Origin of the sequence: Rhodovulum euryhalinum (assembly GCF_004342445.1) — a bacterium.
Lineage (GTDB): Bacteria > Pseudomonadota > Alphaproteobacteria > Rhodobacterales > Rhodobacteraceae > Rhodovulum > Rhodovulum euryhalinum.
The window spans coordinates 331,097-373,059 of sequence record NZ_SLWW01000002.1; the positions used below are offsets into that span (position 1 = coordinate 331,097).

The window sequence follows — 41,963 nt, forward strand, 5'->3', positions numbered from 1 at the left end:
ACCAGTTGCCTTCGCGGACATGTTTCACCGCGCGGCCGTGCGGGCAGTCGCCATGGGCGAAGGTCGTCATCTCGCGCTTGTTGTTCCACAGCGAGAAGGTTACCTGCTGCACCCACGGCACCTCGGCCATGCCGATGTGGAAGGCGCAGTTGGGATGTTCGGCCACAAGCGACTGGATCTGCGGCACCTCGGCCCAGAACTTCAGCGCGATGGGCAGCTTGACGGTGGCCCGGGTCAGGACGGCCATCTTGCCAGACTCATCGGGTTTTTCGGTCACCCGCAGCGGTTCGACCCCGGACCACAGACCCTTGGCCGAGATCGGCGTCAGGTAGATCGTGTAGGTCTCGCAGGAATGGTCCCGCAGGGTGCGGTGGGTGATGCTGTCCTTCAGCCCCTTCTTGGCCGTTGCCATGTCCGGCCAGACACAGAGGATGGCGTTCACGTCGACATTGGGCTTGGGGTTGAAACCCGCGTCCGAACCCGTGCCGAGCAGCTTGAAAAATTCCAGCCCCGGCACATTCTTCAGCGCGAAGCGGCCGCGCGCCATCTGGCTGAACGCTTCGAGGCGGGACGCCCAGTTGTTGTAACGGAAGAAGCTGATGGTGACGACTTGCATTGGCGATTCTCCTTCGCAGCTGTCGTTCGTCGTTAGGCAGATCAAGGTGCGACCGAAAGGGACATGACGCACCCGGCGCGCATCCGGTAGAAGCATTGTAAACTAAACTAGACAGGTTTAACCTAGCGACATGATGACACGAGTTGATCCTGCCCTTGCGGAGGAAGCAGTCCGGGCCGCGGGCCCACATGCGGTCGTGATCGGGGCGGGTCTCGGCGGTCTTGCCGCCGCGATGCGCCTTGGCGCCAAGGGCTACCGGGTCACCGTGATCGACAAGCTTGACGTGCCGGGCGGCCGCGGCTCGGCGATCTGGCAGGACGGGCACCGGTTCGACCTAGGCCCGACCATCGTGACGGTGCCGCAAATCTTCCGCTCGCTCTGGCAGGATTGCGGCCGCGATTTCGACGCGGACGTGAAACTGGTCCCGATGGATCCGTTCTACGAGATCGTGTTCCCCGACGGCGAACGATTCCGGGCGCAGCAGGATACCGATGGCATGCGGGCCGAGGTGGCCCGCCTGTCGCCTTCTGACCTCGCGGGCTATGACCAGTTCCTGAAGGACAGCGAGAAGCGCTACTGGTTCGGATTCGAGGAACTGGGCCGCAAGCCGATGCACAAGTGGATGGACCTGGTGAAGGTGCTGCACATCTTCGGGATGCTGCGCGCCGACAAGTCGGTCTATGCCCATGCCGCGAGCCGGGTAAAGGACGAGCGCCTGCGCATGGCGCTGTCGTTCCACCCGCTGTTCATCGGGGGCGACCCGTTCAACGTCACCTCGATGTATATCCTCGTCAGCTACCTCGAAAAGGAATTCGGGGTGCATTACGCGATGGGTGGCGTGGCCGCGATCGCCAAGGCGATGGCCGGCGTAATCGAGGGGCAGGGCGGAATGATGCGCATGGGCACCGAGGTCGACGAGATCCTCGTCGAACGGCGCCCCCATTCACACAAGGCCACGGGCGTCCGGCTTGCCTCGGGTGAGGTGCTCAAGGCCGACATCGTGGTGTCGAACGCCGATGCGGGCTTTACCTACAACACCCTTCTGAGGAACCACCGCCGCTGGCGCTGGACCGACGAATCGCTGGCGAAGAAACGCTGGTCGATGGGCCTCTTCGTCTGGTATTTCGGAACGAAGGGGACGCGGGGGATGTGGAAGGACGTGGGCCATCACACGGTGCTGAACGGCCCGCGCTACAAGGGTCTCGTCAAGGACATCTTCTTCCACCAGGAAAAGCTGTGCGACGACATGAGCCTCTATATCCACCGCCCCTCGGTCACCGACTCCTCGGCCGCGCCCGAGGGCGACGACACGTTCTACGCGCTGTCGCCGGTGCCGAACCTGCACACCGACACCCCCGTCGACTGGCAGGCCAATGGCGAGCGCTATCGCCAGGCGGTGCAGGACTTCATGGAAGACAAGCTCATGCCGGGGCTCGGCAAGCATGTCTCGACCAGCCTGTTCTTCACGCCCGAGCAGTTCTGCGACCGCTATCTCTCGCCTTATGGCGCCGGGTTCTCGCTGGAACCGCGCATCTTCCAGAGCGCGAATTTCCGCCCCCACAACATCAGCGAAGAGGTCGAAGGGCTTTACATGGTCGGTGCCGGCACCCATCCGGGCGCGGGGCTGCCCAGCGTGATCACCTCGGCCGAGGTCATGGCCAAGCTCGTGCCGGACGCCGCCCCCGTGACGGCGGGCTGAGATGATCAACCCCGCGGATCTTGCGCATTGCGAAGCCTCGATCCGGACCGGGTCGTATTCCTTCCATGCCGCGTCCAAGCTCTTGCCGGACCGGGTCCGCGACCCCGCGCTGGCGCTCTATGCCTTTTGCCGGATGACCGACGATTCGGTGGATCTGACAAAGGACAAGAGCGCGGCGGTGCTTACCCTGGGCGAGCGGCTTGACCTGATCTATCGAGGCGCTCCCCGGAACGCCCCCGCCGACCGGGCCTTCGCGGCGGTGGTCGAGGAGTTCGAAATGCCGCGCACCCTGCCCGAGGCCCTGCTGGAAGGCATGGCCTGGGACGCGATGGGCCGGCGCTACAAGACCCTGTCCGATGTCTATGCCTATTCCGCGCGGGTGGCGGCGGCGGTCGGCGTGATGATGGCGGTGCTGATGCGGGCGCGCTGCCCGCACGCGCTGGCGCGGGCCTGCGATCTGGGCGTGGCGATGCAGCTGTCGAACATCAGCCGCGACGTGGGCGAGGACGCGCACGAGGGCCGGTTCTACCTGCCGACCGACTGGATGGACGAGGCGGGGATCGACCTCGACGCCTTTCTCGCCGATCCGCAGCCCACGCCCGAGATGCGGCGCATGGTCCGGCGGCTGCTGGCCGATGCGAACCGGCTCTATTTCCGGGCCGAACCGGGGCTGGTCGAACTGCCGTTTTCCTGCCGCCCCGGCATCTTCGCAGCGCGCCATATCTACGCCGCGATCGGGCGCGAGATCGCGCGCGCCGATTTCGACAGCATCACGCGCCGGGCCGTCACCACCAAAGGCCAGAAGATCGGCTGGCTGATCTGGTCCTCGATCCAGACGCTGATCGTCACGGCCATGCCGCGCTCGGCCGTTCTGTATGGCAAGCCCTTGCCGGAATGTGCCTATCTGGTCGAGGCCGCGGCCGAACGATTGCCGTCCGCCAACCCGTGGGGCGAGGGCCGCGCGGGCGAGGTTATCGCCGTTCTCGCGCAATTGAAGGCGCAAGAGCAGGCAAGGCGCCTTGCCGCATTGGCCGAGGGACAACGCCGCGCTATCTAGGAAGCATGCTGATGGATTGGCCGCTCTTCGCGATCTTCGTCGTCACCGCCTTTGCAGCGGGGTCCACCGGGGCGTTCTTCTCGCCTGGCACATGGTATGAACGGCTGTCCAAGCCGGTCTGGACGCCGCCCAACTGGCTGTTCCCGATGGCCTGGTTCGTGTTGTACCTCTCGATGGCCTACGCCGCGATGCGCATCGCGATCTCGGGCCACCCCGAGATGAGCCATGCGCTGGCGATCTGGGGATTGCAGATCGTGTTCAACACGCTCTGGTCGCCGGTGTTCTTCGGGTTGCACCGGTTGTTCCCGGCGCTGATCGTGCTGTTCGGCATGTGGGCCTCGGTGCTGGCGATGGTCATTGCCTTCTGGCGCGTGGATCCTGTTGCAGGGGCATTGGTCGCCCCCTATCTCGTCTGGACCAGCTACGCCTTTGCGCTGAACTTCTCGATCTGGCGCCGCAATCCCGGCGCGGCGCAGATGGCCGGGGCGTAGTCCGCCGCGGTCCTTCTTCTTGGTCCAAATACTCTGGGGGTCTGGGGGCAAAGCCCCCAGCCGGTCGCCTTGCGCAAGCAAGGCGAAATCCGGTCATCCCCGGCTCTCAGTCCCCGAACCGCCACCCCGCCCGCCGCGGCACCCGCACCGCCAGCATCGGCTTCAGCAGCGGACTGGCAAAGCGGTCGAGGTCCAGTGCCTCGTGAACGCCCACCATTTCCTCGCCGAAGACCTGGGTCCGGACCGCCGAACGGCAATAGAACGGCGCGTCCAGCATGTCGGCCACCTGCAGGGGCGTGTAGCCCGGATCGGCCCGGGTCTCGCGCCGGACCAGCCATTTCGACCGGGCGAAGCGCGTGCGCGGCGGCGCGTCGATCACCTCGGCCGAGCCATCCGCCCCGAAATGCAGCCCCACCGCCAGTTCCGAGCCGTCCCGCACAGTGGCGTCGTAGAAGCAATAGGCGCCGTTGTCGGCGGTCGGGAATCGCCCCCAGGTCCAGTAGCTGAAATCGTCCTCCAGCGCGTGGATGCCGAAATTCGCGTCGAAATAGCCATGCCCCGTCCATTGCCAGCCGGGCTGGTTCAGGTCGACCTCGATCTCGGACGAGGGCGCGAAGGGCCGCCAGACATGGCTGCCGTCCTGTTTCAGCGGCAACTCGACCGAGGTGATCGCCGACGGGGTGACCGTCACGCGCCCCTTCAGCCGGTGCATCCGGGGCCAGGCCACCTCGTCGATGTCGATCAGCAACTGGCGGCCCGTCCAGGTGAGTTTCGATGGCCCGACCTCGAACGTGTTGCGCGACTGGCGCAGGGCGGCCTGGCCGCGGTCGGTCATCGTCCAGCGGCCGCCCCGCCCATAGGTCGCGACGTTGATGCAGCAATGATCCTCGGGGTTCCGGCGCCCCGACCAGCGATACCAGGGCGAGAACACCGATCCGATGAACGAGATGATGGAAATCTGCTGTTCGCCGTCGCGGCTGATGCCGTCGACATACCACCAGGCATAGCCGTCCGGCGGCACCTCTAGGTCGAAGCAAGGTCCGTCAAGATCGCCGCGGCCGCGTGCCGTCCGGAGAGGGTTGCCATGGGGATGCCCGCCCCCGGATGCGCCCCGCCCCCCGCCAGGTAGAGCCCCGCCACCTTCGTCCGTGCCGTGGGCTTCTTCAACGAGGCTGTCAGGCCGTGCGGGCTCCGCCCGTAGAGGGAACCTTCCGAGGCCGGGAACAGCTTCGCGAACTGCCGCGGCGTCGTCAGCCATTCGGTCCCCGGTGTCGGGTCGAAGGTCAGCCCGAACCGGGCCAGCGTCTCGAAGGTGCGCGTCCGGCACGTCTCTTTCTCCTCGTCTGTCGGATCGGCCCCGTCCGCTTGGGGCGGGCCGTTCATGATGATCTCGAACCGTTCCAGCCCCTGCGGCGAGGTGCCGGTGCCCCGGTCCTGCGCGCAGATATAGAGCGTGCCGTCGTCCGGCATACGGCCAGCTTCGATCGGATCGAATTCGGTATGCGGATCGGTGCAGAAAAAGACGTTGTGATGGACAAGCTCCGGCCCCGTCGGGACGGCGGCATAGGACCAGACATAGGCCGACAGGCTGCGCGGATGGGTGGCCGCGCGCGGCAGGGTGTCGCGCAGACCCTCGCCGAGCAGCCCCGCCCCCAGCGCGGCCGGATCGCCGTTGAAGACGACGATATCGGCGGGCAGGCGGGTGCCATCCTCCAGGTGCACGGCGACGACTCGGCCGGCACGCGTCTCGATCCGTGCGGCCCCGGCGCCGAAGGTAAAGGCGGCGCCCTGCGTGCGGGCCAGCCGTTCCAGCCCGTGGGCCAGCCGTTTCATGCCGCCCTCGACCCGCCAGACGCCCTGTGCCTCGGCGTGCCAGATCAGCCCCAGGATCGCGGGCGACCGGAACGGCGAGCCGCCGACATAGGTGGCATAGCGCCCGAAGAGCTGGGCCAGCCGCGGGTCGGAGAACTGCGCGCCGAGCGTTTGCGCCAGCGTCCGGTGCGGCGCCATGTCGAGGATCAGCCTGGGATGGGTCAGCACATGGGCGGTCAGCGCGCCTTGCGAGGGCGTGCCCGCCAGCATCATCGGCCCCTCGAACGCCTGATAGAGCCGCTTTGCCCGGGCGCAGAAGGCGCGGAATTCGCGTTCCGCCTGCACCCCGCCGAAGGTGCCCACCGCCGCCGCGCTGGCTGCCTCGTCGGCGAAGAGATCCAGCGTTCCGCCGTCCGGCCACCAGTGGCGCGCCAGAACCTCTTCGCGATGCAGCGTCACATAGTCGGACAGCCGCGCGCCGGTGCTGTCGAAAAGCTCCTCGAAGACGGGGCGCAGGGTCATCACCGTGGGCCCGGCATCGACCGGCCCGGCGTCGGTCGCCATCGTGCGCATCTTGCCGCCCGGCCCGGGCGCGCGGTCCACGACATGCACCTTCAGCCCCGCATGGGCCAGCCGGATCGCCGCCGAAAGCCCCCCCATCCCGGCGCCGATGACGACGATTTCCTCAGCCCTTGCGGCCATCTTGATCCACCTCAAGGAATGTTGACTCGGGACCATAGAGTGTCCATCCTGATTTACAATCGTGAATGTCTCGCCTGCCTGACACATCCGGGTATGTGCAGCGGACAGACCAGAACGGGGAGCCACCATGGACCTTTCGGGCCGCATCGAATCCGCCATCAGCCGTGCGATTGCAGAGGGACAGGCCGGCGCGGCGCCGCCGAAACTGGCCGCGGCGCTGGATTACGCGGTGACACCGGGCGGTGCGCGCATTCGCCCCACCATCTGCCTGAACGTCGCGATGGCCTGCGGCGACGACAAACCCGATCTGGCCGACGCCGCCGCGACGGCGGTCGAGCTGATCCACTGCGCCAGCCTCGTCCATGACGACATGCCGTGCTTCGACAATGCCGACATACGGCGCGGCAAGCCCGCGTTGCACAAGGCCTATGGCGAACCGCTGGCGCTGTTGGCCGGCGACAGCCTGATCGTCGCGGGCTTCGAGGTGCTGGCCCGCGCGGCCCATCACGACTGCCAGCGCGCGATCGAACTGATCCGCATCCTGGGCCAGCGCACCGGCATGCCCTACGGCATCTGCGCCGGCCAGGGCTGGGAGAGCGAGGACAAGATCGACCTGTCCGCCTATCACCGCGCCAAGACCGGCGCGCTTTTCATCGCCGCGACCTCGATGGGCGCCGTTGCGGCGGGCCACGAGGCCGAGCCGTGGGAGGAACTGGGCGACCGCATCGGCGAGGCGTTCCAGGTGGCCGACGACCTCAAGGACGCGCTGCTGGATGCCGAGACGATGGGCAAGCCTGCCGGACAGGATGCGGCCAATGGCCGGCCGAGCGCGGTGGCCGAACTGGGCGTCGATGGCGCGGTGCAACGCTTCAAGGATATCCTGTCGGGCGCCATCGCCTCGATCCCGTCCTGCCCGGGCGAGGCGCGGCTGGCGCAGATGGTCCGCATGATGGCCGAACGGCTGATCCCCGAACCTGCGAGCCAGGTCGCCGAATGACCGACGCCATTCCTGATACCGCCCCCGCGCGTGCCCCGCGCGGGTTCAGTTGGCGCCGCTGGCGCAATCGCAAGATCGCCTCGCCCGCCTTCCAGAGCTGGGCCAGCCGCTTTCCGCTGACCCGGGGCCATGCCAGGCGCGAAGGCGAGCGGCTGTTCGACCTCGTGGCGGGCTTTGTCCACAGCCAGGTTCTGTGGGCCGTTGTCGAGCTCGACCTCCTGACGGCCACCCGGGACGCGCCGCAGAGCCTGACGACGCTCGCCAATCGCGCCCGCATCCCCGAGGATCGGATGGAGGCACTGATGCAGGCGGCCACGGCGCTCGGCCTGTTCGAGCGGATGGGAGGTGGCTACCAGCTTTCGGGCCTGGGGGCGGCGCTGATGGGCGTGCCAGGGCTCATCGGCATGATCCGCCACCACGATGTGTTCTACCGCGACATGGAGGACCCGATCGCGGTTCTCCGGGGCGAAAAACAGACCGAGCTTGCCCGGTTCTGGCCCTATGTCTTTGGTGCGGGTGCGGCCGAGAACCCCGATGTGGCGCAGCGCTACTCGCAACTCATGGCCGACAGCCAGGCGCTGGTGGCCGAAGAAACGCTGCGGACAGTTTCGCTCGACGGGATCACGCATCTGCTGGACGTGGGCGGGGGCACGGGCGCGTTTCTTGCCGCCGTCGGCCGGGCCAATCCGTCGCTCAGGATGACGCTATTCGACCTGCCCGCCGTCGTGCCCGCAGCCGAGGCGCGGTTCCGCGAGGCGGGCCTGTCCGGCCGGGTGCATGTCGTCGGCGGAAGCTTCCGCGACGACCCGCTGCCCGAGGGGGGTGACGCGATCTCGCTGATCCGGGTCTGCTACGACCACTCGGACGAAACGGTTCGGGCGCTGATGGCGAAGATTTTCGCCGCCTTGCCGCCGGGTGGAAAACTGCTCGTGTCCGAGCCGATGTCGGGCGGAGACCGCCCCCATCGGCCGGGCGACGCCTATTTCGCATTTTATTGCATGGCCATGCAGACCGGCAAGGCGCGGTCCCAGGCGCGCATCGCCGAAATGATGAAAGAGGCGGGATTCCAAGGCATTGAGACCCCGCGATCCCGCCGCCCCTTCGTCACGTCGGTGGTGACGGGCTGTAAACCCGGGGCGACATAATTGCCCCGGCAGGCTGTCTAAAAAAGTTGACACTTGGGGCTGTCTAATTAAACTGACAAGACAAGAGCCGATCACCAATGAGTGAGTCCCGAGTCTCTCGGGAATGCGGACGTGAAGGGAAGTGTCCATGGAAACCACCGCCGTCATCCTTCGGGGTCCCAGGGAGCTTGGGCTTGGCAGGCTGGCGCTGACGGAACCGGGCAGCCGCGACCTTGTGGTCGAGATTTCCCATTCCGGCATCTCCACGGGCACCGAAAAGCTTTTCTACACTGGCGAAATGCCGCCCTTTCCCGGGATGGGCTATCCGCTGGTGCCGGGCTACGAGGCTGCGGGCGAGGTGATCGAGGCCGGGTCCGACACGAACTTCAAGGTGGGTGAGCGGGTCTTCGTGCCCGGCGCCAACTGCTATGACGGGGCGTTCGGCCTGTTCGGCGGCTCGGCCCGCCGGCTGGTGACCGACGCGTCCCGCGTGACCCGGATCGACCCGGGACTCGGCGCCGAGGGTGCGTTGCTGGCGCTGGCCGCGACCGCGCGTCACGCGCTGGCGGGTGTCGACAAGAAGATGCCGGAACTGATCGTCGGCCACGGCGTGCTGGGCCGCCTGCTGGCCCGGCTGACCATCGCCGCGGGCGCCCCCGCCCCCACCGTGTGGGAGATCAACCCCGCGCGCGCCGATGGCGCCGAGGGCTACGAGGTGCTGCATCCCGACAATGATCCGCGCCGCGACTACCGCACGATCTACGACGCCTCGGGTGTCGGCAGCCTGCTCGACAGCCTCATCACCCGGATCGCCAAGGGCGGCGAGGTGGTGCTGGCCGGGTTCTATACCCAACCTCTGTCCTTCGCCTTCCCGCCCGCCTTCATGAAGGAGGCCCGCCTGCGCATCGCTGCGGAATGGGAGCGCGACGACCTGATTGCAACGCGCCAGCTTGTGGAAGCCGGGGCGTTGTCGCTGGGGGGCCTGATTACCCACAGCGTGCCCGCGGAAAAGGCCGCAGAAGCCTATGAAACCGCATTCAACGATCCTGCCTGTCTGAAAATGATCCTGAACTGGGGAGCCGTTCATGACGCTTGACGTCCCGAATATCAAAGACATGGACCAGCGCCTTCGCGACGAAGCGAACGAGCCGCTGGATGAGATTCCTGTCACCGAGCCGACCAAGAAGACGCAGATCATCGCGATCTACGGCAAGGGCGGCATCGGCAAGTCCTTCACGCTGGCCAACCTGTCCAACATGATGGCCGAGCAGGGCAAGCGCGTCCTGCTGATCGGCTGCGATCCGAAATCGGACACGACCAGCCTTCTGTTCGGCGGCAAGGCCTGCCCGACGATCATCGAGACCTCGACGAAGAAGAAGCTCGCCGGCGAAGAGGTCCAGATCGGAGATGTCTGCTTCAAGCGCAACGGCGTCTTCGCAATGGAGCTTGGTGGACCCGAGGTCGGCCGCGGTTGCGGCGGGCGCGGTATTATCCACGGCTTCGAGCTGCTGGAAAAGCTGGGCTTCCACGACTGGGATTTCGACTACGTGCTGCTCGACTTCCTGGGCGACGTGGTCTGCGGCGGCTTCGGTCTGCCGATCGCGCGGGACATGGCGCAAAAGGTGATCCTGGTCGGTTCGAACGACCTGCAATCGCTGTATGTCGCCAACAACGTCTGCTCGGCGGTGGAATATTTCCGCAAGCTCGGTGGCAATGTCGGCGTTGCCGGGCTGGTCATCAACAAGGATGACGGCACCGGCGAGGCGCAGGCCTTTGCCAAGGCGGTCAACATCCCCGTACTGGCCGCGATCCCGCAGGACGAGGAACTCCGCCGGAAATCGGCCAACTACCAGATCGTCGGCACCAATGCCGGGCCTTGGGGTGCGTTGTTCGGTGCGTTGGCCGAGGCGGTCGCCGAGGCCCCGCCGATCCGGCCCGCGCCCCTGGACCAGGATGGCCTGCTGGGCCTCTTCAGCCCCGAGGAGACCGGCGCCGGGTTCGAACTGATGCCCGCGACCGATGCCGACATGCGCGGCAAGTTCGCCAAGCCCAGGAAATCGCTCGAAGTGGTCTACGACAATGTTTGATCTCGACGAGATGGCCCGCTGGGACGAGGTGCTTGAGGCGCTCGCCCACCACGAGGAAACCGACAAGCTCCGCGAGGGCGCCGACCGCGAACCGGCCGCCGCGCGCGAACTGGAGGACGCATGACCGAAGAGGTCACATACGACACGGCCCACACCGCCGAGGTGATCGAGGGCGCGCCGCGGGAGGCCGGAAACCCTTCCTGCGGCGGCGCTGATCCGGCGCTGGGCGATGGCATGGGCTGCCATGCCGGAGCGGCCGAGATGGACAAGGCGGCCCGCATGGCGGGCAAGTCCGACATTCTCGACCAGTATGCCAAGGACTATCCGCAAGGCCCGCACGACAAGCCGCAAAGCATGTGCCCGGCCTTCGGTTCGTTGCGCGTCGGCCTTCGGATGCGCCGGGTTGCGACCGTGCTGTCCGGTTCGGCCTGCTGCGTCTACGGCCTGACCTTCGTCAGCCATTTCTACGGCGCCCGCCGGTCGGTGGGGTACGTGCCGTTCAGCTCGGAAACGCTGGTTACCGGCAAGCTGTTCGAGGACATCCGCGACGCGGTGCACGAACTGGCCGATCCCGACCGCTATGACGCGATCGTGGTAACGAACCTGTGCGTGCCCACCGCTTCGGGTGTGCCGCTGCGGCTGTTGCCGGACGAGATCAACGGTGTGCGGATCGTCGGTATCGACGTGCCGGGATTCGGTATCCCGACCCATGCCGAGGCCAAGGATGTGCTGGCCGGGGCGATGCTGAACTACGCCCGCAAGGAAATCATGGCCGGCCCCGTGGCCGCGCCCGAGGGCGGGGTTTCGGATCGTCCGACCGTGACGCTTCTGGGCGAGATGTTCCCTGCCGATCCCATCGTCATCGGCCAGATGCTCGACCCGCTGGGCCTGGCCTGCGGGCCGGTGGTGCCCTGCCGTGAATGGCGCGAGCTTTATGCCGCGCTTGATTGCGGCGCGGTCGCGGCGATCCATCCGTTCTATACTGCCGCCATGCGTGAATTCGACGCGGCTGGCCGTCCGATCGTCGGCTCGGCCCCGGTGGGACATGATGGCACAGCCGCGTGGCTGGCCAATATCGGCGACGCCTTCGGCTTGCCCGCCGACAAGGTCGCCAAGGCGCAGAATACCTTCCTGCCCGCCATCAAGGGCGCGCTGGCCGGGGCCCCCGTCAACGGCACCATCACGCTGTCGGGCTATGAGGGCTCCGAACTTCTGGTGGCGCGCCTGCTGATCGAATCAGGCGCGAATATTCCTTATGTTGGAACGGCTTGCCCCAAAACGAAGCAATCCGAGGCCGACCGCGACTGGCTGGAATCCAAGGGCGTCAAGGTTGTCTTCAGGGCTTCGCTCGAGGACGACAAGGCGGCCGTCGACGCGATCAGGCCCGATCTCGCGATCGGCACGACCCCCGTGGTTCAGCACGCCAAGGAACTGGGCCTCCCCGCCCTCTACTTCACCAACCTGATTTCCGCCCGGCCGCTGATGGGTCCGGCCGGTGCCGGGTCTCTTGCGCAAGTGGTAAATGCAGCCATTGCGAACAAGGGACGCATGGCGTCGATGCGCGAATTCTTCGAAGGTGTCGGAGAGGGAGACACCGCTGGCGTCTGGGAGGGTGATCCGAATCTCCATCCGGAGTTCCGGGCAGCCCACCAGAAGAAGCTGGACAAGAAACGTCGCGCCGAGAAGGCCGAGGAGATGATCTGATGTTGGTCCTGGATCACGACCGGGCAGGGGGGTACTGGGGGGCGGTTTATGCCTTCTGTGCCGTCAAGGGCCTGCAAGTCGTCATCGACGGGCCCGTCGGATGCGAGAACCTGCCCGTCACCTCGGTGCTGCACTACACCGACGCGCTGCCCCCGCACGAGTTGCCCATCGTCGTCACCGGCCTGGGTGAAGAGGAACTGGGCCGCGACGGCACCGAGGGCGCGATGAAGCGCGCCTGGGGTGCGCTCGACCCGGCGCTGCCGGCTGTCGTCGTGACCGGCTCGATCGCCGAGATGATCGGCGGCGGGGTCACGCCGCAGGGCACCAACATCCAGCGCTTCCTGCCGCGGACCATCGACGAGGACCAGTGGGAAGCCGCTGACCGGGCAATGACCTGGATCTTCTCGGAATTCGGGATGACCAAGGGCCGGATGCCCCCCGAGAAACCGCGCGAAGAAGGCGCGAAGCCGAGGGTCAACATCCTCGGCCCCATGTACGGCGTGTTCAACATGCCTTCGGACCTCGCCGAGATCCGTCGCCTGGTCGAAGGCATCGGCGCCGAGGTCAACATGGTGATGCCGCTGGGCGCCCATCTGGCCGAGATGCGCAACCTGGTGAACGCAGACGTGAACATCGTGATGTATCGCGAGTTCGGCCGCGGCCTCGCCGAGGTTCTGGGCAAGCCGTATCTTCAGGCCCCCATCGGTATCGACTCGACGACGAAGTTCCTGCGCACCCTGGGCGAGATGCTGGGCCTCGACCCGGAGCCGTTCATCGCGCGCGAAAAGCACTCGACGATCAAGCCGGTCTGGGATCTGTGGCGGTCGGTCACGCAGGACTTCTTTGCCACGGCGACCTTTGCCATCGTCGCGAACGAGACCTATGCCCGGGGTATCCGGAACTTCATGGAATCGGATCTCGGCCTGCCCTGTGCCTTTGCAGTAGCTCGCAAGGCTGGCAGCAAGACCGACAACGAACAGGTCCGTGCGCTGATGGCGCAAAAGCGGCCGCTCGTCGTGATGGGCTCGATCAACGAGAAGATGTACCTGGCCGAGCTGGGTGCCGGGCACGGCCCGAAGCCGGCCTTCATCCCCGCCGGTTTCCCGGGTGCGGCGATCCGGCGCGCGACGGGCACGCCCTTCATGGGCTATGCAGGTTCAACCTACCTGGTTCAGGAGGTGTGCAACGCGCTTTTCGATGCACTCTTCCACATCCTGCCGCTTGGGACCGAGATGGACTCGGCCGCGGCAACACCCACCCGGCTTCGCCGCGATTTCCCCTGGGACGAGGACGCTCAGGCACTTCTCGACCGTATCGTGGCCGAACACCCGGTTCTAACCCGCATTTCCGCTGCGAAATCCCTGCGCGACGCCGCCGAAAAGGCCGCGCTTGAACAAGGGGCCGAGCGGGTGGTGCGGGAAACCGTCGAGGCGCTGGCGCCCGCCGGTTTCGAACGCCTTGTCAGAGGAGAAAGCAAATGACCGACCAGACTTCCGACGTCCACGTGGCGCGCGCGCACCGGCCGCCGAAAGCGGAGTTCACGGTCTATTTCGCGATCATCTTCCTTGCTGCGCTTCCCCTGGCGGTGATCGCCTGGGTGCTGACGCTGGTGCGGCAGGGAGACATGAACACCAAGGGGCCGATTGCCCGCGCCTGGAGCCAGGCGCGGATCATCACGCCCATGATCTTTTCTGCCTGAGCGATCAGGCAGTTCACCGAGTTCGCCCATCCCCCGGTTGGGCGAATTACCGGTAGCGCAAATGCGCTGCCGGAACCCGGCCGCCGGGGTGCGCGGCATCAGTCTGACGATCCGGAGGAAAGTTTATGGCTGAATCTGACCTGTCGTTCTCGGGTCTGACCGATGAGCAGGCGCAGGAAGTGCATGCTGTCTACATGAGCGGGCTTTGGCTGTTCTCGGCCGTCGCTGTTCTGGCTCACCTGGCAGTGTACATCTGGCGTCCGTGGCTCTGAGAAGGATCTAAGAGATGGCTAAATTCTACAAAGTCTGGATGATCTTTGACCCCCGTCGCGTGCTCGTCGCGCAGGGCGTCTTCCTCTTCCTGCTGGCGGTGATGATTCACCTCTTCGTTCTCAGCAACCCGTACTTCAACTGGCTGAACGTCGCCGCCGAGAAGGCCGCTGGCGCGTAAGCGACACGGCCTTCCGGTGGACTGCACTGGAAGTGACATCAGCGCGGCGGGCGGAAGCCCCGATCTTCCGCCCGCCGCGACCTCGAAGAACAAGGACGGCTGAGGCCCGGACGGACACGGCCGCCATTTGCGGAGACAGACGATGGCACTGCTCAGTTTTGAGAGAAAGTATCGCGTCCGTGGAGGGACGCTCATCGGTGGCGATCTGTTCGACTTTTGGGTGGGGCCTTTCTACGTGGGCTTCTTCGGAGTGACGACGATCTTCTTCGCCACCCTCGGAACGCTGCTGATCTTCTACAGCGCGTCCCTGCAAGGGACCTTCAACCCGTTCACGATCCATGTCGCGCCCCCCGACATCAGCCATGGTCTCGGCTTCGCGCCGCTGGCTGAAGGCGGTCTCTGGCAGTTCATCACCGTATGCGCGATCGGCGCATTCGTCAGTTGGGCGCTGAGGGAGGTCGAAATCTGTCGCAAACTCGGCATGGGCTACCACGTGCCGATCGCGTTCAGTGTCGCGATCCTCGCCTACGTGACGCTGGTTGTGTTCCGCCCGCTGCTGCTGGGCGCCTGGGGGCACGCCTTCCCCTACGGCATCTTCAGTCACCTCGACTGGGTGTCCAACACCGGCTATGCCTATCTGCACTTCCACTACAACCCGTTCCACATGCTCGGCGTGTCGCTGTTCTTTGCGACCTGTCTCGCGCTGGCGCTGCATGGCGGCCTGATCCTGTCGGCCTGTAACCCCGAAAAGGGCGAAGAGGCCAAGACGCCGGATCACGAGGACACGTTCTTCCGTGACCTCATCGGCTATTCGATCGGGACACTCGGGATTCACCGTCTCGGCTGGCTCCTGGCGATGAACGCCGTGTTCTTTTCCGCCGTCTGCATCATCATCTCCGGTCCGCTCTGGACCGAGGGCTGGCCCGAGTGGTGGACCTGGTGGAGCAACATGCCGATCTGGCCCGATATCGAGGCTGCCGGCGCTGGCCAAGGAGTGATGTAACCATGGCTGAATATCAGAACATCTTCACCCAGGTCCAGGTTGCCGGCTCCGGTGACTGGGGCATGGACAACGAGAACAACATGATGGAGGAGCGGGTCGCCGGTATCGGCAACTTCCCGATCCTCGGCTGGTTCGGCAATGCGCAGCTCGGCCCGATCTATCTGGGCTATGCGGGCGTGATCTCGATCTTTGCCGGCTTCACGGCGTTCTTCATCATCGGCCTGAACATGCTGTCCCAGGTCGACTGGTCTGTCATCCAGTTCCTGCGCCAGGGTTTCTGGCTGGCGCTGGAACCTCCCAGCCCCGAATACGGGCTGCAAATCCCGCCGCTGCATGATGGCGGCTGGTACATGATCGCCAGCTTCTTCCTGCTGGTCTCGGTCTGGGCGTGGTGGGCACGCACCTACATGCTTGCTGTCGAGCACAAGATGGGCAAGCACATCGCCTGGGCTTTCCTGGCTGCGATCTGGCTCTTCATGGTGCTGGGTTTCTTCCGCCCGATCCTGATGGGCAGCTGGTCGGAAATGGTGCCCTACGGCATCTTCCCGCACCTCGACTGGACCACGGCCTTCTCGATCCGGTACGGCAACCTCTACTACAACCCGTTCCACGCGCTCTCGATCGCGTTCCTCTACGGGTCCGCCCTGCTGTTCGCGATGCATGGCGGCACCATCCTCGCCGTGACCCGCTTTGGCGGCGACCGCGAGCTGGAGCAGATCTACGACCGGGGCACCGCGGCCGAGCGTGCGGCGCTGTTCTGGCGCTGGACCATGGGCTTCAACGCCACCATGGAGGGTATCCACCGCTGGGCCTGGTGGTTTGCGGTTCTCACCCCGATCACGGGCGGGATCGGCATCCTGCTGAGCGGTACGGTTGTCGACAACTGGTTCATCTGGGCCCAGGAGCACAACTTCGCGCCCGAGTACATGGAGCCCTATGGCTACGAAGCCTATACCGGGCAAGGAGGCTGACATGCTGAGACTCCCCAAATGGTTCTTCAAGTGGAGTGAGGACAACCCGACCGACATCATCGGGCCTGGTATCCTCGCGGGGACGGTTGGCACGGCAGCTGCGATCGCTGCGATCGTTGTGGCCTACGACAACCCCTACCGGACGACAGACTATCAGACCGGGCCGCGTGGCATCGGCATGGCCGTCTCGAAGTTCGTGAAGGACAATCCGCAATACGACGCCTACGAGGAAAGCTATGTCGCCTTCACCCGCCCCGAGGCGGTCGAGGGCGAGCCGACGGCGGCCGAAGCCTATGGCGAGACCGTCGTGGCGTTCGGCGACATGCCGCAAAGCGCCTTTGACAAGCTGCAGGAGGCGATGAGCGCCTGGGTGGGCACGCCCGTGGTTCTCTATGACAATGGCGAGGTCGACGCGACCACGCTGGCGATCACCGAGAACTGCGTCGAGGCCACCAGGTATCTCAACACCGACTGGGATACCCACAACCTGGCCTCTGAGGGTCGGGGTGTGAACTGCTACACCTGCCACCGCGGCCAGCCGACACCTCCGGGATCGTGGCTCAAGGCGGGCGTGGTCAACTCGGCGGCCGAAGGCTGGGCGGCGATCCAGAACCGGCTTCTGGCGTATGATCACGCCGGGACGACCGCCTTCGTCGACAAGTACACCCAGAGCGAGTTTACCTCGCTGCCGGTGGACGCGGTCGAGAAGTTCCTGCTGGACGGCAACTCGATCAAGGTCCACGACCTTGAAAGCCGCGTCGACCAGCAGCCGGGCGATCCCACCTGGCAGGATGCCGAGCGCACCTTCACGCTGATGAACCATCAGTCGAACGCGCTGGATGTGGGTTGCGTCTACTGCCATAACACCCGGGCGTTCTACGACGCGACCCAGGTGACCCCGCAGTGGTCGATCACGACGCTGGCGCAGCAGATGTCGATCGACATCAACCAGACCTACTACGAGCCCCGCTCGGAGGTTCTGGGTCGCGAGTCGGCCAAGGTGAACTGCATGACCTGCCACATGGAAGTGGTGAGCCCGCTGAACGGCCGCGACATGGTCGCCGAATGGCCCGAGCTGGCATCGCCGATCGAGTGACATGAGATCGGGGCGGGCGGCGCCGGATGCGCCGCCCGCCCGAATGGGATCGGGTCCCTCGCGGGGCCCGGTATTCGGGGCCTCCACACCCCGGTTCCCTTCCTGTCAGACACAGGACACTGGCGCCGTGTGGAGACGTGTCCACACGGCGCTTTTTTATAGAGAAACGCGCGGGAGAAGACCGATGACCAAGCCTCCGACCCCGATGCTGGACCGCGTCGCCGGCCCGGCTGACCTCAAGGGCATGAGCCAGGCAGACCTGATCCATCTGGCGCGCGACGTCCGACAGGAAGTGATCTCGGTCGTGGCGCAGACCGGCGGCCATCTTGGCTCTTCGCTCGGCGTGGTCGAGCTTACGGTCGCCCTGCACGCGGTCTTCAACACCCCTTTTGACAAGCTGGTCTGGGATGTCAGCCACCAGTGCTATCCGCACAAGATCCTTACGGGTCGCCGGGACCGGATGCTGACGCTGCGCCAGGGCGGCGGGCTTGCCGGGTTCTGCAAGCGGTCCGAAAGCGACTACGACGCCTTCGGGGCGGGCCATTCCTCGACATCGATCTCGGCGGCGCTGGGCTTTGCCATGGGCCGCGAGATGGGCCAGCCGACGGGCGACGCGATCGCCGTGATCGGCGACGGGTCGATTTCGGCAGGCATGGCCTACGAGGCCCTGAACCATGCGGGCCATCTGAAAAGCCGGCTTTTCGTGATCCTGAACGACAACGAGATGTCCATCGCCCCCCCGGTGGGTGCGATGTCGAAATATCTCTCGGGACTTTATGCCGACACGCCCCTGGGCAAGCTCAAGGACATGGCCGAGGATTTCGAGGCGGTCCTGCCCGGACCGATCCGCGAGGGTGCGCGGCGTGCCCGGCAACTGGTCACGGGCTTCCCCGGCGGCGGCACGCTGTTCGAGGAACTGGGCTTCGACTATATCGGCCCGATCGACGGGCACGACATGGGCCAGCTTCTGACCGTGCTGCGCGCGGCGCGTGCCCGTGCCTCGGGGCCGACGCTCATCCATGTCTGCACCGTCAAGGGCAAGGGCTACAAGCCGGCCGAGACCTCGGCGGACCGCGGCCATGGCGTGGCGAAATTCGACGTGGCCTCGGGGGCGCAGGCGAAAAGCCAGCCCAATGCGCCGAGCTATACCTCGGTCTTCGGCAAGACCCTCACGGCCGAGGCGGCGCGCGATCCCAGGATCGTGGCGATCACCGCGGCGATGCCGTCGGGCACCGGGCTCGACATCCTGCAGGGCCGGTTCCCGCAGCGCGTCTTTGACGTCGGCATCGCCGAACAGCATGCGGTAACCTTTGCGGGCGGCATGGCGGCGGCGGGGCTGCGGCCGTTCTGCGCGATCTACTCGACCTTCCTGCAGCGCGGCTATGACCAGATCGTGCATGACGTGGTGCTGCAAAAGCTGCCGGTGCGGTTCTGTATCGACCGGGCGGGGCTTGTCGGCGCCGACGGATCGACCCATGCCGGGGCCTTTGACGTTGCCTTCCTGTCGAACCTGCCGGGCATGGTCGTTATGGCCGCGGGTGATGAGGCGGAATTGGTCAACATGATCGCGACATCGGCGGCTTATGATGAAGGGCCGATCGCCTTCCGCTATCCCCGTGGCGAGGGTGTGGGCGTCGAGATGCCCGAGCGTGGCCGGATCCTCGAGATCGGCAAGGGCCGGATCGTCAAGGAGGGGACCAAGCTTGCCCTGCTGTCGCTGGGCGCGCCGCTGGCCGACTGCCTGAAGGCCGCCGAGGAACTGGAGGCGCGCGGCATCTCGGTTACGGTCGCTGATGCGCGGTTCGCGAAACCCTTCGACACCGACCTCGTGGCGCGTCTGGTGAACGAACACGAGGCGCTGGTAACGGTCGAGCATGGCGCCGAGGGTGGGTTCGGCGCGATGGTGCTGCACTGGCTGGCGCGGACCGGGCGTCTGGATCGCGGCCTTGCGATCCGCACGATGACCCTGCCCGACAAGTTCATCGAACAAGCCAGCCCCGACGCGATGTATGCCGAGGCCGGCCTGACCGCGCGGGACATCGCCAATACCGGGCTCGAGGCGCTGGGCATTGCCGCGGCGCGGTTCGGTGCGGCCACGGCCTGATCGAAACGGGACAACCAGCGAAAGGCCCCGTTCCGGACGGGGCCTTTCCGCGTCTCAGAGATACCGCTCGATGATCGCGCGCAGGTCCACCCGTGCCTTGAGACGGCTGGCCAGCAGGTAGAAGCCGCCGAACTTGCGCTGCATGAACAGCGTGTCCATCGGCGGGATGTGCCAGAAGTCGCGGTCGGCCCCCAGTTCCATCCCCGCATCGCGCATCCGCATCGCCAGGTCGTTGTCGGCAAAGTCGAACGCGCCGGGCCGCCGGATCGGCTCCATCGACATTTCGAACATGTCGAGCATCGTCGTCTGGTGATGGGCCGCCGTGTCCTCGGCGAAGAAGCCGATATCGAGGATCGCGCGGCGCACGGCGTCCCGGTCGCCCGACAGCCCCGCCCGCATCAGCGCCTTGAATTGCGCGGCCATCTCGGGGGCAAAGTCCCGCGATGCGCCGAAATCCAGAAGGACGACTCGCCCCGTCTCGGGCTGGTAGCGGTAATTGGCAAAGTTCGGGTCGGTCTGCATCAGCCGGAACTCGAACAACTCGCGGAACAACAGGCCGATCAGCAGGCCCATCACGCGGTCGCGTTCGGCCTGCGGCGCGTCGACCAGTGTCTCGATCGGCACGCCCTCGACATAGGTCATCGCCAGCACGTCGCGCGTGGTCAGGTCGTCCTGCAACTGCGGCACCACGAAATCCGGCGCATCGGCCAGCAATTCGCCAAAACGGCGCATGTAGCGGCCTTCGCGTTCGTAATCAGCCTCTTCGTGCAACTGGCGCTTGGCCTCGTCCAGCATCGGCGCGATGTCGAGTTCCCTGGGCATGACGCCCGAGAACCGCATCAGGGCTGCGACGTTGTTCACGTCGCTGTCGATCGACCGGCGCACGCCCGGGTATTGCACCTTGATCGCCAGGTCGCGGCCGTCCTTCGTCTGCGCCCGGTGCACCTGCCCGATCGAGGCGGCGGCGATGGGGCGGACCTGGAACTTGTCGAACCGCTTCAGCCAGTCCGCGCCCCAGGCCTCGGTCAGCACCTTCTTCAACTGCCCGCCGGGCATGTAATGCGCGTCGGCCCGAAGGCGGGCCATGATCTCGGCCAGCTCGGGCGGCAGCATGTCGCCCGCATCCATCGAGATGAGTTGGCCGACCTTCATCGCCGCCCCCCGCATATGGGCCAACTGGTCGGCCACCTTGCGCGCATTGGCGGGTGTCAGGAGCAGATCCGATGCCTTTGGCCGCTTGCCCTGCGCCACCTGACGAACGCCGTGCAGCGCCATGTTGCCCGCGATGTTCGACGTGAGCGCCCCGAAGCGGGCAAGGCGGTTCAGCCGCCCGCTGGGAACGGCAAGGGCACGGGAATCGGATTTGGGGTCGGGCATCGGATAATCCTTCGGGGGGTTCAAGCGGGACCATAGCGGTCCCGGTCGGTCCGTGCTGTGACATAGGCACAAAACCCTGCCGTGCAATCGGGGCGTGATCCCGGCGCCCGGCGCCCTAGATTGACGGACGCACAGGCAAGACGGGTAGGGTCATGAGTGTCAATGCAATGATCGTGTCGGCCGGCGAGGCGCTGGACGTGCTGCGCGCCGGATGGGAGGCGCAGAGGGCCGGGCACATGCTTGCGTCCTACATGATGCACGGGCGGCCGGGGGTCGGGAAGACGCAGGTGGTCGAACAACTGGCCGCCGAGATCGGCGCGCGGCTCTTCGATCTGCGCCTGACGACGATCGAACCGCAGGATCTGCGCGGGCTGCCCTATTACGACCACGAGGCGCAGAAGACCAAGTGGTATCGCCCCGAGGATCTGCCCGACGATGTCGACCACCCCTCGATCCTGTTTCTCGACGAACTGACCGCTGCCTCTCCGATGCTGCAACCCACGGTCTATGGTCTTCTGCAGGAACGCCGGGTGGGCCGGCACAAGCTGCCCGAAAACGTCTTCATCGTGGCCGCGGGCAACACGGTCGAGGACGGCGCGATTGCCTATCAGATGAACACCGCCCTGTCGGACCGGCTGATCCACCTGCATGTGCAGGCCGCCGCCGCCGACTGGCTGGACAATTACGCGGTGCCGCGCGGGCTGCACCCCACCGTGGTCGCCTTCATCAAGACAAGGCCCGACCTGCTGGACACGACAGAACGCACCGTGGCCGAGGGCCAGCTGATCGCCACCACGCCCCGCAGTTGGGAGCGTGTCAGCCAAATTCTCAAGGCCGTGCCGGACAGGCGGATTCGCAACGTCCTGGTCGCGGGCACGGTGGGTGAGGCGGTGGCTGCCGAATTCGCCATGATCGCCGACGACATCTCGGCCACGGTGCAGGTGCAGGACATGTTGGAGGCCGACCGCAAGGCGCGGATCAGTCTCTATCCCGCCTCGATGCACGGGCTGAACGCGCTGATCTACGGGCTGATCGGCATTCTCGAGTCGCGCAACGTGAATGGCGTGATCGACATCATGGCCGATATTCGCCACCTCGGCCGCCTGCGCGAGGAAGAGGCGTTCAAGCGGATGCCGCTGTCCGAGCTTTGCACCTACGGGTTCGAGGGGCTGATCCGCAAGGGGCTGGATCTGGGGCTGGGCGAACGCTTCCTCGGCCATGATGCCTATCGCGCCTATGCGGCCGAGCGCAAGGAAGCGGGGCTCGCGTGACGCCCTTGCGCCACTCGGCCCGGGCGCGGCGGGCGCTGACCAAGCTGGCCGAGCAGGACCCGGCCTTTGCCGCCCTTGCGCTGTGGTGCACCCATGTCGACAGCGACCAGCGCGAGGGCCCGGCCTGGACGGACGGCCGCGCGATCCATTACGGGCCCGCATTCGAGGCGCTGGATCTGCCCGAGCAGATCGGTCTTGCCGCCCACCACATCCTGCACATCGCCTTTCGCCACGCGCCGCGGTCACACGCGATGTATGTCCGCTTTGGCGATCGCTATGACGCGGATCTGTTCAACCTCGCGACCGATGCCATCGTGAACGAGACGCTGATGCTGACAGGCTTCATCCTGCCGCGGCCCGTGGTGCGCCTGACGGGGCTGTTGAAGGCTACGCTGCGCGAGGACATGGCGGGCGAGGATGCGGTCACGAAATACGATGCCGAGCGGCTCTACATCGCGCTGATGCAGGACGGCGCGCCGCCGCAAAGCACCCGGCCGGGCGACAAGGGCGCAGCCAGCGGCGGCAGCGGGACCAACGGCGGCGAGGGCGGCTCGGGCGGAGACCGGCCCAGGCCCGGCGGCGCGCGGGCCGAGGCGGCGCGGGCCTATGCCGCGGAACGTGCCTTTGCTCCCGATCTGGACACCGACCGCGACGACAAGGACGACGGCGCGGGCCGCGAAGAGGATGCGGAATGGCGCCAGCGCGTTGCCCGCGCGATGGACGCGGGGCGCATCGCGGGCCACGGGCTCGGGATGCTGGGCCATCGGCTGGCCGATCTGCCCGAGGTTCACACGCCGTGGGAGGTGGTCCTGCGCGGGCTGGTCAGCCGCGCCGTGATGGTCAACCCCCGCCCTCTCGGCACCCGCCCCGCCCGCCGCTGGCTGGCGCGCGATGCAGATGCGCGCCAGCGGGGCGGGCCGGATCCGGCCTTTGAACCGGGCATGCTGCGCGACCGGGACATCCCGCGGATCGCGGTGGGGATCGACAGTTCGGGGTCTGTCGATGGAACGCTGCTGGTGAAATTCGCGGCCGAGCTTGCAGCCATCGCCAAGCGCACCGGGGCCGAGACCCATGTCCTTGTCTTCGACACCGCGGTGCGCAGCCGCACGGTGATGGGCGGTGCCGCGTGGGACAAGCGGATCACCGACATCCTGTTCACCCGCGACGGTGGCACGTCCTTCATACAGGTGATGGAAGAGGCCCTTGCGCTCGATCCGTCGGCGGTGGTGATCCTGACCGATCTTGAGGGTCCGTTCGGCCCAACCCCGCCGCGCCGCCTGCCGGTGGTCTGGGCCGTGCCCGGCGATCCGCCCGCCGCGGGTGCGCCGTTCGGCCGTGTCCTGAGTCTGGCGCGCTAGCCCGCCTGGCGCCTATCGCCGGGGCGTCCACTCCTCGATCACCTTCACCGCCTCTTCGGCGGTCTCGACATAGGTGAACAGGTCCAGATCCCGGCGCGCGATGGTGCCCGCCTCGGCCAGTGCGTCCCAGTTCACGACCTTCTCCCAGAAGTCGCGCCCGAACAGCAGGAAGGGCACCGGATCCATCCGTTCGGTCTGGATCAGGGTCAGCGCCTCGAACATCTCGTCCAGCGTGCCGAACCCACCCGGAAAGATCGCGATGGCGGCCGCGCGCAGCAGGAAGTGCATCTTGCGGATGCCGAAATAGTGGAAGTTGAAGCACAGGTCCGGCGTGACATACTCGTTCGGGGCCTGTTCGTGCGGCAGCACTATGTTCAGCCCGATCGACACGCCGCCGGCCTCGGCCGCGCCGCGGTTGCCCGCCTCCATGATGCCGGGGCCGCCGCCGGTGACGATCACGTGATGCTTGCCGTTCTGCTGGCTCTTCTCGGTCATCATCCGCGCGAACTTGCGGGCCTCGTCGTAATAGCGGGTAAAGTCGGCCAGCGTTTCGGTCCTGGCCTCGGCGCGGCGCGCGGGCTCGGGGATGCGGGCCGAGCCGAACAGCACGATGGTGCTTTCGATGCCGTACTCCTTCATCAACAGTTCCGGCTTCATCAACTCCAGCTGCAGCCGCACGGGGCGCAATTCGTCGCGCCACAGGAACTCGGGATCGGCGAAGGCCAGCCGGTAGGCCGGGGCGCGTGTCTGGGGGGTGTCGGGCACCTCGCGGACGGTCTCGACGTCCTTCTGGGCATCGCGGAAGGGGCGGCGTATCTCTTCGGTCATCGGTCTCTCGTTCGGCTGGATTGCGCCGGGCAGGTCTAGCGTCTATAGCCTGACGCCCAGTGAAGCCAGTCACCTTTCCGGGGGAGTGCCCATGTCCTACGCCCAGCTCGAAGCCGCCATCGAAGCCGCCTGGGAGGCGCGCGACACGATCACGCCCTCGACCGGCGGCGAGACCCGCGAAGCCATCGAGGCCACGCTGGACGCGCTGGACGCCGGCACCCTGCGCGTGGCCGAGCGGCGCGAGACCGGCGAGTGGCACGTGAACCAGTGGGCGAAAAAGGCGGTCCTGCTGGGCTTCCGGCTCAAGGACATGGAAAGCCAGGATGGCGGCCCGCAGGGCGGCCACTGGTGGGACAAGGTCGACAGCAAGTTCAAGGGCTGGGGCGACAAGGAATGGAAGGCCGCGGGCTTCCGCGCCGTTCCGAACTGCATCGTGCGCCGGTCGGCCTATATTGCGCCGGGCGTGGTGCTGATGCCCTCCTTCGTGAACCTCGGCGCCTACGTGGATTCGGGCACGATGGTCGACACCTGGGCCACGGTCGGATCCTGCGCGCAGATCGGCAAGAACGTGCACCTGTCGGGCGGCGTGGGCATCGGCGGCGTGCTGGAACCGATGCAGGCAGGCCCCACGATCATCGAGGACAACTGCTTCATCGGCGCGCGCTCCGAGGTGGTCGAGGGCTGCATCGTGCGCGAGGGCTCGGTCCTCGGCATGGGGGTCTTCATCGGCAAGTCGACCAAGATCGTCGATCGGGAAACCGGCGAGGTGATGTATGGCGAGGTCCCGCCCTATTCGGTGGTCGTGGCGGGCAGCATGCCATCCAAGGGCGGCGTGAACCTCTACTGCGCGGTGATCGTGAAACGGGTCGATGCCCAGACCCGGTCCAAGACCGGCATCAACGAGTTGTTGCGTGACTGACGGACCGGACAACGCGCTGAACGTCGCCACGAGACATTTCGACTACTTCTGGGGGGAGTGTCAGCGGCTCGGTCGCGTCTACTGGACGCTTCATGAACTCTACTTTGGCGAACCGGAGACTTCGGTCCCGCTATTGAACAAGCTTGCCCCGGGTCTGTTCTCCGAGATGCTCGAGGTTTACAGCGAGCGTCTTCATCTCGGCATTGCCCGGTTGACCGATGGGAAAGAAGCGCGCACCAAGAGTGGGCCGCGCCGGAACTTATCCGCTCATGGGGTTGTCGCGGCATTTCAAGATGCCGGTCTGCCCGCCGAGGTAGAGGGACACTTGGCCGATATGTTGTCCCGGTTTCGGAAAGACCAAGATCTGGAAATCCTGCGCCACTGGCATATCGCGCATCTGGATGCCGAGGTTATCATTAACGGCCAGCCTCTTTCAGTCCCTTCACTCAACTCGCTGAATGACTTTTTCGTAGTGCTTCAGCAGTTTATCGAAACAGCGAGTGAATCCCTTGGCCGCCCTGTCACAGAGGCCGTCTTTCTGGTGAATGTCACCGGGTATAGCGAAAGGCTGCTGATTTGGCTCGACGCTCTCGACTTCGCCAATGCATCGGATGAGGCCATTCGCTTCATGAATCGAAACACCTTGCCGCCTTGCTTCCGTCCCAGTCGAAAGATCAACTTGCCTCCACGGGGTGGCCGATAGGTTTAGCGCCTGACGATTGGTTGTTTCCCGAAGCCGGTTCTTGAAAAGGTTCGCTTGTGACCGAAAAACTGAAAAAGCCGCACCAGGTCTACACCCTGCTGGTCGAGGTCGGCCGCAAGGCCGAGGACGGGCTGCCCGAGGGCGCCACGGGGGCGGGGCTGATGTGCTATGCCTCGGGCGTGGACGAGGCCGAGGCGGTGCGCGAAACCGTGGCCGTGCTGAAGCAGGCGGGGCTCGCGCCGCTCGATGTCACCGGCTACGGCACCGCCGACGAGCGCCGTGCCGAGGGGCACGAGATCGGCGACGAGGAAGTGGCGCTGATGGCCCGGGCGCTGGCCGAGAATGCGGTGATCGTTGCGCAGATCGAGCCCTTCTTCGACGCGGACGACGCCACGCCAGAGGACTGAGGCGCCGCTACGCCCGTATCACGGGGCGCGCAGGCGGAAGATCATGTAGCGGTTGAACCTGCAGAACACCTCGGCCGTGCGCTCGCGGCCCATCAGGCGCGTGGCCAGCCGGTCGCGCCGCCGGGCGCCGAGCACCAGCCGCAGAATCCGGCGCAACAGCCACCGCCCCCGGGGGCGTTTGGCGGCTAGCTCGGCGTCGATCCGTGTGATCGCGTGGCCGAACACGTTGAACAGGTCCTGCTCCAGGTCGATCGAGGGCGCCACGTCTGCGGTGAGGTCCTCTTCGGCGACGATCTTGATACCGCGTTCGGCAAACAGCGCCCGGACCGCCGACAGCCGGTGCCCACCGCCGACGATCCGGAGTCGCGTGCCGCCCCGGAAGGCATCGGCGCGGAAACAGTCCGCGATCAGGATCTCGCCGCCCGGCACCAGCACCGAGGCCGCCTTGTCCAGCGCGATCCGGGGCGGGATGTACTGGAAGCTTTCGGAGAACAGGCACAGATCGAAACGGCGACCCGACGCGAAGGTTTCGAACCGCATCTCGTGTACCCGCGCCGCCGGTGCATTCACGCGGCAGCGGGTGGCGAGATGCGCGCTTGGGACCACGATCTCGACCTCATGGCCCAGCGCGATCAGGCGGGCCGCGGTCTCGCCCGCTCCGCCGCCGATATCCAGGATCCGAAGCCGCCCGGGCGGCAGGTGTGAAAGGAGCCTTTCGGTATAGGCGGCCTGCGCCGGGCCCAGATTGGCCGCGGTGACGTCCAGCCCTGTCCAGAGGCCGTAGTGCAGGTTCTCCGCTCCGGTCAGCCAGCGGATGAACGACAGGCCCACGTCGAGCCCCAAGGAGCGGCTGTCGAGTTTGCCCGTCATCTTCCTCCCTTGCCAGAAGTTGGATTTAGCGCGCGGCGCCCGGGCCGGTCAGGGGAATTGCGACGATAGCTCGCTGACGACCCGCTCATATACCGCGCGCTTGAAGGGCACGATGCTGGCCACGAGGTGCCCGGGATCGAGCCAGGCCCAGACCGAGAATTCAGGATGCTCGGTCTCGATGTCGATCTGGTCGTCGGTGCCGAGGAATCGCATCAGGAACCACAACTGCTTCTGGCCGCGATACCGGCCCTTCCAGATCTTCCCCATCAGTTCGGGTGGCAGGTCGTACTGCACCCAGTCGGCGGTGTGGCCGATCACCTCGACAAGATCAGGCGTTATGCCGGTTTCCTCGCGCAATTCGCGCAGCGCTGCGGTCTCGGGGTCTTCGCCCGCGTCGATCCCGCCCTGCGGCATCTGCCAGGCGGGTTCCTCCCAATCCTTGCGCTGGCCGACGAACACGCGGCCTTCGGCATTGATCAGCATGACGCCGACGCAGGGGCGGTAGGGCAGCTTGTCGATCTCTTCAGGGCTCAGCATGGGCAGATGGGGCCGACCCGGGCCGGCCCCTGTCCTTTCTAATCGTTGGGGCCAAGCGCCGAGAGGCCCTTGAGGATGTCGATCGCATAGGCGAGCTGATAGTCCTCCTCGCGCAGCTTGGCGGCCGCCTCGGCGCGCTGCAACTCCTCCTCGGCCTGCTTGCGCTCGTCCTCGGTCATGCTGTCGTTGCCCAGCGCGCCGCGCAGGTCGGCCTCGGACCGGGCGCGGGCGGCGGCGCTGGTTTCCTCTGCCTCTTCCGTCGTTGCCGCGGGCGGGCGGGGGGGTTGTTCCACCACGATGTCGGGCGCGACGCCAAGCGCCTGGATCGAGCGGCCCGACGGCGTGTAGTAGCGTGCCGTGGTCAGACGCATCGCCCCGTCGCCCTTGAGCGGCATAACCGTCTGGACCGAGCCCTTGCCAAAGCTCTTGGTGCCGACGACGATCGCCCGCCGGTGATCCTTGAGGGCACCGGCGACGATCTCGGACGCCGAGGCCGAGCCGCCATTGATCAGTACCACCAACGGCTTGCCGCTGGTCAGGTCGCCCTTGGTGGCGTTGTAGCGATCGCTGTCCTGCGGCTCGCGGCCGCGGGTCGAGACGATCTCGCCCGCGTCGAGGAAGGCATCCGACACCTTGATTGCCTGCGGCAACAGCCCGCCGGGGTTGTTGCGCAGGTCCAGCACGACGCCGTTGACGTTGTCCATCCCACCCAGTTCCTCGACCGACTTTTCCCACTCGGCCTCGAGGTTGGCATAGGTCTGGTCGTTGAAGGTGGTGATGCGCAGGACCACAGTGTCGCCCTGGATGCGCGAGCGTACCGCGGTCAGCTTGATCGTGTCGCGGATGATGGTGACGTCGAACGGCTCGACCCCCTGGCGGACCACGGTGATGACGATCTCACTGCCCACCGGGCCGCGCATCATCTCGACCGCCTGGTCCAGCGTCAGGCCCAGCACGCTTTCGCCGTCGACATGGGTGATGAAATCGCCCGCCTCGATGCCCGCCTCGTCGGCAGGGGTGCCGTCGATCGGCGAGACGACCTTGACGAAGCCCTCTTCCTGCGTGACCTCGATGCCCAGCCCCCCGAACTCGCCGCGGGTCTGCACCTGCATGTCGTCGAAATCCTTGGGCGGCAGATAGCTGGAATGGGGGTCGAGCGAGGTCAGCATGCCGTTGATCGCAGCCTCGATCAGCTTGGCCTCGTCCACCTCCTCGACATATTGCGCGCGGATGCGTTCGAACACGTCGCCGAAGAGGTCGAGCTGTGCGTAGACAGAGCTTTTTTGCCCCGCCTCCTGCGCGATCAGCGGGCCGGCGACCTGCGTGGCCAGCAGCGCCCCCGCAACCGTGCCGCCCAGTGCGGCCATGGCAAATTTCTTCATGGCGTCCTCAATCCTTGTCCTTCGCGAACCATGGGTCCGGGTCCACCGGGCTGCCGCCCTGTCTCAGTTCCATATAAAGCGTTTCCGTTCTCAAATCGCCACCACGATCTGAGGCGGCACCGGCGAACGCGGCCGTTTTCGGGTCCGCTCCGCCCATCAGCCCCACGGGCCGGCCCCCCTGCAGCACCTCGCCCTCTGCACCATAGACCTCGGCCAGCCCCGCCAGCACCAACAGATAGCCCTCGGCGGGTTCCAGAACGATCACATTTCCGTAGTCGAGCAGGGGTCCGCGATACCGGATCGTCGCCGGAACCGGTGTGGTCACCAACGCAAGCGGCCGTGCTGCCAGAACCAGACCGGGCCGGGCCACGCCCGCGGCATCCGGCTGGCCAAAGCCGCGCAGGACCGTCGACTCGACCGGCAGGCTCAACTGCCCCTTCAGCGCGGCGAAGTCAGCAGGCTGACTGTCCTCGGGCGCCGTCGGCCCGGCGGTGGCGGCCAGTCCGGCGGCGAACCCGTCCAGCGTATCGCTGCCCTCGACCAGGGCGCGCAGACGGTCTGAGTCGGCTGCAAAGCGGCGCGGCAATGCGCGGCGTTCGGACATCGCCTGGGAAAGCTCGGTGCGCGCCCGCTGCGCGCCCGCCAGCCCTTCGGCCAGCGTCTCGGCGGCGCTTTCCTGCAACGCGCGCATCAGCGCGATTTCCTCCAGCCGGGTGCGCAGCGCGTCCGCCTCGGCCTGCAGGGCCGGGGTGACCTCGCCCAGCATCATGCCCGCCCGCGCGGTGCCAAGCGGCCCGGCGGGATGCAGCAACAGCGTCTCGGGGCTTTGCGGCAGACCCGACAGAGCGCCGATCAGTTGTGTGATCTCGTCCCGGCGTGCGTCCAGTACGGTGGCGATGGCCTGCTCGCGGATCGCCGCCCGGCGCATGCCTTCGCGCAGCGCCGCCAGACCGTCCTCGTAGGCGCGGATCGTTTCGGTCAGCGCCGCCACGCGGTCGCTGGCGCTGTCTGCGGCGTCAAGCGAGCGGCCCGCCTCGCGCAGCGCATCCGCCGCGCGGGCAGCTTCGGCCGGATCGGTCTGGGCGGCGGCCGGCGCAGCGCCAGTCAGCGCAAGGGCCAGCAAAAGGGCGCCCGCGCGTCTCACGTCTCGATCAGGCTTTCGCCGGTCATCTCGGGCGGTTTCGGCAGGCCCATCAGTTCCAGCACCGTGGGGGCCAGATCGGCGAGTCGCCCGTCATGGAGCCGCGCCCCCGCCGGCCCGCCGACCAGGATCACCGGCACGGGGTTCAGCGTGTGCGCGGTGTGGGGGCCGCCGGTCGCGGGGTCGAACATCGTCTCGCAATTGCCGTGATCGGCGGTGACGATCATCGCGCCGCCCGCCGCCTCAAGCGCGCCGAGCACGCGGCCGAGGCCCTGATCAACCGCCTCGCAGGCCTTCATCGCAGCCGACAGTACGCCGGTATGCCCCACCATGTCCGGGTTCGCGTAGTTCACCACGATCAGATCGTAGCCCTGACCGATCGCCTCGACCAGCCTGTCGGTGACCTCGGGTGCGCTCATCTCGGGTTGCAGGTCGTATGTTGCGACCTTGGGCGAGGGTGGCATGCAGCGATCCTCGCCGGACTCTGCCGTCTCCTTGCCGCCGTTCAGGAAGAAGGTGACATGGGGGTATTTCTCGGTCTCGGCCAGACGGAACTGGCGCAGGCCCTGTTTCGCCACCCATTCGCCCAAGGTGTTGACGATTTCGCGCTTGGGAAAGACCGTTTCCATCCACCGGTTGTGGTCGGCGGAATACTCGACCATGCCGAGGATCGCGGAGAGCTTCGGCCGCCTGCCGGTCTCGAAATCGTCGAAACCGGGCTGGGCGAAGGCGCGCAGGATCTCGCGGGCGCGGTCGGCGCGGAAGTTCAGGCAGAACAGGCCGTCGCCGTCCTGCATGCCGGGCGGGTCGCCGATCACCGAAGGTTCGATGAACTCGTCGGTTTCTCCGCGGGCATAGGCGGCGGCGACGGCTTCTTCGGCGGAAGCGACCTCTTCGCCCAGCCCGTTCGCCATGGCGTGATAGGCCAGTTGCACCCGGTTCCAGCGGTTATCGCGGTCCATGGCATAGTACCGGCCGATGACGCTTGCGACATGCGCGCCCTCGGGCAGGCCCGCCACCAGATCGGCGATGAAGCGGTCGGCGGATTTCGGCGGCACGTCGCGGCCGTCGGTCAGGGCGTGGATCGCCACCGGCACGCCGGCCTCGGTGATCGCGCGCGCGGCGGCGAGGATGTGGCGGATATGGCCATGCACCCCGCCATCCGAGACAAGGCCCATCAGATGCGCGGTGCCGCCCGCCGCCTTGACCCGGGCGATGAAATCGACAAGCGCGGGGTTCGCAAGGAAGCTGCCATCCTCGATGGCAAGGTCGATCTGGCCCAGATCCATCGCCACCACCCGGCCGGCGCCAATATTGGTGTGACCGACCTCGGAATTTCCCATCTGCCCGGTCGGCAGCCCCACGTCGGGGCCGTGGGTGATCAGCGTCGCATGGGGGCAGGTGGCCATCAGCCGGTCGAAATTCGGGGTGGCGGCCAGTTCGGGGGCGTCGTCGTCATGGGTGGGGCCGATCCCCCAGCCGTCGAGGATGCAGAGAATGACGGGTTTCGGCGCGGTCATGGGCAAGGGCCTTTCACGGTTCGGCCCCTTCTAGGCGCGGCGGGCGTCAAGGACAACTGCGCGCTGGCCGGGTGCGGCCCTGCGGACAGGCCCCGTTTCGGAACGTGCGCTCAACGGCGCAGCAGGATGCTCAGGCGCGGTGATAGGGGGTTCCGGCAAGGATCTGGGCGGCGCGGTAGATCTGTTCGGCCAGCATCACGCGGGCCAGCATGTGCGGCCAGACCATCGGCCCGAAGGACAGCACGGTATCGGCCCTGGCGCGCAGCGCGGGGTCAAGCCCGTCGGCGCCGCCGATCACGAAAGCCGCATCCTGGCGGCCCGCGTCGCGCCACCGCGCGAGAAGATCGGCGAAGTCGGTCGAGGAGAGGGGTTTGCCACGTTCGTCCAGCGCACAGATCGCGGCCCCCTCGGGCAGCGCGCGTTCCAGCAGCCGTGCCTCGGCGGCGGGGCCGCCGCCCTTGCGGTCCTCGACCTCGGTCATGGCAAGCGGCCCCAGCCCCAGCGCGCGGCCGGTGCGGTCGAACCGGGCCGCGTAATCCTCGATCAGAATCCGCTCGGGGCCGGGTCGCAACCGGCCCACCGCGCAGACATGGACGCGCATTCAGGCGCGGGCGGCCGCAGCGCCCGCGGGCAGCCACATCTTCTCGAGCTGGTAGAACTCTCGCACCTCGGGGCGGAACACGTGCACGACCACGTCGCCGGTGTCGATCAGCACCCAGTCGCCCTGATCCTTGCCTTCGAGCTTGGACCCGCGGCCCAGATCCTCTTTGAGCCGTTCCTTCAGCTTTTCGGCGATCGCGCCGACCTGGCGGGTCGACCGGCCCGAGCAGATCACCATGTAATCGGCGATGCTCGACTTGCCGCGCAGGTCGATGGTGATCACGTCTTCGGCCTTGTCGTCGGAAAGGGAAGCGAGGATATGGTCGAGCAACTCTTCGCTCGAAACATCGGGAATCCTGCCTGTCATGGCTGGATTCGGCACGGCCGCCTCGCGGGCCGCCTCAACTTGTTGAGACAGGACATCGTCCTCCTGGGTTGCGCGCCGCCTGTGCCCCGGCGCTGGGCTTGGATGCAAATGTAGCATCCGCACGTCCGAATCTCAATGATCGCCGCATGTCGCAGGCGTTAGCGCGCCAGTACAAGGCCGACCTCGTTGCGGCGGTTCCACGGCAGGGTAAAGGGATCGTCGTAGAACATCAGCCGCGGCGCGCCGGAGATCGCCAGACCGTTGGCCGCGGCATGCGCGCGCAGCGCGGTCTCGGCCTCTGCAAGACGTGCCGCCGTCGCCCGGCCCGCGAACCGGGTGACGAGCATCCGTTCGGCCGGCAGGCGGCGCAGCCTCACGTAGCTGCTGTCCGGGGCGGGCAGGCTCTCGCGGGTGGTGCCTTCGGGCATGAAGAAGCGGATCGTCCAGCCGTGATCCGTTTCGGTCTGGGCCACGGGAACGGTCATCGCGATCTTGTCCTTCGCGACATTCCCGCCCGTTATATAGGCGAAAAGCTCGCCAAAGCCGCGTTGGGCGGCGGCATTGCGCGTTCCCCTGACGGTGACCTCGGCCACGGTACGGGGCGGATAGCTGCGGATCTCGATGACGCCGGTGGCGGCTTCGACGCTATGGGGCACCTCGTCATAGCCGCGATAGCTGTCCGCCCAGGACGGCTGTGAGGACAGGGCGACGGCAAGAACAAGGAGGATTGGACGCATTTGCGGACCCCGCGGACGAATGATCCGCGAAGATGGTGGCGTCCGCGGGTCGACGCAAGGCCGCTCGGAGATGCCGCGCTCGCGCCAGGGCAGAGAACAAGGCTCCATGCTCGCGCAAAAACCGCCAGGATTGACCGAGTCCCGTGCTACACTTAGTTTTCGTTGCGTGTGGGAAGGGAAATATTATGAACCAAGCTATGTCTGGGAAATTCCTGGCAACCTGTTGCGCTACCAGTTTCGCTGCTTTCGCGTTCGCCGGACAGGCGGGCGCTGCATCGCTTTTGGGGGATACCGTTACCGCGGACTATTTCTTCCCAGATCTGTCCACGTCCATTGGGTCGGACAGTTTCGTGGTCGGCGCGGGTGTCGAGGCAAGCTGCCCCGGCGCGAGCGGGATTTGCGGTATCCTGATTGAACCTTACCTGCTGGATTTCGGCGCGAACACGATCAGCTTTGCCCAGTTCGGAACAAGAGTTCCGTATGCGGGCCCGGCCTTCAACGGGTGGGTGTTCACCGGCCTTGATTTCGGTTCGGGGATCAGCGGGGTCAGCCTGTCGTCGTCTGGGCTCAGCGGGCTCGACATGTCGGATGTCAGCTTCACTGCGGACAGCATCTCGATCAACCTTCAGGATGTCGCCCTGACCGCTGACCAGAACGGCTGGACGCTGACCCTGTCCGAGATTCCGGCACAGATTCCGGTTCCGGCGGCGATGCCTTTGCTGCTGACCGGCCTGGGTGCCATCGGCTGGGCATCGCGGCGTCGCCGCAAAAGCTGAACGGCACCGCGGAGGACGCGCATGGAACAGCCTTGCGCGGGGCTTCCGTGTGACATGTGAAAAGGACGCGCCTTGTTGCCCGGGGATACAGGAGCTTGCCTATTGATCGGGCTTGGGCGCGACCACCCCTGCTGGACAAGTGCGCGCCCTTGATCGGGGCCGGGCAAAGGAGTATCTCCGCGCCCATGAAACGCGTCTTCGACATGGACGACCGCGCGCGCCTGCCTTGGCGATTCTTCGGTGCGGCGCATTCGGTGCTGGCCCGCCCATGAGGCGGCCTTGACCGTCGTTTCCCCTTTTGCAGACGCCCAGCCGCGGAGAATTCCATGACCGGCAAGACACTCTACGACAAGATCTGGGATGCCCACCTCGTCGACCAGGCCGAGGACGGCACCTGCCTTCTGTATATCGACCGCCATCTCGTGCACGAGGTCACCAGTCCCCAGGCCTTCGAGGGTCTGCGGATGTCGGGCCGCAAGGTGCATGCCCCGGACAAGACCATTGCAGTGCCCGACCACAACGTGCCCACCACGGCGGGCCGCGAGAACACGGCGAACATGACCGAGGAATCCCGCATCCAGGTCGAGGCGCTGGACAAGAACGCGCGCGACTTCGGGATTCACTATTACCCGGTGACCGATATCCGGCAGGGGATCGTGCATATCGTCGGCCCTGAACAGGGCTGGACGTTGCCGGGCATGACGGTGGTCTGCGGTGACAGCCACACTGCGACCCATGGCGCGTTCGGGGCGCTGGCGCACGGGATCGGCACGTCCGAGGTGGAACATGTGCTGGCCACCCAGACCCTGATCCAGAAGAAGTCGAAGAACATGAAGGTCGAGATCACCGGGCAGTTGCCGCCCGGCGTGACGGCAAAGGACATAACGCTTTCGGTGATCGGGCAGACCGGCACGGCGGGCGGTACCGGTTACGTGATCGAGTATTGCGGCGAGGCGATCCGGGCGCTGTCGATGGAAGGCCGGATGACCGTCTGCAACATGGCGATCGAGGGCGGCGCGCGGGCCGGGCTGATCGCACCCGACGAAAAGACCTTCGAGTATGTGAAGGGCCGGCCCCACGCGCCCAAGGGTGCCCAGTGGGAAGCCGCGCTTGCCTTGTGGAAGACGCTCTATTCCGATGCCGACGCCCAGTGGGACAAGGTGGTGACGATCCGCGGTGAGGACATCGCGCCCGTGGTGACCTGGGGCACCTCGCCCGAGGACGTGCTGCCGATTACCGGGGTCGTACCTGACCCGGCGGACTTCGCTGGCGGCAAGGTTGACGCTGCGCGCCGGTCGCTCGACTACATGGGGCTGAAACCGGGTACGCCGCTTCGCGACATCAAGGTCGATGCGGTCTTCATCGGGTCGTGCACAAACGGCCGGATCGAGGATCTGCGTGCGGCGGCAGAAATCCTGAAGGGACGCAAGCTTGCCGAGGGCGTGCGCGGCATGGTGGTGCCGGGCTCGGGCCTTGTCCGTGCGCAGGCCGAGGAAGAGGGGCTGGACGTCATCTTTAGGGATGCGGGCTTCGAGTGGCGGCTTGCGGGCTGTTCGATGTGCCTTGGCATGAACCCCGACCAGTTGGCCCCGGGGGAGCGTTGCGCGGCCACCTCGAACCGCAACTTCGAGGGCCGCATGGGCCGTGGCGGACGCACCCACCTGATGAGCCCGGTGATGGCCGCCGCCGCGGCGGTGACCGGGCACCTGACGGACATCCGCGACCTGATGTGATCGCGTTTTGGCGGCGTCCGCGCGGCAGGGCTTGGCCCTGCCGGAACCGGGCGCCGTCACCTCTGGCCTCAACCGCGCGGGGCCAGTGACGCCCCGAAGCCGGTGCTCCCGCTGGCAGAATCCGTTTGAAATGCGGTAATCATATGTTAACATTTTGGCGTGAGGGCGGTGGTTTCTAGTCTCGCCTTCTTGGTTGGGTGTTATCTTTTTGGGGGAAAGACTATGAAAAAGCTTACTGCCTTCGCCGCGGCGTTGGCCGTTTCCAGCATTGCCGTCACTGCCGAAGCGACACCGGTGGATGTGGACGTGATGTTCGTCATCGACCAGAGCGGATCGATGGATAATGAGTTCAACACGCTGTCAGCGAACATTTCTGCCTTTGTGAACGGTCTTGCGGGCAATGCCGACGTGAGTTCGCTTGGCATCGGCTTGGTGACCTACGAGGACGCGTCTCAAGGCGCGAACGGTAGCGGTACGTTCTGCTCGCCGGGCGAGAAGGCTTGCCTCAAGCTGCGGCAGACGATTTCGACCTCGTCCGATCTGACCAACTTGCAGAGCCAATTGACACTTGCGGCCAACAACGTGTTCGGCGGCGTGGAAGACGGCTTGGCGGCTGTGGACTCGGTGCTGCCGGGCGGTTCGCTCTTCGGTTCGGTCGGCTGGCGGAATAACACCGTGAAGTCGGTGGTCCTGATTACGGACGAAGGCTCGGATGACTATAACTCGTACAGCAACGCGTTCGGGACCGGAGCGGCCGCGCTCGGGGCAAAGCTGGACGACGTGAAGTACCTGAACAACATCATCACCACCACCGGCCTCTTCTCTCGTTACGAACCCATGTCGCGGCCGATCGGAAACCCGGGTGACTACAAGGCGCTGTTCAATCTGAACGATTTCACCGGGAATGGCGCTGATCCGGTCGCCTTCCTCCAGCAGTTCGCTGCGGCGAAGCTGACGGAGATCACCACCGGTGGCGAAACCACCGGCGGCAGCACCAATGTCGTTCCGCTTCCGGCGGCCGGCTGGCTGCTTCTGGCTGGTCTCGGCGGGCTGGGCGTCGTGGGGCGCCGCCGCAAGGCCGCCTGAACGCGCTGACCGCAGTCTTATGGCGGGCGGCCCCCAGAGGGCCGCCCGTTTTCTTTCCGGGGCTGGTGTTGGCCCCGGAGATCATGCAAAACGCGGTCAGTATCGGGATTGCCGCAAGAAGGGTTGCCAGATGGAAAAATTCACCAAGCTGACCGGAATCGCCGCGCCGCTGCCGCTGGTCAATGTCGACACCGACATGATCATCCCCAAGCAGTTCCTCAAGACGATCAAGCGCGAGGGTCTGGGGGTGAACCTGTTCGACGAGATGCGCTATGACGACAACGGCAACGAAAAATCCGATTTCGTGCTGAACCAGCCGGCCTACCGGACTGCCGAGGTTCTGGTCGCGGGTGACAATTTCGGCTGCGGCTCGTCGCGGGAACACGCGCCCTGGGCGATCAAGGATTTCGGCATCCGCTGCATCGTGGCGCCCGGATTTGCCGACATCTTTTTCAACAACTGCTTCAAGAACGGCATCCTTCCGATCGTTCTGCCGCAGGACCAGGTCGATATCCTGATGAAGGATGCCGAGAAGGGCGCCAACGCGCGGATGACGGTCGATCTGGAAAACCAGACGATCACCACCTCGGACGGGGTCGAGATCGCCTTCGACGTGGATCCGTTCCGCAAGCACTGCCTGATCGAAGGGCTCGACGACATCGGTCTGACGATGGAGAAGGCCCCGGCGATCGCCAGCTTCGAATCCCGGATGGCGCAGGAACGGCCCTGGGTGTGATCCGGTGAGGCGGCCCGGCGCCACATGGCCTGCCGGGCTGCTCGCTGTGGCCATCGCCCTTTCGGCGGGCATCGCCGTGGCGGCCGATCTGCGCGTCGCGAGTTTCAACGCGGAACTGTCGCGCAAGGGGCCCGGCCTTCTGCTGGCCGATATCGCGGGCGGCAATGATCCGCAGGTCGCGGCGGTGGTCGAGGTGATCGCCGCGGCGCGGCCCGATATCCTGCTGCTGCAGGGCGTCGATTACGACATGGACGGCCTTGCGATGCGCGCGCTGGCCGACCGGCTGAGGGCGCGGGATCTCGACTATCCCCATCTCTTCGCGCTGAAGCCCAATACCGGGATGCGCACGGGCATCGACCTCGATGGCGATGGGTGGGCGAACGGGCCGCGCGATGCTCAGGGCTTTGGTTATTTCGCCGGGCAGGACGGCATGGCGCTGTTTTCGCGCTACCCGGTCGAGACCGCGCGCGTGCGCGATTTCTCGGCGCTGCTCTGGGCCGATCTGCCGGGCGCCACGCTGCCTGACATGGGTGGCCGCCCCTTTCCCTCTGCACAGGCGCAGGCGGTGCAGCGGCTTTCGACCACCGGCCATTGGGACGTGCCGGTCAGGGTGGGTGACAGGGTGATCCGCCTGCTGGCCTTCCACGCCACGCCGCCGGTGTTCGACGGCCCCGAGGACCGGAACGGCCTTCGCAACCGGGACGAGCTTCGGCTCTGGACGCTCTATCTCGATGGGGCGCTGCCGGGGGTGACCGCGCCCGACGGCCCCTTCGTCGTGCTGGGCGACGCCAATCTCGACCCGCATGATGGCGACGGGCGCGGTGCGGCGATGGCGGCCTTTCTGGCCGATCCGCGCCTGACCGACCCGCACCCCCGGTCCGAGGGTGGTGTCGTGGCCGCCCAGAGCCAAGGGGGCGCGAACGTTGCGCATCGCGGCGATCCCGCGCTTGATACCGCCGACTGGGACGATGCGGCGCCCGGCGATCCGGGCAACCTGCGCGTCGACTACGTGCTGCCCTCGATCGGTCTGACCGTCACCGGCGCGGGTGTCCTCTGGCCTGCCGAGGGCCCGATGGCCGAGACCGTGGCGGCGGCCTCGCGCCACCGCCTTGTCTGGGTCGACCTTGCGCTGCCTTGACCGTTGCCGGGCCAGCGGCTACGCCCCTTGGCGACCCTTATGCACAAGGAATCCCGCCCCATGACGAACACCCTTCTGATCCTGCCCGGCGACGGCATCGGCCCCGAGGTGATGGCCGAGGTCACCCGCATCATCGACTGGTTCGGGGCCAGGCGCGGGCTGAGATTCGACGTGACCGAGGATCTGGTGGGCGGCGCGGCCTATGACGTGCACGGGGTGCCGCTGGCCGATGCGACCATGGCCAAGGCGCAAGAGGTGGACGCGGTGCTGCTGGGTGCCGTGGGCGGGCCGAAATACGACGCGCTCGATTTCAGCGTGAAGCCCGAGCGGGGCCTGTTGCGCCTGCGCAAGGAGATGGACCTGTTCGCCAACCTGCGCCCCGCGCAGTGCTTCGACGCGCTGGCAGATTTCTCCTCGCTCAAGCGCGAGGTGGTGGCCGGGCTCGACATCATGATCGTGCGGGAGCTCACCTCGGGCGTCTATTTCGGCGAACCGCGCGGCATCTTCGAGGAGAACGGCGAGCGGGTGGGGATCAACACCCAGCGCTATACCGAAAGCGAGATCGACCGCGTGGCGCGTGCGGCGTTCGAACTGGCGCGCAAGCGCGGCAACAAGGTCTGCTCGATGGAGAAGGCCAACGTGATGGAATCGGGCATCCTGTGGCGCGAGGTCGTCCAGAAGGTGCATGACGAAAGCTACGCGGATGTCGAACTGTCGCACATGTACGCCGACGCGGGCGGCATGCAGCTTTGCCGCTGGCCCAAGCAGTTCGACGTGATCGTGACCGACAACCTGTTCGGCGACCTGCTGTCGGACGTGGCGGCGATGCTGACCGGCTCGCTGGGCATGCTGCCGTCGGCCAGCCTGGGCGCGCCGATGGCAAACGGCCGGCCCAAGGCGCTTTACGAACCCGTTCACGGGTCTGCGCCGGACATCGCGGGGCAGGGCAAGGCCAACCCCTGCGCCTGTGTCCTGAGCTTTGCCATGGCGCTGCGCTATTCCTTCGACCAGGGCGACGAGGCGACGCGGCTGGAACGCGCAGTGGAAAAGGTTCTGGCCGATGGCGTTCGCACCGCCGACCTGATGCAGGCCGAAGGCGCCAAGCCCGTGACCACCACCGGCATGGGCGACGCGATCCTCGCCGCGCTGGACGCGAGCCTCTGAACCGGTTCCCGCGGTGCGCCGGGGCTTGCCAGCGCGCCGCGATCGGGAAAGGCTGATCCTGTCCCTCAGCCGCGAGTCGGTCCCATGATCTCTGCCAACGTCCGGGGCGCGGGTTTCGCGCTGGGCGCGTTTGCCGTCTTTTCGCTGCACGATGCCGTGGTCAAGGCGCTGGGCGTCCATTACGACGCGATCCAGATCGTGTTCTTCAGCGTGCTCATGGGCTTTCCGCTGGTGATCCTGCTGCTGATCCGCGAGCGTGACGGCAGCCTGCGCCCGCGCCGCCCGGTCTGGTCTGCGATCAGAACGCTCGCGGTCATGGCGACGATGCTCAGCGCCTTTTACGCCTTCTCGGCGATCCCTCTGGCGCAGGCCTACGCGATCATCTTCGCCACGCCGCTGATCATCACCGCGCTGTCCGTTCCCATCCTCGGCGAACGCGTGGGCCCGCGCCGCTGGACAGCCGTGGTGCTGGGCCTCGTGGGCGTGCTGATCGTGCTGCGGCCCGGCGCGGAGGCAAGCCTTGGTCTCGGCCACCTGGCTGCGCTGGTGACCGCGGTTGCCGGCGCGCTGGTCGCCGTCATCATGCGCAAGATCGGCAACGAGGAACGCAGCGCGGTCCTGCTGCTCTACCCGATGCTGGCGAATTCCGTGGTCATGGGCTGCCTGCTGCCCTTCGTCTACCAGCCGATGCCCCTGGAGCATCTGGGTGGCATGGCGCTGGTCGCGGTGGGCGCGATGCTGGGCATGCTGCTGATGATCGCGGCCTATCGCGCCGGAGAGGCGGGGGCAGTCGCGCCGATGCAATATTCCCAGATGATCTGGGCTGTCGTCCTGGGGGTCCTGCTGTTCGACGAAGTGCCGGATGCGGCGACGATGCTCGGCTCTTGCGTGATCGTGGCAAGCGGGCTTTTCGTCTTCCTGCGCGAGGGGCGGGGCCGCTCGTCGTCGACCCGTCCCGCGCTCTACGCTGCCGACCGCCCGGGCCTCGCCCCGGAACCGGTCCCGCCGATCTCTCGCCGGGGTCAGGATTGACCCTTGCCAAAGCCACGCGCGCACGGTAATCCGCCAGCCACGGTCGGAGTGTAGCTCAGCCTGGTAGAGCACTGTCTTCGGGAGGCAGGGGCCGGAGGTTCGAATCCTCTCACTCCGACCAATGAAATAAGGGCTTCCAACCTTCGTTAATGGTTTTAAGCGCCTTGCGTTTCTGGGACCGTCCCCAGATATGAGCTTTCCTCAATCGAAACCGGGACGCTTGAACGTCTCTTCGGCGCCGCGCGACGTCGGCGGGCGAGCCTTTGCCAGGGAGGTCGAACCGCGCCGCCCGCCTGGTCGAAGTCTGTGGGCTGGTGCGTTGCCGCGGTTGTTCCCAGTTCCGAATCATCCCGCCACCGGCTGCGAGGGCGATGTTGTTCCTGGCAAGCCGACTTCGCCTGTGTCCGAACGGCAAGCGCCCCGCCAACTGGTTGTTGGCGGGGCGCTTGTTGCAGGTACAGGCTGACCGTGGCCGGCGGCATTTCATCGGCGCCCCTTACGCCCCCCGAGGTTGACGGCGGAAAGGGCATTTTCCTGAAAGTCCGGATGGTGGTGTGCGTACTCGCTTTCGATGGCGTTGTTGCATAAAGGTGGCTTGAGGCATGACTTCCCCTTGCCCCTTCCGGTTCAGGCCACGCGGACGATCTCGGCGGTGCCGAGGGCATTGA

At 66.3% G+C, this 41,963-nt stretch carries 42 protein-coding genes and 1 tRNA gene (1 of these 43 cut by a window edge); 30 read left to right on the forward strand and 13 right to left on the reverse strand.

Features of this window, described 5'->3' with window-relative positions; all coding sequences use genetic code 11:
• On the reverse strand, window positions 1-616 hold the 5' portion of the coding sequence (locus EV655_RS03915; protein ID WP_132542033.1) for a spheroidene monooxygenase. It extends 182 nt beyond the left edge of the window; only the first 616 of its 798 coding nucleotides appear in the window; the start codon lies at window positions 614-616; its stop codon lies beyond the left edge, outside the window.
• Window positions 617-746: 130 nt separating this feature from the next.
• On the opposite strand from EV655_RS03915, the gene EV655_RS03920 reads away from it, so the two are divergent.
• Genes EV655_RS03920 through tspO form a run of 3 tightly spaced genes read left to right on the forward strand, consistent with a single transcriptional unit; the run spans window position 747 to window position 3,863 of the window.
• Window positions 747-2,315 (forward strand): phytoene desaturase, encoded by a 1,569-nt coding sequence (locus tag EV655_RS03920; protein WP_132542035.1) that lies wholly within the window; start codon window positions 747-749, stop codon window positions 2,313-2,315.
• 1 nt (window position 2,316) lies between these two features.
• Window positions 2,317-3,372: a 15-cis-phytoene synthase gene (gene crtB / locus EV655_RS03925; protein ID WP_132542037.1), complete on the forward strand. Its 1,056-nt coding sequence runs from the start codon at window positions 2,317-2,319 to the stop codon at window positions 3,370-3,372.
• A gap of 5 nt (window positions 3,373-3,377) precedes the next feature.
• Window positions 3,378-3,863 (forward strand): tryptophan-rich sensory protein TspO, encoded by a 486-nt coding sequence (gene tspO / locus EV655_RS03930; RefSeq protein ID WP_341540296.1) that lies wholly within the window; start codon window positions 3,378-3,380, stop codon window positions 3,861-3,863.
• A gap of 106 nt (window positions 3,864-3,969) precedes the next feature.
• Here tspO and crtC read toward each other — a convergent pair whose 3' ends face one another.
• Together crtC and crtD are read right to left on the reverse strand one after the other, a co-directional pair.
• Window positions 3,970-4,845, reverse strand: coding sequence for a carotenoid 1,2-hydratase (gene crtC / locus EV655_RS03935; protein ID WP_279389328.1), 876 nt, complete (start codon window positions 4,843-4,845; stop codon window positions 3,970-3,972).
• Window positions 4,846-4,886: 41 nt separating this feature from the next.
• Window positions 4,887-6,377, reverse strand: coding sequence for a 1-hydroxycarotenoid 3,4-desaturase CrtD (crtD, locus tag EV655_RS03940; protein ID WP_132542041.1), 1,491 nt, complete (start codon window positions 6,375-6,377; stop codon window positions 4,887-4,889).
• A gap of 127 nt (window positions 6,378-6,504) precedes the next feature.
• Here crtD and EV655_RS03945 point away from each other — a divergent pair, with 127 nt between their 5' ends.
• From EV655_RS03945 to dxs, 14 genes are all read left to right on the forward strand, one after another.
• Window positions 6,505-7,374, forward strand: a complete 870-nt coding sequence (locus EV655_RS03945; protein ID WP_132542043.1) for a polyprenyl synthetase family protein — start codon at window positions 6,505-6,507, stop codon at window positions 7,372-7,374.
• Window positions 7,371-8,519: a methyltransferase gene (locus tag EV655_RS03950; RefSeq protein WP_132542044.1), complete on the forward strand. Its 1,149-nt coding sequence runs from the start codon at window positions 7,371-7,373 to the stop codon at window positions 8,517-8,519. The genes EV655_RS03945 and EV655_RS03950 overlap by 4 nt, the downstream gene beginning before the upstream one ends.
• Window positions 8,520-8,646: 127 nt before the next feature.
• Window positions 8,647-9,594, forward strand: coding sequence for a chlorophyll synthesis pathway protein BchC (gene bchC / locus EV655_RS03955; RefSeq protein WP_132542046.1), 948 nt, complete (start codon window positions 8,647-8,649; stop codon window positions 9,592-9,594).
• A complete protein-coding gene (locus EV655_RS03960; RefSeq protein ID WP_132542048.1) occupies window positions 9,584-10,585 on the forward strand; it encodes a chlorophyllide a reductase iron protein subunit X in 1,002 nt (333 codons plus the stop codon). Before bchC ends, EV655_RS03960 begins: the two co-directional genes overlap by 11 nt.
• Window positions 10,578-10,709: a hypothetical protein gene (locus EV655_RS19000; RefSeq protein WP_279389326.1), complete on the forward strand. Its 132-nt coding sequence runs from the start codon at window positions 10,578-10,580 to the stop codon at window positions 10,707-10,709. The genes EV655_RS03960 and EV655_RS19000 overlap by 8 nt, the downstream gene beginning before the upstream one ends.
• Entirely contained in the window at window positions 10,706-12,289 is a 1,584-nt protein-coding gene (gene bchY / locus EV655_RS03965; RefSeq protein WP_132542050.1) for a chlorophyllide a reductase subunit Y, read from the forward strand. The genes EV655_RS19000 and bchY overlap by 4 nt, the downstream gene beginning before the upstream one ends.
• Window positions 12,289-13,770 carry a chlorophyllide a reductase subunit Z gene (bchZ, locus tag EV655_RS03970; RefSeq protein WP_132542052.1) on the forward strand — a complete coding sequence of 494 codons (1,482 nt, stop codon included), beginning with the start codon at window positions 12,289-12,291 and terminating at the stop codon, window positions 13,768-13,770. Before bchY ends, bchZ begins: the two co-directional genes overlap by 1 nt.
• Entirely contained in the window at window positions 13,767-13,988 is a 222-nt protein-coding gene (gene pufQ, locus EV655_RS03975) for a cytochrome PufQ (RefSeq protein WP_132542054.1), read from the forward strand. Before bchZ ends, pufQ begins: the two co-directional genes overlap by 4 nt.
• Before the next feature lie 125 nt (window positions 13,989-14,113).
• Window positions 14,114-14,260: a light-harvesting antenna LH1, beta subunit gene (pufB, locus tag EV655_RS03980; protein WP_081532750.1), complete on the forward strand. Its 147-nt coding sequence runs from the start codon at window positions 14,114-14,116 to the stop codon at window positions 14,258-14,260.
• Window positions 14,261-14,274: 14 nt separating this feature from the next.
• On the forward strand, window positions 14,275-14,439 hold the full coding sequence (gene pufA / locus EV655_RS03985) for a light-harvesting antenna LH1, alpha subunit (protein ID WP_132542057.1): 165 nt from the start codon (window positions 14,275-14,277) through the stop codon (window positions 14,437-14,439).
• A 142-nt stretch (window positions 14,440-14,581) separates the two neighbouring features.
• Window positions 14,582-15,442 (forward strand): photosynthetic reaction center subunit L, encoded by an 861-nt coding sequence (gene pufL / locus EV655_RS03990; RefSeq protein WP_132542059.1) that lies wholly within the window; start codon window positions 14,582-14,584, stop codon window positions 15,440-15,442.
• A gap of 2 nt (window positions 15,443-15,444) precedes the next feature.
• Entirely contained in the window at window positions 15,445-16,413 is a 969-nt protein-coding gene (pufM, locus tag EV655_RS03995; protein WP_132542061.1) for a photosynthetic reaction center subunit M, read from the forward strand.
• Between the two features lies 1 nt (window position 16,414).
• Window positions 16,415-17,509: a photosynthetic reaction center cytochrome PufC gene (gene pufC, locus EV655_RS04000; RefSeq protein ID WP_165905258.1), complete on the forward strand. Its 1,095-nt coding sequence runs from the start codon at window positions 16,415-16,417 to the stop codon at window positions 17,507-17,509.
• A gap of 184 nt (window positions 17,510-17,693) precedes the next feature.
• The gene (gene dxs, locus EV655_RS04005) at window positions 17,694-19,613 is read left to right on the forward strand and encodes a 1-deoxy-D-xylulose-5-phosphate synthase (protein WP_132542065.1); all 1,920 of its coding nucleotides are present in this window, start codon (window positions 17,694-17,696) and stop codon (window positions 19,611-19,613) included.
• Window positions 19,614-19,667: 54 nt separating this feature from the next.
• On the opposite strand, the gene EV655_RS04010 is transcribed toward dxs, so the two are convergent.
• Window positions 19,668-20,990: an ABC1 kinase family protein gene (locus tag EV655_RS04010; protein ID WP_132542067.1), complete on the reverse strand. Its 1,323-nt coding sequence runs from the start codon at window positions 20,988-20,990 to the stop codon at window positions 19,668-19,670.
• A gap of 152 nt (window positions 20,991-21,142) precedes the next feature.
• On the opposite strand from EV655_RS04010, the gene EV655_RS04015 reads away from it, so the two are divergent.
• The gene (locus EV655_RS04015) at window positions 21,143-22,261 is read left to right on the forward strand and encodes an AAA family ATPase (protein ID WP_132542069.1); all 1,119 of its coding nucleotides are present in this window, start codon (window positions 21,143-21,145) and stop codon (window positions 22,259-22,261) included.
• Window positions 22,258-23,619: a vWA domain-containing protein gene (locus tag EV655_RS04020; protein WP_132542071.1), complete on the forward strand. Its 1,362-nt coding sequence runs from the start codon at window positions 22,258-22,260 to the stop codon at window positions 23,617-23,619. The genes EV655_RS04015 and EV655_RS04020 overlap by 4 nt, the downstream gene beginning before the upstream one ends.
• A gap of 12 nt (window positions 23,620-23,631) precedes the next feature.
• Here the strand turns inward: EV655_RS04020 and EV655_RS04025 are convergent, their stop codons facing one another.
• The gene (locus tag EV655_RS04025; protein WP_132542073.1) at window positions 23,632-24,447 is read right to left on the reverse strand and encodes an LOG family protein; all 816 of its coding nucleotides are present in this window, start codon (window positions 24,445-24,447) and stop codon (window positions 23,632-23,634) included.
• Window positions 24,448-24,538: 91 nt separating this feature from the next.
• On the opposite strand from EV655_RS04025, the gene dapD reads away from it, so the two are divergent.
• From dapD to EV655_RS04040, 3 genes are read left to right on the forward strand one after another with little or no spacing between them, the layout of a single operon-like run.
• Window positions 24,539-25,366 carry a 2,3,4,5-tetrahydropyridine-2,6-dicarboxylate N-succinyltransferase gene (gene dapD, locus EV655_RS04030; RefSeq protein WP_132542075.1) on the forward strand — a complete coding sequence of 276 codons (828 nt, stop codon included), beginning with the start codon at window positions 24,539-24,541 and terminating at the stop codon, window positions 25,364-25,366.
• Window positions 25,359-26,069, forward strand: a complete 711-nt coding sequence (locus EV655_RS04035) for an AbiU2 domain-containing protein (protein ID WP_132542077.1) — start codon at window positions 25,359-25,361, stop codon at window positions 26,067-26,069. Before dapD ends, EV655_RS04035 begins: the two co-directional genes overlap by 8 nt.
• 56 nt (window positions 26,070-26,125) lie before the next feature.
• The gene (locus EV655_RS04040) at window positions 26,126-26,476 is read left to right on the forward strand and encodes a hypothetical protein (protein ID WP_132542079.1); all 351 of its coding nucleotides are present in this window, start codon (window positions 26,126-26,128) and stop codon (window positions 26,474-26,476) included.
• A gap of 18 nt (window positions 26,477-26,494) precedes the next feature.
• Here the strand turns inward: EV655_RS04040 and EV655_RS04045 are convergent, their stop codons facing one another.
• From EV655_RS04045 to EV655_RS04080, 8 genes are all read right to left on the reverse strand, one after another.
• Window positions 26,495-27,346 (reverse strand): class I SAM-dependent methyltransferase, encoded by an 852-nt coding sequence (locus EV655_RS04045; protein ID WP_132542081.1) that lies wholly within the window; start codon window positions 27,344-27,346, stop codon window positions 26,495-26,497.
• Between the two features lie 48 nt (window positions 27,347-27,394).
• Window positions 27,395-27,880, reverse strand: a complete 486-nt coding sequence (locus EV655_RS04050; protein ID WP_132542140.1) for an RNA pyrophosphohydrolase — start codon at window positions 27,878-27,880, stop codon at window positions 27,395-27,397.
• Between the two features lie 41 nt (window positions 27,881-27,921).
• A complete protein-coding gene (locus tag EV655_RS04055; RefSeq protein WP_132542083.1) occupies window positions 27,922-29,265 on the reverse strand; it encodes a S41 family peptidase in 1,344 nt (447 codons plus the stop codon).
• 7 nt (window positions 29,266-29,272) lie between these two features.
• Window positions 29,273-30,409, reverse strand: coding sequence for a murein hydrolase activator EnvC family protein (locus EV655_RS04060; RefSeq protein ID WP_132542085.1), 1,137 nt, complete (start codon window positions 30,407-30,409; stop codon window positions 29,273-29,275).
• Entirely contained in the window at window positions 30,406-31,926 is a 1,521-nt protein-coding gene (gene gpmI, locus EV655_RS04065) for a 2,3-bisphosphoglycerate-independent phosphoglycerate mutase (protein WP_132542086.1), read from the reverse strand. The genes EV655_RS04060 and gpmI overlap by 4 nt, the downstream gene beginning before the upstream one ends.
• Window positions 31,927-32,056: 130 nt before the next feature.
• Complete coding sequence (rlmH, locus tag EV655_RS04070) at window positions 32,057-32,527, reverse strand: 23S rRNA (pseudouridine(1915)-N(3))-methyltransferase RlmH (protein ID WP_132542088.1); 471 nt, start codon at window positions 32,525-32,527, stop codon at window positions 32,057-32,059.
• Window positions 32,528-32,893 carry a ribosome silencing factor gene (gene rsfS / locus EV655_RS04075; RefSeq protein WP_243644976.1) on the reverse strand — a complete coding sequence of 122 codons (366 nt, stop codon included), beginning with the start codon at window positions 32,891-32,893 and terminating at the stop codon, window positions 32,528-32,530.
• 158 nt (window positions 32,894-33,051) lie between these two features.
• Window positions 33,052-33,630 (reverse strand): SOUL family heme-binding protein, encoded by a 579-nt coding sequence (locus EV655_RS04080; RefSeq protein WP_165905260.1) that lies wholly within the window; start codon window positions 33,628-33,630, stop codon window positions 33,052-33,054.
• A gap of 185 nt (window positions 33,631-33,815) precedes the next feature.
• Between EV655_RS04080 and EV655_RS04085 the strand changes: the two genes are divergently transcribed.
• The 8 genes from EV655_RS04085 to EV655_RS04125 all read left to right on the forward strand — a co-directional run bounded on the left by EV655_RS04085 (window position 33,816) and on the right by EV655_RS04125 (window position 41,416).
• Window positions 33,816-34,406 carry a VPLPA-CTERM sorting domain-containing protein gene (locus tag EV655_RS04085; protein ID WP_132542094.1) on the forward strand — a complete coding sequence of 197 codons (591 nt, stop codon included), beginning with the start codon at window positions 33,816-33,818 and terminating at the stop codon, window positions 34,404-34,406.
• A 326-nt stretch (window positions 34,407-34,732) separates the two neighbouring features.
• A complete protein-coding gene (leuC, locus tag EV655_RS04095) occupies window positions 34,733-36,139 on the forward strand; it encodes a 3-isopropylmalate dehydratase large subunit (protein ID WP_132542096.1) in 1,407 nt (468 codons plus the stop codon).
• Between the two features lie 222 nt (window positions 36,140-36,361).
• Entirely contained in the window at window positions 36,362-37,225 is an 864-nt protein-coding gene (locus EV655_RS04100) for a vWA domain-containing protein (protein ID WP_132542098.1), read from the forward strand.
• Between the two features lie 130 nt (window positions 37,226-37,355).
• On the forward strand, window positions 37,356-37,961 hold the full coding sequence (gene leuD, locus EV655_RS04105) for a 3-isopropylmalate dehydratase small subunit (RefSeq protein ID WP_132542100.1): 606 nt from the start codon (window positions 37,356-37,358) through the stop codon (window positions 37,959-37,961).
• A gap of 46 nt (window positions 37,962-38,007) precedes the next feature.
• On the forward strand, window positions 38,008-39,099 hold the full coding sequence (locus EV655_RS04110) for an endonuclease/exonuclease/phosphatase family protein (protein ID WP_243644977.1): 1,092 nt from the start codon (window positions 38,008-38,010) through the stop codon (window positions 39,097-39,099).
• Window positions 39,100-39,159: 60 nt separating this feature from the next.
• Window positions 39,160-40,263 carry a 3-isopropylmalate dehydrogenase gene (leuB, locus tag EV655_RS04115; RefSeq protein WP_132542102.1) on the forward strand — a complete coding sequence of 368 codons (1,104 nt, stop codon included), beginning with the start codon at window positions 39,160-39,162 and terminating at the stop codon, window positions 40,261-40,263.
• Between the two features lie 84 nt (window positions 40,264-40,347).
• Window positions 40,348-41,295: a DMT family transporter gene (locus tag EV655_RS04120; RefSeq protein ID WP_132542104.1), complete on the forward strand. Its 948-nt coding sequence runs from the start codon at window positions 40,348-40,350 to the stop codon at window positions 41,293-41,295.
• Window positions 41,296-41,339: 44 nt separating this feature from the next.
• Window positions 41,340-41,416 (forward strand) — tRNA-Pro (locus tag EV655_RS04125).
• Window positions 41,417-41,963: the final 547 nt, after the last annotated feature.

Excerpts from the sequence above, each read along its gene's own strand:
- EV655_RS03920 (WP_132542035.1), top strand. The coding sequence starts at position 747 with ATGATGACACGAGTTGATCCTGCCCTTGCGGAGGAAGCAGTCCGGGCC.
- crtB (WP_132542037.1), top strand. The coding sequence starts at position 2,317 with ATGATCAACCCCGCGGATCTTGCGCATTGCGAAGCCTCGATCCGGACC.
- tspO (WP_341540296.1), top strand. The coding sequence starts at position 3,378 with ATGCTGATGGATTGGCCGCTCTTCGCGATCTTCGTCGTCACCGCCTTT.
- crtD (WP_132542041.1), bottom strand. The coding sequence starts at position 6,377 with ATGGCCGCAAGGGCTGAGGAAATCGTCGTCATCGGCGCCGGGATGGGG.
- EV655_RS03945 (WP_132542043.1), top strand. The coding sequence starts at position 6,505 with ATGGACCTTTCGGGCCGCATCGAATCCGCCATCAGCCGTGCGATTGCA.
- EV655_RS03950 (WP_132542044.1), top strand. The coding sequence starts at position 7,371 with ATGACCGACGCCATTCCTGATACCGCCCCCGCGCGTGCCCCGCGCGGG.
- bchC (WP_132542046.1), top strand. The coding sequence starts at position 8,647 with ATGGAAACCACCGCCGTCATCCTTCGGGGTCCCAGGGAGCTTGGGCTT.
- EV655_RS03960 (WP_132542048.1), top strand. The coding sequence starts at position 9,584 with ATGACGCTTGACGTCCCGAATATCAAAGACATGGACCAGCGCCTTCGC.
- EV655_RS19000 (WP_279389326.1), top strand. The coding sequence starts at position 10,578 with ATGTTTGATCTCGACGAGATGGCCCGCTGGGACGAGGTGCTTGAGGCG.
- bchY (WP_132542050.1), top strand. The coding sequence starts at position 10,706 with ATGACCGAAGAGGTCACATACGACACGGCCCACACCGCCGAGGTGATC.
- bchZ (WP_132542052.1), top strand. The coding sequence starts at position 12,289 with ATGTTGGTCCTGGATCACGACCGGGCAGGGGGGTACTGGGGGGCGGTT.
- pufQ (WP_132542054.1), top strand. The coding sequence starts at position 13,767 with ATGACCGACCAGACTTCCGACGTCCACGTGGCGCGCGCGCACCGGCCG.
- pufB (WP_081532750.1), top strand. The coding sequence starts at position 14,114 with ATGGCTGAATCTGACCTGTCGTTCTCGGGTCTGACCGATGAGCAGGCG.
- pufA (WP_132542057.1), top strand. The coding sequence starts at position 14,275 with ATGGCTAAATTCTACAAAGTCTGGATGATCTTTGACCCCCGTCGCGTG.
- pufL (WP_132542059.1), top strand. The coding sequence starts at position 14,582 with ATGGCACTGCTCAGTTTTGAGAGAAAGTATCGCGTCCGTGGAGGGACG.
- pufM (WP_132542061.1), top strand. The coding sequence starts at position 15,445 with ATGGCTGAATATCAGAACATCTTCACCCAGGTCCAGGTTGCCGGCTCC.
- pufC (WP_165905258.1), top strand. The coding sequence starts at position 16,415 with ATGCTGAGACTCCCCAAATGGTTCTTCAAGTGGAGTGAGGACAACCCG.
- dxs (WP_132542065.1), top strand. The coding sequence starts at position 17,694 with ATGACCAAGCCTCCGACCCCGATGCTGGACCGCGTCGCCGGCCCGGCT.
- EV655_RS04010 (WP_132542067.1), bottom strand. The coding sequence starts at position 20,990 with ATGCCCGACCCCAAATCCGATTCCCGTGCCCTTGCCGTTCCCAGCGGG.
- EV655_RS04015 (WP_132542069.1), top strand. The coding sequence starts at position 21,143 with ATGAGTGTCAATGCAATGATCGTGTCGGCCGGCGAGGCGCTGGACGTG.
- EV655_RS04025 (WP_132542073.1), bottom strand. The coding sequence starts at position 24,447 with ATGACCGAAGAGATACGCCGCCCCTTCCGCGATGCCCAGAAGGACGTC.
- dapD (WP_132542075.1), top strand. The coding sequence starts at position 24,539 with ATGTCCTACGCCCAGCTCGAAGCCGCCATCGAAGCCGCCTGGGAGGCG.
- EV655_RS04045 (WP_132542081.1), bottom strand. The coding sequence starts at position 27,346 with ATGACGGGCAAACTCGACAGCCGCTCCTTGGGGCTCGACGTGGGCCTG.
- EV655_RS04055 (WP_132542083.1), bottom strand. The coding sequence starts at position 29,265 with ATGAAGAAATTTGCCATGGCCGCACTGGGCGGCACGGTTGCGGGGGCG.
- gpmI (WP_132542086.1), bottom strand. The coding sequence starts at position 31,926 with ATGACCGCGCCGAAACCCGTCATTCTCTGCATCCTCGACGGCTGGGGG.
- rlmH (WP_132542088.1), bottom strand. The coding sequence starts at position 32,527 with ATGCGCGTCCATGTCTGCGCGGTGGGCCGGTTGCGACCCGGCCCCGAG.
- rsfS (WP_243644976.1), bottom strand. The coding sequence starts at position 32,893 with ATGACAGGCAGGATTCCCGATGTTTCGAGCGAAGAGTTGCTCGACCAT.
- EV655_RS04080 (WP_165905260.1), bottom strand. The coding sequence starts at position 33,630 with ATGCGTCCAATCCTCCTTGTTCTTGCCGTCGCCCTGTCCTCACAGCCG.
- EV655_RS04085 (WP_132542094.1), top strand. The coding sequence starts at position 33,816 with ATGAACCAAGCTATGTCTGGGAAATTCCTGGCAACCTGTTGCGCTACC.
- leuC (WP_132542096.1), top strand. The coding sequence starts at position 34,733 with ATGACCGGCAAGACACTCTACGACAAGATCTGGGATGCCCACCTCGTC.
- EV655_RS04100 (WP_132542098.1), top strand. The coding sequence starts at position 36,362 with ATGAAAAAGCTTACTGCCTTCGCCGCGGCGTTGGCCGTTTCCAGCATT.
- leuD (WP_132542100.1), top strand. The coding sequence starts at position 37,356 with ATGGAAAAATTCACCAAGCTGACCGGAATCGCCGCGCCGCTGCCGCTG.
- leuB (WP_132542102.1), top strand. The coding sequence starts at position 39,160 with ATGACGAACACCCTTCTGATCCTGCCCGGCGACGGCATCGGCCCCGAG.
- EV655_RS04120 (WP_132542104.1), top strand. The coding sequence starts at position 40,348 with ATGATCTCTGCCAACGTCCGGGGCGCGGGTTTCGCGCTGGGCGCGTTT.